Genomic DNA, 56,009 nt, shown 5'->3' with positions numbered 1-56,009 from the left:
TGACCTCGTCGTCCCCGTCGTGGCGGCCGTAGAATTGCATCAGCTGCACCACCAGCTCGCTGCGCTCGGCCAGCGTGTCCGCCTCGAGCAGCGCCTGTTTCGATGCCGCGTCGAACGGCGCGATCTGGGCGATGCCGTTGACCAGCGATTCGTCGTCGAGCCGGCTCACCGATTCCCAGTCGACCGCATAGCCGAGCACGTCGGCGAAGCGGCGCGATTCGATCTCCAGCGCGGCGCGCTCGGCCATCGCGAGCACTTCGATGTCGCCCACCGCCTCCAGCTCGGCTTCGACCTGGCGGAACGGCGTCGTGACGTCGAGCTCGCGCCGGATGATGAAGCGTGCCAGCCCCTCGAGCACGATGTCGAAGCGCCCGTCGTCGAGCGCTTCCACCTCGGCGATGCGGCCGACACAGCCGATCTCGAACAGGCCGGGCGGGTTGGCGGCGTCGCGCGGCTGGATCATCCCGATGCGCCGGTCGCGGACCAGCGCGTCGGAGACCATCGCCCGGTAGCGCGGCTCGAAGATGTGCAGCGGCAGGTGCATCCGCGGGAAGAGCAGCGCGCCGGCCAGCGGGAATACCGACAGCCGCGTGATCTTCCCCGAAGGCGTCATCCGAACAGGATCGCCGAAAGCTTGCGGCGCTGGGCGGATACCCAGGGATCTTCCAGGCCGACTGCCTCGAACAGCTTGAGCAGCCGCTGGCGGGCGGCGCCTTCGTTCCATTCGCGGTCGTCTCGCACCATGGCGAGCAGCGTTTCGGCGGCGCCGTCGCGGTCGCCCGAGGCCATCTGGCCGCCGGCGAGTTCGTAGCGCGCTTCCATGTCGCCGGTGGCGGCCTGGGCGGCGAGGCCCGACAGGTCCTCTACCGGCTGGGCTTCCTTGGCGAGTGCGATCGCGGCGCGGGCCTGCTCGATCTCGGCACCCTTGGCGTCCTCGGGCAGGGCCGCGAGCACCGATTCGGCTTCCTCGGCGCGGCCCAGCGCCAGCAGGGCACGGGCGCGGCCGGCGGCGACCACGGGATGCTCGGGCACCAGCTCGGCGATCTGCTCGAAGATCGACAGCGCGCGTTCCGGATCATTCTCCGCCAGCGACTGCTCGCCCATCTCGATCAGCGGCTCCAGCTCGGCTTCGGCCTGGGCCTCGGTGCTCTGCACCGGCAGCTGGCGCAGCAGCTGGTCGAGCATCGTGCGCAGCTGCGATTCGGTGCGCGCCGAGCTGAGGTCGGCGACCAGCTGGCCCTGGAACATCGCATAGACGGTCGGGATCGAGCGGACCTGGAACTGGTTGGCGATGAACTGGTTCGCGTCGACATCGACCTTGGCGAGGATCACGCCCTTGCCGGCATAGTCGGTCGCCACCTTTTCCAGGATCGGAGTCAGCGCCTTGCAGGGGCCGCACCATTCCGCCCAGAAATCGATCATGACGAGGCTGGTCATCGAGGGCTCGACGACGTCCCGGCGGAAGCCGTCCACGGCTTCCTTTTCCGCGGGGGTGAGTCCAAGCGTGGCCAAGGTGTCTGCTCCTGAAAAAGATGCGCTTCGGTTCGTCGCGATATGTGGGCTTTCAGGGGCGATGCGCCAAGCCTTTAAAAAAACTGTGGCGATAGGGGTTGCGGACCCAAAAAGCCGGTGCTAGTGGCCGCGCCTCACCCAGCCCGGTGGCGCTTCGCTGCCCCGGACTAGAACGCCAGAGCGGGCGTAGCTCAGGGGTAGAGCACGACCTTGCCAAGGTCGGGGTCGAGGGTTCGAATCCCTTCGCCCGCTCCAGCGTTTCCCACCGGATTTCCGGTGCCTGGGAAACGAACTTCAGAAAATCTGTCACCTTCCGCCGGCGTTCGACGATTCGATCCGCGCCTAGCCTATCGGATGGCTTGCGCGGGCCCGGGGTCGGATGACAAAGTGTTGCCGATGATCGCACGGCTCGCTCTGGCGCTTGGCGCCGCTCTTCTCGCTTCCGCCGCTTCCCCGCCCGACGGGATCGAGGGCGTATGGCGCAACCCGCACAACAGCGTCCACATCCGCTACGAGCCCTGTGGCAAGGGCGCGATCTGCGGTACCGTCGTCTGGGCCAGCGACAAGGCGATCGCGGATGCCAGGCGCGGCGGCACCGAGAACCTGATCGGCACCCCGATCTTCCGCAATCTCTACAGGAACGGCCCGAATCGCTGGAAGGGCAGCGTGTTCGTCCCCGATATCCGCAAGACCTTCTCGGGCACCGTGACGATCGACGGCGACCAGATGATCGGCCGGGGATGCCTGGTGCTCGGCGTCGGCTGCAAGTCGCAGACCTGGTCGCGAATCACCGAGTGATTCGGAACGCTGGGTTTCCGTAAGCGGCCTTGTTCGAGGGGGCCGGGCTTTCCACTTCAGCGGGCATACAGGTTCCAACCGCAAGAAGCCCCGCCATGTTCGGAAAAGTCCTTCGGGCGATTCTGCCCGCATTCGTGCTGTTCTCGCTCGCCACCCCCGCATCGGCAGGTTCGCCGCCCGACGCGCCGATCGCCAGCGAGTGGCGCAATCCCAGCAACAGCGTCCACATCCGCATCGACAATTGCGGCGGCGCGGTCTGCGGCACGATCACCTGGGCCAGCGACAAGGCGATCGCCGACGCCAGGCGCGGCGGCACCACCCAGCTGGTCGGCACCCGGTTGTTCCGCGACCTCAAGCCCGCCGGCCAGGGCAAGTGGAGCGGCAAGGTGTTCGTCCCCGACATCCGCCAGACCTTCTCGGGCACGATCCAGTTCCAGGACGGCGACAAGATGGTCGGCAAGGGCTGCGTGCTGTTCGGCATCATCTGCAAGGCCCAGACCTGGTCGCGGGTGCGCTAAGCGGGTTTGACCGCCAGCTTCGGGCTGGCGGCCTCCCGGCAAGCGGCTAGGGTGCGCGACATGAGCAGTGCACCCATTCGAGTCGGCATCGGCGGCTGGACCTTCGAGCCCTGGCGCGGGACCTTCTATCCGGAGAAGCTCTCGCAGAAGAAGGAGCTGGAATACGCCTCGCGCCAGCTCACCGCGATCGAGATCAACGGCACCTATTATTCGAGCTTCAAGCCCGCCACCTTCGAGGGCTGGGCGAAGACCGTGCCCGACGGCTTCGTCTTCGCGGTCAAGGGCTCGCGCTTCTGCACCAATCGCAAGGTGCTGGCGGACGCCGGCGAATCGGTCGCCAGGTTCGTCGGCCAGGGCGTGGTCGAGCTCGGCGACCGGCTCGGCCCGCTGATGTGGCAGTTCATGGCCACCAAGAAGTTCGACGCCCAGGATTTCGGCGCGTTCCTCGACCTGCTCCCGCGCACCCATGAAGGCGTAAAGCTCCGCCACGCCGTCCAGGTGCGGCACGAGAGCTTCGCGGTGCCCGAGTTCGTCACCCTCTGCCGCAAGGCCGGCGTGGCGATCGTCTATGCCGATTCGCGGCAATATCCGGCGATCGCCGACATCACCGGCGACTTCGTCTATGCCCGGCTCGAGGCGGGCGAGGACGACAATCCCCATTGCTATCCCGACGCCGAGTTGCCGCGCTGGACCGAGGCGGCACGGACCTGGGCCTCGGGCGGCCGCCCGGCCGGTCTCCCCTATGTCGAGGACCAGGACCCGCCCGCGGTGCGACGTGAAACCTTCATCTTCTTCATCCATGGCGGCAAGGTCCGCGCACCCGCGGCGGCGCAGGAGCTGATCCGCCGGCTCGACGAGTCGAGCCAAGCCTGACGTCAAACCGTCGGCCCCGGTCGCGAGACTGCCCGAATCCGTCGCAATTCCGCCGTTTTCTCGCGGCGGGCGCGCATTTGCGAAACCCCACGGAAACAACTCAGTAAAAATGCGTGCCTTTCGGGATACAGCCGATTGGCAAAGCGCAACTTTATACCAACCGCCGCTTTACGCGCGAAACCCCTGCTCTCATCCAACGCACCGCACATGCCGTTTCAGGCGGTTTGAGCCAGTTCGTACCCACGCAATGTGCGCGTGGGGCAGTATGAAAAGGGTATCATGTTTACGCGTAACATCGCTCGCACGCTGCGTGCAGGCACCGCCTTGTCGGCGCTGACCCTGGCCACCAGCCTCCTCGCCGTCCCCGCCTTCGCGCAGGACACCGCTCCCACCCCCACCGCCGAACAGACCGCTCCGGCGGCCGACGAAGCCCCCGAAATCGTCGTCACCGGCTCGCTCTTCGCGACCAAGGTCACCACCTCGCCGGTGACCACCGTCACCGCCGACACGCTCGATGCCAAGGGCATCACCACCGTGCAGGACGGCCTGCAGCGCCTCGCCGCCAATAACGGCCCGACGCTCACCAACAGCTTCTCGGCAAACGGCGCGTTCGCCGGCGGCGCCTCGGCGATCTCGCTGCGCGGCCTGTCGACCAACTCGACGCTGGTGCTGTTCGACGGCATGCGCGCGGCCTATTATCCGCTCGCCGACGACGCGACCCGCAACTTCGTCGATCTGAACACGATTCCGGACGACATCATCGACCGCGTCGAAGTGCTCAAGGACGGCGCTTCGTCGAGCTACGGCGCCGATGCGATCGCGGGCGTGGTCAACATCATCACCAAGCGCAGCTTCCAGGGCGTCTCGGCCCGCGCCGAGGCCGGCGTCTCGCAGGACGGCATCGCCGCCAGCCAGCGCTTCTCGGTCACCGCCGGTACCGGCGATCTCGATCGTGACGGCTTCAACGCGTACATCAGCGGCTTCTATTTCCACTCGGACGCAGTCTACACCAAGGACCTGCGCGCGCCGTTCAACTCGGACGACCAGACCAGCATCGGCGGGCCGAACAACCTCGTGAACGGCGACAATTTCGCACCGACCTATGCCGGTTCGAACATCTATGCCGCGCCGGGTTCGGGCGGTCGCTACCAGCTGCTCCAGTCGGGCTGCGCCAATGGCAACCTGACCCAGACGACCGCCGCCCAGCAGGCGGCCAGCGGCCTGCTGCCGACCTCGATCTGCCAGCAGGACCTGACCAACCAGTATGGCGTGGTCGCGCCGCAGGTCGATCGCTTCGGCGTCTCGGCGCATGTCGCCAAGACCTTCGGCGATTCGACGGAAGCCTATCTCGAAGTGAACTTCCAGCAGTCGCGCAGCCAGTATAGCGGCGCTGCCTCGTCGATCTACGCCAACGCGCCGGCCGGCATCTACTATGCGCCGTTCTCGACGCGTGGCACCGGCGCCGCCTTCGCACCCGGCTCGGGCGCGCTGACCCTCCCGGTCTATGTCTGCGCCGCGCGCGTGAACTGCACCGCGGCCAACGGCACGCTCAACCCGAACAACCCGTTCGCGGCTTCGGGCCAGACGGCGACGATCATCGGCGCGATGCCGAACCTGACCCGCCAGGACGAGACGCGCAGCCGCGTGTACCGTGCCGCTGCGGGCATCAAGGGCACCTTCGGCGACGACTGGAACTACAAGGTCGACGCGACGGCGATGCACACCGACCTGCGTCGCACGATGAACGGCTATGTCTATATCCAGCACCTGCTGGATGTGATCGCCGACGGTTCGTACAACTTCGTGAACCCGGCGGCGAACAGCCAGGCGACGCTGAACTATCTGGCGCCGGAACTGAACGTCGATGCGTCCTCGGATCTCTACCAGGTCCAGGCGAGCGTCAACAAGTCGCTGTTCGAGCTGCCGGGTGGCCCGGCGCAGCTCGGCTTCGGCGGTTCGTTCTTCTACGAAGCGGTCGATTCGCCCTCGGCGAACAGCGACATCAACGGTCCGACCCAGCGCTACTTCACGATCAACGCGTTCGGCACCAAGGGCAACCGCACGGTCACCTCGGGCTTCGGCGAGCTGAGCCTGCCGATCCTCCAGCAGGTCGAGCTCAACCTGTCGGGTCGCTATGACCATTACTCGACCGGCCAGGGCTATTTCTCGCCCAAGGTCGGCGCGAAGATCACCCCGATCGACATGCTGACGGTGCGCGGCACCTGGTCGCGTGGTTTCCGTATCCCGTCCTTCGGCGAGTCGAACGCACTCCCGACGACCGGCTACGTGACCAACTCGGCTGGCCTGTTCAACGATGCATACCTGGCCCAGTATGGCTGCTCGGTCGCGACGTTCAGCACCGCCTGCCCGCAGTATCTGCGTACCGCGAGCTACGGCCAGACCACGCTCGCTTCGCCGGATCTGAAGCCGGAGAAGTCGCGCAGCATCACGCTGGGCGCGGTGTTCACGCCGATGCGCAACGTGTCGCTCTCGGTTGACTACTTCAACATCAAGAAGACCGACGCGATCACCTCGCTGTCGTCGGCCGCGGCCCTCCAGGCCTATTATTCCGGCCAGGCGATCCCGGCTGGCTACACGGTCATCCCGGATGCGGTGGATCCGGCCAACCCGTCGGCGCTGCCGCGCGTTGCCTATGTCCAGTCGCACTATGTCAACGCCAACACCCAGAAGGCGGAAGGCATCGACTTCGGAGCGAACGCTCGCTTCAACGTCGGCGCGGTGACCTGGACGAGCAACCTCGACGCCACGCTCATGCTCGAGCTCAGCACCACGCTGGCAGACGGCACGCGCGAGACCTATGTCGACACGCTCGGCAACTACAACCTCACCGCGGGTTCGGGCACCTTCCGCTGGAAGGGCAGCTGGATGAACAGCTTCGCGATCGGCAACTACACGGTTACCGGTACGGCCAACTACACCTCGGGCTATGACCTCTCGGCCATGGACCAGGGCAATGCGTACAAGGATTGCGGCCTTGCGCCGTCGCCCGCGTACACCGGTTGCCGCGTGAAGAGCTACTTCACCTTCGACCTCAACATGACCGCCAAGGTCGCGGACAAGTTCACGATCTACGCGAACGTGCTGAACCTGTTCGATCGCCTGCCGGACTATGATCCGGTCACCTATGGCGCGTATCTCTACAACCCGGTCCAGGCCGGCGACGGCATCTATGGTCGCCGCTTCTCGGTCGGCGCGAAGGTCAATTTCTGATCTTTCGTCAGGACTGATACGAAAGAGGGCGGTCCCGAAAGGGGCCGCCCTTCTTCTTTGGGAAGGCGGCTGTCCCTATCGCGCGCTCCCATCGCTCCCAGTAATCCGCCGCCCTGTCACTCCGTCGCCATGCTACTCCGTCATCCCCGCGCAGGCGGGGATCCATTGCCGCTGCGGGCAATGAGACTCGCTTCGGCAGCCAGAATGGATCCCCGCCTGCGCGGGGATGACGATGGAATGCTTTCCAGCGTTACCGTTCCCCGGCGAAGGCCGGGGCCCAGTTTCGGCGCAGCATCGATGGCGCAGGAACCTCTCGAACGACGTTGCGACTGGGGCCCCGGCCTTCGCCGGGGAACAGTCAGGCGGTGACGGGTGAATCCGACTGCAATCCTCCCCCGGGGGAGGATTGCACGCGTGCCCTATATCGCCCCCTAAGGCCGCTTCGGGCTCGCCCGGTCCGCCACCATCCGCTCGCCGTCGATCGTGATAGGCGAGGCGATGCCCGGCAGCCCGTCGCGCTCGATCCTCATGCCGCGCGCCACCACCTGCGGATCGGCGAACACTTCGCCGACATTGTTGATCGGCCCGGCCGGCACGCCCTCGGCCTCCAGTGCCTCGTACAGGTCGGCCTTGGCCCATTGCCGGATCGCCGCGTCGAGCAGCGGGATCAGCGTATCGCGATTCATCACCCGCGCCGGATTGGTCGCGAAGCGCGGGTCGCTGCCATAGTCGAGCCCCAGCACCCCGCAGAGCTTGCGGAACTGCGAGTCATTGCCCACCGCGATGATCAACGCGCCGTCGCGGGTGTCGAACGCCTGATAGGGCACCAGGTTCGCATGGCCGTTGCCCATCCGCCCCGGCACCTTGGCCGGGTTGGCCATCCAGTTGAGCGCCTGGTTGGCGAGTACGCCCACCTGGGTGTCGAGCAGCGCCATGTCGATATGCGCGCCTTGCCCGGTGGCGTCACGGCGTCGCAGCGCCGCGAGGATCGCCACCGCCGAATAGACGCCGGTGAAGATGTCGGCATAGGCGATGCCGGCCTTTTGCGGCGCGCCGTCGGGCTCGCCGGTCAGGCTCATCGCGCCGCCCATGCCCTGGATGATGAAGTCGTATCCCGCGCGCGGCGCATAGGGGCCGGTCTGGCCGAAGCCGGTGATCGAGCAGACCACCAGCCGCGGGTTGAGCGCGCGCAGGCTCGCGGCGTCGAGCCCGTATTTGACCAGCCCGCCGACCTTGTAGTTCTCGATGACGACGTCCGCCTCGGCCACCAGCGCGCGCACCGCCGCCTGCCCCTCCGGGGTGGCGATGTCGATCGCCCGGCTCTCCTTGCCGCGGTTGCAGGCATGGAAATAGGCGGCGTCAAGAGTCGAGCCGTCCGCGTCGTGCAGGAAGGGCGGGCCCCAATGGCGGGTATCGTCGCCTTCGCCCGGCCGCTCGATCTTGATCACCTCGGCGCCCAGGTCGGCGAGCAGCTGCCCGCACCAGGGTCCCGCGAGGATCCGCGCCAGCTCGACGACCCTGATCCCCTCCAGCGGCTTCACGGCCGGTGGATCTCGTAGATCAGGTGCGGCTTCATCTCGCCGGCCATCAGCCGGTCGACAATGCCCGGCCGCGCGGTGCCGCCGATCTTCTCCATGGCCTTGCGCGAACGCACATTGTCCACGCCGACGGTGAACACCGCGGTGCGCACATAGCGGTGGATATGATTGAGCATCAGCCGCTTGATCTCGCGATTGTACGTCCCGCCCCAGAATGCGCGGGCGAGATAGGTCCAGCCGATCTCGATCTCGTCGGCCTCGGGCTCCCAATTGTCGAAGCGCGACGATCCGATCACCTGGCCGCTGGCCTTGTCGATGATCGTCAGCGCGCCGCCACTGGCCAGGCCGGCGTCGAAATAGGCGCGGAACACCGGCTCCTGCCAGCGGTCATGCGCCGGGTGGACTTCCCAGACGAGCGGATCGCTCGCCACCGCGTAGAGCGCGTTCCAGTCCTCCGGCGTGCTGGGACGCAGCGTCACCAGCGCGCCTTCGAGGGTCGGCTGCCGGTCGGGCGTCATCAGAACGCCGCGATCCCGGTGATCGCCCGGCCCAGGATCAGGCCGTGGACGTCGTGGGTGCCTTCGTAGGTGTTGACCGTCTCGAGGTTGATCGCATGGCGCAGCACATGGAATTCGGCCGAGATGCCGTTGCCGCCATGCATGTCGCGGGCGATGCGGGCGATGTCGAGCGCCTTGCCGCAATTGTTGCGCTTGATGATGCTGATCGCTTCCGGGGCGAGCGTGCCCTCGTCGAACATGCGTCCGGCCCGCAGCGCCGCCTGCAGGCCGAGCGCGATCTCGGTCTCCATGTTGGCGAGCTTGAGCTGGACCAGCTGGTTGGCGGCCAGTGGCTTGCCGAACTGGGCGCGGTCGAGCGTATATTGCCGCGCGGCGTGGAAGCAGGCCTCGGCGGCGCCCATGCTGCCCCAGGCGATGCCGTAGCGCGCGCGGTTGAGGCAGCCGAACGGCCCCTTGAGCCCCTGCACCTCGGGCAGCAGCGCGTCCTCGCCCACTTCGACGCCGTCCATCACGATCTCGCCGGTGATCGACGCGCGGAGCGACAGCTTGCCCTCGATCTTCGGCGCGGAGAGCCCCTTCATGCCCTTTTCGAGCACGAATCCCTTGATCCCGCCGCCATGCGCCTCGCTCTTCGCCCAGACGACGAACACGTCGGCGATCGGCGAGTTGGTGATCCACATCTTCGAGCCGGTGAGGCGATAGCCGCCGTCGATCTTCGCCGCGCGGGTACGCATGCCGCCCGGGTCCGAGCCGGCATCCGGCTCGGTCAGCCCGAAGCAGCCGACCCATTCGCCGGTCGCCAGCTTGGGGAGGTATTTCCGCTTCTGTTCCTCAGTGCCGTATGCGTTGATCGGGTGCATCACGAGCGAGCTCTGCACCGACATCGCCGAGCGATAGCCCGAATCGACCCGCTCGACCTCGCGCGCCACCAGCCCGTAGGACACATAGCCCAGCCCCGCGCCGCCATAGGCCTCGGGGATCGTCGCGCCGAGCAGCCCCAGCGCGCCCATCTCGGACATGATCTCGCGGTCGAAATGCTCGTCGAGATAGGCCCGCGTCACTCGCGGCAGCAGTTCGCCCTGCGCGTAGTCCCGCGCGGCATCGCGGACCATCCGCTCCTCATCGGTCAGCTGCGCATCGAGCCCGAAGGGATCCGCCCAGTCGAACCGGCCCATCTCCGCCATTTCCTCGTCCTTCTCTAGTTCTCGGCCGTCCTAACGGCTCCGCATCCCGCTGCGTGTCGGGATGGCTTCATGGGGTATAGGATGCGGCTATCCCGCCGGGGGCGCAGGCGGCGGCGTATCCATCGCCGCCCGCTCGATATCGGTGAGCGCCACCCGCGCCGCGACATAGCGCCGCGCCGCCGCGGTCCAGCTCTCGGCGCTCGACACGCCCGGCATGTGCGCCACTTCCGCCAGCGCCGCCTCGACATCGCCGCGATCGAGCGCGCGCCGCGCCCGGCGCAGCCGCTCGGCCGGCAGCGGGCTCGGCGTATCGGCCTGGCGCAGCACCACCAGGTTGCCGAGCATCCGCCGCACCTTGTTCCACAAACTGTCGTTGGGATCGTTCGCCAGCCGTACCGCCAGCGTATCGAGCGCGAGCCGCAAATCCTCCAGCGTCACCGGCTGTGCCGCCGCGCGCAGGATCGCGGCGACCGATTCGCCGTTCCGCTCGCCGAAGCGCTGCTTGAGCTGCCCCTCGAGCGGCCCCAGCGGCTGGCCGCGCTCGATCGCGCGCCGCGTCGCAAAGGCGACCAGGATCCGTTCCGCCCGCGTCGCATAGGCCGCGGCCCCCCGCGAGCTCGCCTCCGAATCGCGGATGCGCAGCTCGATCTGGTCGAGCTTGCCCGCCAGCATCGTCTCGCGCGCCGCCAGCGTCGCCAGATCGGTGCCCGGCGGCAGCGCCGGCACGGACACGCTGGCAGGCGCGGGCAGCGGCGCGGGCGCCGGCGCGCGCGGGGAAAATCCGCCGGCCAGGCCGACCGCGCCGATGCTCACGCCGATGCCGGCGGTAAAGGCGATGGTGCCGATCAGGCTGGCGCTCCGCCACCACGGCACGCGCGGCTGGGGCGCGAGGGTCTCGTCGCTCATATGCCCTTAATCGCTGCCCGCACCCGCCCGGTCAATCGGCGAGGTGCAGCGCAAGCGCGATCAGCGTGTCCGGCCGCATGTCGCCGGCGACTTCGACCCGCCGCCACCCGGTGCCCGCCGCCGCGGCCGCCCGCGCGCTGATCGCGGCGATGCTGGTGATCGCGCGGTGGTCGGGCGCCACCAGCTCGGCGAGCCGCGCCCCGGCCCGCGCCGACTGGACCAGCGCCACACTGCCGCGCAGCCGCACCGCCTGCCCGGGCGCAACGTCGAGCGGCGCGCTGGCATAGACGGGGATCGCCCGCGTCACGACGCCGCCCGCCCGCAACACCGCCTCGCGCCCGCCCAGCCACAGCGCCCGGGTCACCCCCGCCGCCTCGGCCGCGGCGACCAGCGCGTCCGCGCCGCCTTCGCCGACATGCGCCACCCGGAAGCCCGCCCGCGCCGCGGCCTCGGCGGTCACCCGCCCCACCGCATATACCGGCAGCCCGAGCAGCCCGCCCAGCTGGCCGCCCCCGTGGCGCAGCGCATTGGCGCTGGTCAGCAGCAGCGCGTCGAACCCGGCCGGATCGGGCGCGTCCCACGCCACCGGTGCCGCCGCGAACAGCGGCAGCCGGATCGCCGTCCGCCCTGCCGCCTCGATCGCCGCCGCGGTCACGCGGTTGCCGGGCTCGGGCCGGAGCACGGCGATCGGCCGGCTCATCCCTCGAACAGGCGGCGCACCGTTTCGGGCGCGCGCTCGAGCAGGTCGCGCGCCAGCGCCGCCGGCAGGTCATGGTCGAGCGGCGCGCCTTCGATCGCGCCATGGACATGCGCGGTGCCATCCTCGCTCAGCAGCTCGGCCTCGAGCGTCAATATGCCGCCCTCGATGGTCGCCAGCGCCGCCACCGGCGAATGGCAATCGGCCTTCAACGCCGCGAGCAGCGCCCGCTCGGCGGAGACGCAGCCATGCGTCACCGCATCGTCGATCGCGCCTACCAGCTCGCGGGCATGCGCGTCGTCGGCGCGGATTTCCACGCCCACCGCGCCCTGTGCCGGTGCCGGCAGCATCACATTGGTGGGGATCTCGACGCCGACGTCATGACGTCCCAGCCGCGCCAGCCCCGCCGCCGCCAGCAGCGTCGCATCGGCCTCGCCGGCGGCCAGCCTGGCCAGCCGCGTATCGACATTGCCGCGGAACAGCACCGTCCTGAGGTCCGGCCGCAGTTTCCGCACCTGGGCGGCGCGGCGTGGCGAGCTGGTGCCGAGCACGCCGCCCTGCGGGATCGCGTCGATCGATTCGGCCCCCACCAGCCGGTCGCGCACATCGGCGCGCGGCAGCATCGCGGCGATCGCGATCATGTCGGTGCGGAAGGTCTCGACATCCTTCATCGAATGGACGCAGGCATCGATCTCGCCGGCGAGCAGCGCCCGGTCGAGTTCCTTGGTCCACAGCGCCTTGCCGCCGATCTCGGCGAGCGCGCGGTCCTGCACCTTGTCGCCGGTGGTCTTGATCACGACGATCTCGAAGGCGGCATCGGGCAGGCCATGCGTCGCCATCAGCGCATCGCGCACCATGTTCGCCTGCGCCAGCGCCAGCGGCGAACCCCGCGTCCCGAGTTTGAAAACGGTCATGCGAAATGCCTTACCGGCTGATGCGCCGCTTGTCGAAGCGGCTGCTCCAAACTGCTTCCCCGGCTGATATTGAAGCGTATACCCCTCCGCCGTCATCCCCGCGAAGGCGGGGATCCATTCTGGCTGGCCCAAGTGAGTCTCACCGAACGCAGCGGCAATGGATCCCCGCCTGCGCGGGGATGACGATCGCTGCGGGCAAGACGCCCCACACCCACCAAAATCCCCCCGCCACTTCGACAATCGCCCCGCGACACCCTAGATGCGCAACCAACGGAGCATGAAGAGAACACAATGGCCCTGATCCTCGGCCTCGAATCGAGTTGCGATGAAACCGCCGCCGCCCTGGTCACCACCGATCGGCAGGTGCTGGCGCACAAGCTTGCGCGCCAGGAAGCCGCGCATCGTCCCTATGGCGGCGTCGTCCCCGAAATCGCGGCGCGCGCGCATGTCGAGGCGATCGGCCCGCTGATCCAGGGTGCGTTCGAGGAAGCCGGCGTCACCCTCGCCGATGTCGATGCGATCGCCGCCACCGCCGGCCCCGGGCTGATCGGTGGCGTCATGGTTGGCCTGGTCACCGGCAAGGCGCTGGCGCTCGCCGGCAACAAGCCGCTGATCGCGGTCAACCATCTCGAAGGGCACGGCCTGTCGCCGCGCCTAACCGATCCCGATCTCCACTTCCCCTATCTGCTGCTGCTCGTCTCGGGCGGCCATTGCCAGCTGCTGCTGGTCGAGGGCGTCGGCAAATATCAGCGTCTCGCCACCACGATCGACGATGCCGCCGGCGAAGCCTTCGACAAGACCGCCAAGATGCTCGGCCTCGGCTTTCCCGGCGGCCCGGCGGTCGAGGAAGCCGCCGCGCGCGGCAACCCCAAGGCGGTGCCGCTGCCCCGCCCGTTGCTCGGTTCGGCCGAGCCGCATTTCTCCTTCGCCGGCCTCAAGAGCGATGTCGCCCGCAAGGTCGGCCTCTACAGCGCCGAGGATATCGCCGCGTCCTTCCAGCAGGCGGTGGTCGATTGCCTGATCGATCGCACCCGCCGCGCCATCGAGCGGGTCGAAGCGACCGCTTTGGTCGTCGCCGGCGGGGTCGCCGCGAACAAGGCGGTGCGCACCGCATTGGAGCAGCTTGCCGTCGAATCGAACCTGCGCTTCGTCGCGCCGCCGCTCTGGCTGTGCACCGATAATGCGGCGATGATCGGCTGGGCGGGAGCCGAACGCTTCCTCGCCGGTTTCAGCGATCCGCTCGACGTGGCGGCGCGGCCGCGCTGGCCGCTCGATCCGGATGCGGAAAAGGTCCGTGGTGCGGGAGTAAAGGCATGAAGATTGGCGTCATCGGCGGCGGTGCCTGGGGCACGGCGCTCGCCCAGGTCGCGGCACGCGGCGAGCAGGACGTGCTGCTCTGGGCGCGCGAGCCGGAAGTGGTCGAGAGCGTCAACGCGCGCCACAGCAACGATCTGTTCCTGGCGAACGTCCCGCTCAGCCCGAGCATCCGGGCCACCGGCAACCTCGCCGATCTGGCCGGCATGGAAGCGCTGCTGGTCGTCGCCCCCGCCCAGCATGTCCGCGCGGTCCTGTCCGAAACCCCGGTCGGCAACACGCTGCTGGTGCTCTGCGCCAAGGGGATCGAGGCCGGCACCAAGCTGCTGGTCGGCGAAGTCGCGCACCAGGTCGCGCCCGATGCCCCGCTCGCGGTGCTCTCCGGCCCCACCTTCGCGCACGAGGTCGCCGCCGGTAAGCCCACTGCCGTCACGCTCGCCTGCGAGCATGAGGCGCTGCGCACGCGCCTGTCCGATCGCCTCGCCGGCCCGGCCTTCCGCACCTATGGCTCGGACGATGTCGTCGGCGCGGAGATCGGCGGCGCGGTCAAGAACGTCCTCGCCATCGCCTGCGGCGTGGTCGAGGGCGCCGGGCTCGGGCTCAACGCCCGCGCCGCGCTGATCGCGCGCGGCTTTGCCGAGATGACCCGCTTCGGCATGGCCCGCGGTGCCCAGGCGGAAACGCTCACCGGCCTGTCGGGCCTTGGCGATCTCGTCCTCACCTGCTCCTCCACCAATTCGCGCAACTTCTCGCTCGGCCTCGGGCTGGGGCAGGGCCGGAGCGCCGCCGAGTTGATGGCCGATCGCAAGACCGTGGCCGAAGGTGCCTTCACCGCGCCCGTCCTCCGCGAAGCCGCCCGCGATGCCGGGGTCGACATGCCGGTCACCGAAGCGGTCAACGCGCTGCTCGAAGGCGCGCCGGTGGCCAAGGTGGTCGAAGCCTTGCTCAGCCGCCCCTTGCGGGAAGAAAAGCTGTGAAATGGGCGGCGATGCTGCGGGGGATCAACCTCGGCAAGCGCCAGCTCAAATCGGCGGAGTTGAAGGCCGTGGTCGAGGGGCTCGGCTTCACCCAGGTGAAGACGATCCTCGCCTCGGGCAATGTCGTGTTCGAAGCGGGGGACGCCACGCCTGAGGCACTCGAGCGCGATCTCCATGCCGCGCTGGAAAAGGCGACCGGGCTCAAGTCCGATGTCTATGTCCGCAATCGCGCCGATCTTGCGACGCTGGTCGCGGCCAATCCCTTCCCGAAGGAAGCCGAGGAGCGCCCGAGCTTTCTCGTCGTCACCTTCCACCGCGAACCGCCAAGCCAGGCGGCGATCGACAAGCTCCTCGAAAGCCATGACGGCCCCGAGCGGATGGTGATCCTCGGCCGTGAGCTGTTCACCGATTTCCCCGAAGGCCAGGCCCGCTCGAACCTGATTCCCGCGATGCAGAAGGCCAAGCTCGCCCACGCCAATACCGGCCGCAACTGGAACACGGTGCTCAAGCTGCTGACGGCGCTGGGGGAGTAACCTTCCTCAATTGCTTCCAAATTCCGTCATTCCCGCGAAGGCGGGAATCCATTCTGGCTGGTTTTGGTGAGACTCACTGCATTCAGCGGCAATGGATCCCCGCCTTCGCGGGGATGACGAGGAAGAAGAGGAAGAAGAAGTTCTGGGTCAGCCACCACCCAGTTCCCCGGCCCAGTTCCCCGGCGAAGGCCGGGGCCCAGTCTCGGCGCACTGTCGATGGCGCGGGAACCTCTCGAACGACATGGCAACGGGACCCCGGCCTTCGCCGGGGAACATGCTAGAAGTCGACGGCGATACCCTTGCGCTCCCAATCGCCATAGCGAGTCGGGTCGAGCGCATCGGGCTCCTTCTCCGCCGGCGCGGGCTTGGGCACGGGCGGGCTGGGCGTCAGATACGCAGGCGGTTTCACATTTGCGGGGCGCTGGGCCATAGGCTGCAGATCGTCCTTCCAATCCACGAGGTCAAGTGAAGCCCCCACGTCGCCCCAATCCCCGCCAGTCCGCGCCCGATGGCCCCGGCGTCCCCACCCGTCGCGCGGCGCTGAAGCTGCTCGATGCGGTGCTCCGGCGCGGGCTGGCGCTGGAGCAGGCGCTCGATTCGGCGGCGCAGGGTCTCGCGCCCAATGATCGCGGGCTTGCCCATGCGATTGCCGCCGAAGTGCTGCGCCGCTTGCCCGATCTCGATGCGCTGATCGATTCGGCGACCAAGCAGACGCTGCCCGAGGATGCCAAGGCGCGCTTCGCCTTGCGCATCGCTTTGGTGCAGGCGCTGGCGCTCGGCACGCCGGGCCATGCCGCGATCTCCACCGTGCTGCCCTTGGTCGATGGCGGTCCGCGCAAGCTGGTCCATGGCGTGTTCGGCACTTTGGTCCGCCAGGGCGTGACCCTGCCCGAGCCGCCGGCGCTGCCCGATGCGGTGGCGCTGCGCTGGCACGCCGCCTGGGGCGACCAGATGATCGAGGATGCCGAGCGCGCGATTGCGGTGCCGCCGCCGCTCGACCTTACGCTGCGCGATCCCGCGGTCGTGCCCGATCTGCCCGGCACCAGCCTGATCGCCGGCCAGCTTCGTCTCGACGAGAAGGGGCCGGTGGCGATGCTGCCCGGCTATGCCGAGGGCGACTGGTGGGTGCAGGATCTCGCCGCCTCGATGCCGGCGCGGCTTTTGGGCAAGGGCGCGGGCACGGTGCTCGACCTGTGCGCGGCGCCGGGGGGCAAGACGCTGCAATTGGCGGCGGCGGGCTGGCAGGTGACGTCCGTGGACGTGTCGGAAAGTCGTCTGGCGCGACTTCACGAGAATCTGGAGCGCACCGGTCTTGAAGCGCAGGTGGTCGAGGCCGATCTCCTGAAATGGGTGCCTTCGGGGACGGTGGATGCGATCCTGCTCGATGCGCCGTGCAGCGCGACGGGCATCTTCCGCCGCCATCCCGATGTGCTCCACCGGGTACGGCCCAGCCTGATCCGCGAGATGGCCGAGCTGCAGGGCAAATTGCTCGCCCGCGCGGCCGATTGGGTAAGGCCCGGCGGCACGCTGGTATACGCGACTTGCTCGCTGGAACCGTCGGAGGGCGAAGAGCAGCTCGAATCCTTCCTCCTGCGCGACCCGCGATATAAAATTGCGCCGATCGCGTCGGAGGAGCTGCCTCAGGGCGTGCATGCGAAGGAAGATGGAACGCTGCGGTTGCTGCCGGGAATGCTGGCGGATGCCGGCGGGCTGGACGGCTTCTTCATCGCGCGGCTGGTCCGCATGGCCTGATAAGGTTGCGCGCGAATCGCGGGGTGCCTAAGGCTTTGTCATGGCCGTCCGCATCGCACCTTCGATCCTCTCCGCCGATTTCGCCAAATTGGGCGAGGAAGTCCGCGCCATCGACGCCGCCGGCGCCGACTGGATCCATGTCGACGTGATGGACGGGCATTTCGTCCCCAACATCACGATCGGCCCGGCGGTGATCAAGGCGCTCCGCCCGCACACCGCGAAGCCGTTCGACGTCCACCTGATGATCGCGCCGGTCGATCCGATGCTCCAGGCCTTCGCCGATGCGGGCGCCGACTGCATCTCGGTGCATCCCGAGTCAGGCCCGCACCTCCACCGCACGCTCCAGACCATCAAGGGCCTGGGCAAGCGCGCCGGCGTGGTGCTCAATCCGTCCACGCCGGTGGAGTCGGTCGACTATGTCATGGACATGATCGACCTGATCCTGGTGATGAGCGTCAACCCCGGCTTCGGCGGGCAGAAGTTCATCGAGAGCCAGCTCGGCAAGATCGCCGAGTTGCGCAAGCGGATCGATGCCAGCGGCCGCGCGATCGACCTCGAGGTCGATGGCGGCATCGATCGCGAGACCGCACCGCGCGCGATCGCGGCAGGTGCCGACGCACTCGTCGCCGGCACCGCGACCTTCACCGGCGGGCCGGGTCAGTACGCGGCGAACATCGCCGCGCTACGAGGCGGGTGAATGACCAACCGATCGACTCCGGGGCCGACGGAGTCGAGCAGGGCAAGCGGCTCATCCGCACCGGCGGCGAGCGCGGCCTCAGCCTCGCCGAGCGGCTGTCCGAACATTTCCAGCGCCTCGCCTGGCGGAGCCCGCTCCACAATATGCGCCTGAAGGGCCGGCACCCCCTCAAGCTGATCGCGGTTGGCGAAGACCCGTTCTTCGGCGATGTCGAGCGCGGCAATGCCCTGCTCGACGGTGCCGTCTGCTTCCGCGGCGAGCAGCGCTCGATCGCCAGTCTCGATTTCGCCCGGCCGGACTGGTCGGTGGCGATGGGCGAGTATCTCCACGGCTTTGGCTGGCTGCGCGACCTGTCGAGCGTCACCACCCGCGTCACCGCCGCGCCGATCGCCGAGGCGCTGATGCAGCGCTGGCTGTCGGCACATGGCGACAAGGTTTCCGAGCCGGCATGGCGGGCCGATCTGGTCGGCCGGCGCATCCTCGCCTGGACGGCGCATGCGCCGCTGATCCTCTCGGCCAACGACCTCGTCTATCGCTCCTCGGTGCTCCACGCGCTGGCCAAGGGCGCGCGCCACCTCGACCGCGCCGCCGATCGCGTCGCCCCTGGACCGGGGCGGATCGCGGCCTGGTGCGGCGTGCTCGTCGCCGGGCTGATGATCCCGGGCGGCGATCCGCGCCGCTCCTTCGGCGAGACCGGGCTCAAGCGCGCGCTCGAACAGTCGATGTTCGACGATGGCGGCACCGTCGGCCGCTCGCCCTGGAGCCAGCTCGACGCGGTGCAGCTGCTGGCGATCCTGTCCAACGCCTATGAAGCGCGCCGGCTCGAGCCGCCCGCCTTTGTCGCCTCGGCGCTGAACCGCATGGTCACCGCGCTGCTCGGCGTCTGCCATGGCGACAAGGGGCTGGGCAGCTGGCAGGGCTGCGCCCCGGTTTCCGGCGCGATGATCGAGCAGGTCGTGGAGGCGACCGGTGTGCGTACCCGCCCGCTCAAGCAGGCGCGCGAATGGGGCTATCAGCGGCTGAACGCCGGCAGCACCGTGCTGATCATCGATGCGGCCCCGCCGCCGCTCGCCCGGCTTGCCGCCGGCGGTTGCGCCTCGACGCTTGCCTTCGAGCTTTCCGACGGACCGCACCGGATCGTGGTCAATTGCGGTGGCGCGAACATGGCGACGGCTTCGTTGCCGAACGCGCTCACCGAAGGGCTGCGGACCACTGCCGCGCACTCCACGCTGGTGCTCGCCGACAGCAACTCCACCGCGATTCATCCCGACGGCTCGCTTGGCCGCGGCGTCGTCGAAGTCGAGCTGGCGCGTACCGAGAGCGAGAATGGCAGCCGGGTCGAGGCCAGCCATGACGGTTATGTCCGCCGCCTCGGCTTCACCCATCGCCGGTTGATCGCGCTGGGCGGCGACGGGCGCGACGTGCGCGGCGAGGACATGCTGCTCCCCGCCGACAAGCGGAAGCGCAAGGCCAACACGCCCTTCGCGATCCGCTTCCACCTCGCCCCCCAGGTCGAGATCTCGCCGACTGCGGACGGGCAGGCCGCGATCCTGCGCCTGCCGAGCGGCCATCTCTGGCAGTTCCGCTGCAAGGGCGGTTCGCTGGCGTTCGAGGATTCGATCTGGATCGACGGCGCCGGCAAGCCGATGGCGACCAAGCAGCTCGTCATTACCGGTGAATCGCTGGCGGGCGGCGCCAATGTGAGCTGGCTGTTTCACAGGGCGAAATAGGTGGCGCGGGTCGAGATATTCCAGGGCAAGGACGACCTTGAGCCGTTCCTCACCAGCGAATTCGGCTTTCTTCCCCGTATCGGCGAATATCTTGCGATCGAGGCCGATGGCTATTTCCATCACTATAACGTCGTCGAGATCTGGCACCGCCGCGATGAGGGCGGGGGCGACTTTATCCCCTGCATCCGCGTCGAACTTGACGACTAGGGGTTGCCAGCACCGCCCCGATCCGTAGAGGGGCATGCCGCATGGACCAGATCAAGATCAGCCGTGCGCTACTCTCCGTCTCCGACAAGACCGGGATCGTCGAACTCGCAACCGCGCTTGCCGCACAGGGTGTCGAGCTCGTCTCGACCGGCGGCACCGCCACTGCCCTGCGCGATGCCGGGCTGGCCGTTCGCGACATCTCCGATCTCACCGGCTTTCCCGAGATGATGGACGGCCGGGTGAAGACGTTGCACCCCAAGGTCCATGGCGGCCTGCTCGCGGTGCGCGGCAATGCCGAGCACGAGGCCTCGATGGCCGAGCATGAAATCGGCGCGATCGATCTCGTCGTGGTGAACCTCTATCCCTTCGCCCAGACCGTGGCGCGCGGCGCCGATCGCGAGACGATTATCGAGAATATCGATATCGGCGGCCCGTCGATGGTCCGCTCGGCCGCGAAGAACCATGAGAGCGTCGTGATCCTCACCGATCCGGCCGATTATCCGCTGGTGCACGGTGCCACGACGACGCTCGAGCAGCGCCGCAAGTTCGCCGCCAAGGCCTATGCCGCCACCGCCGCCTATGACTCGATGATCTCGAGCTGGTTCGCCTTCGCCGATCAGGGCGAGGCCTTCCCCGAGATGCTCAACCTCAGCCTCAAGCGCGGCGCGGCGCTCCGCTATGGCGAGAACCCGCACCAGTCGGCCGCCTTCTATGCCGCGACCGGCCCGGCGGCGCAGGGCATCGGCCAGGCGCGCCAGGTGCAGGGCAAGGAGCTGAGCTACAACAATTACAACGACGCCGACGCGGCGCTAGAGCTGATCAGCGAATTCCGTGATGGCCCGCCGAGCGTGGTGATCGTCAAGCACGCCAATCCCTGCGGCGTGGCGAGCGCGGACACGCTGGCCGAGGCCTATGCGGCTGCCTTTGCTTGCGACACCGTTTCGGCGTTCGGCGGCATCATCGCGGTCAACCGCCCGCTCGATCGCGCTACGGCCGAGCAGATCACCTCGATCTTCACCGAAGTCGTGGTCGCGCCGGGGGCCGATGAGGAGGCGCTCGCGCTGTTCGCCGCCAAGAAGAACCTGCGCCTGCTGCTCACCGACGGCCTGCCCGATCCGAAGCGCCCGGGCCTGATGGCCAAGTCGATCACCGGCGGCTGGCTGGTCCAGAGCCGCGACAATGGCGGGATCGACGCGGGCGACCTCAAGGTCGTTACCAAGCGCCAGCCGACCGAGCAGGAACTCGCCGACTGCCTGTTCGCCTGGACGGTGGCCAAGCACGTCAAGTCGAACGCGATCGTCTATGCCAAGGGCGGCTCGACCGCGGGCGTCGGTGCCGGCCAGATGAACCGTCTGGAAAGCGCCCGCATCGCAGCCTGGAAGGCCAAGGACGCCGCCGAGAAGGCAGGCTGGGACGAGACCCGCACGATCGGCTCGGCCGTGGCCTCGGACGCCTTCTTCCCCTTCGCCGACGGCCTGCTGGCCGCGGTGGAAGCCGGTGCGACCGCGGTGATCCAGCCGGGTGGCTCGATCCGCGACGACGAAGTGATCGCCGCCGCCGACGAAGCCGGCCTCGCGATGATCTTCACCGGCATGCGCCACTTCCGGCACTGATCCGATCTCCCCCCTCCCTTTCGGGGGAGGGGGCTTACAGTTTCTCTTCGGTCGGCAGCGTCGCTTCGCCCGCGCGCGGCATCTTGCGGAACAGCGCCTTGTCCTCGGGGCCGAAGCCGAACTTGATGATCACGAACAGATAGGTGATCAGGATCGCCGGCATGCCGAAGCTCAGCTCGGCCCATTCGGCGCTTTTGGGCAACGAAGTGAACGCGCTGCCGACCAGGCAGGCGATCGCGATCGCCGCGAAGAAACTCGGCCGGATGGATACGACCGGCGCACCCGTAAGGCGGTAGAGCAGGGCGGCCTTCACCGCCGATCCGATGGTGAGCGACACCGCCAGCGCCAATGCGGGACCGGCGGCCTGGATCGGCTCGGACCAACCCTCTTCGCGGGCCACCACCACGAACACGAAGCTCAGCACGATCTGCAGCAGCAGCACGCAGACCGAGATCGCCAGGTTCTTGTGCCGGGCGATATAGACCAGCCCGGTCTCGCAGACCGCGCCGGTCGAGGCGAGCACCTCGGCGACGAGCAGGATGCACAGGGCACCCGCGCCGATCACGAACTCCTTGCCGATCAGCCCCATCACGCCCTCGGCGGGGATCGAGAACATCACGGCGAGTGCCGCCTGCGCGCTGGTCACCCAGAAGCCGACCTGGCGGACCTGCTTGGCCACCGCCACCTTGTCGCCCTCGGCCAGCGCCTTGGTGACGACCGGCCCCAGGATCGGATCGAAGCTCGACTTGAGCCGCTGCGGCACCGAGGCGACCTGCTGCGCCATGTAATAGACGCCGACCACCGCCGGGCTGAACAGCAGCGCGAGGATGAAGCGATCGACATTGCGCGTCGCCCATTCGATCGCGTCGGCGCCGGCGAGCGGGGCGTTGGCGCGCGCCAGCCCCCAGATCGAGGAGGGCCGCGGACGCCAGCCATGCGGCAGGCCGTAATCCTTGACGAACGGCACGATCGAGGCACCAAGCGCGGCGATCATCGACAGAGCATAGGCGTAAAGCAGCCCATCGCGTGCCGAGACATAGGAGAAGCCCCAGGCAGCGATGCTGATCGTCCAGGGCTCGATGATCGCCCGCGCGGTCACCGCGGCGCCGATATTGTGGCGATAGGCGCAGGCCGAGAGCGCCACGTCCGACAGGGCCGGGCACAGCACCACCAGCGCGAGCAGCGGCTCGAGCCCGGTCACCGGGCTGTTGGGGAACATCGCCTGGGGGAAGAGGACCAGCACTCCGCTGGCGATCAGCGAGGCGATCAGCGCCACCACCATCGCGTCCCATACGACATGGGCATGGGGCCGGTCGGTGCGGGCGAGCGCCTGGGCCAGTCCGCGCTTGAGGCCGAGCGTGGCGAGCAGCGCGGCGACTTCGATCACCAGCACCGCGATCGCGTAGCGGCCGACAATGTCCGGGCCATAGGCGCGGCCCGCGATGAACAGGAAGGGCAGGCGCGCGACCAGCCGGATGATGAAGCCCAGCATGTTGGTCCGCCCGCCCTTGGCGAGCGCATTGATGTCCTCACCGCCCGAAGGCGCGATCACGGCCTCGCTCAATGCGCCGCGCCCCAGCTCGGGCCCACGCCGATCTCGACGCCGAGCGGCACGGTCAGCTTCACCGCCGGCTCGGCCGCGGTCGCCATCACCCGCTGAATGACCGGCTTGGCGGCCTCCACATCCCCCTCGGGCAGCTCGAACACCAGTTCGTCATGCACCTGGAGCAGCATCTTCACATTGGGCAGCCCCGCTTCGAGCAGGGCGGGGCCCATCCGCGCCATGGCGCGCTTGATGATGTCGGCGCTGGTGCCCTGGATCGGTGCATTGATCGCCGCGCGCTCGCTGCCGGCGCGCTCGTTCGGGTTGGAGGCCTTGAGCCGCGGAAAGTGCGTCTTCCGGCCGAACAAAGTGGTGGTGTAGCCGCGCTCCTTGGCGAGGCTCAGCGTGTCGGCGATGTAGCGGTTGATCCCCGGGAAGCGCTCGAAATAGCGGTTGATCATCGCCTGCGCCTCGTCGGGCGTCACGTCGAGCCGCCCGGCCAGGCCCCAGCGCGAGATGCCGTAGAGGATCGCGAAGTTGATCGTCTTGGCGCGGCCGCGGGTGTCGCGGTTCACTTCACCGAACAGCTCCATCGCGGTACGGTTGTGGATGTCCTCGCCCTGCTCGAAGGCTTCGCGCAGCGCGGGCACGTCGGCGATATGCGCGGCCAGCCGCAGTTCGATCTGCGAATAGTCGGCCGAGAGGATGACATTGCCCGGCTCCGCCACAAAGGCATCGCGGATCTGCCGCCCGGTCTCGGTGCGGATCGGGATGTTCTGGAGATTGGGGTCGGTCGAGCTCAATCGCCCGGTCTGCGCGCCGGTGAGCGAATAGCTCGTATGCACGCGGCCGGTCGCCGGATTGATCTGCGCCTGCAGCGCATCGGTGTAGGTCGACTTGAGCTTGGTGAGCTGGCGCCAGTCGAGCACCTTGAGCACCATCTCGCGGCCCGGCGAATCCTTGTCCGCCGCGATCCGCTCGAGCTCGTTGACATCCGTCGAATAGACGCCGGACTTGCCCTTGCGCCCGCCCTTGATCCCCATCTTGTCGAAGAGGACGTCGCCGAGCTGCTTGGGGCTGCCGATGGTGAACTTGAACCCGGCAATGCCGTGGATCTCTTCCTCCAGCGCCGCGATCTGGTGCGAGAAGTCGGTCGAGAGCTTGTGGAGGACCTGCGCATCCACCTTGATGCCCTCGCGCTCCATGCCGGCGATCACCGAGACCAGCGGCCGGTCGACCATCTCATAGACGCGGGTCGAGCCTTCATAGGCCAGCCGCGGCTTGAAGCGCCGCCACAGCCGCAGCGTGACGTCGGCATCCTCGGCGGCGTAGCGGGTGGCGGCCTTGAGATCGACCTGGCCGAAGCCGAGCTGGTTCTTCCCCGTGCCGACCACGTCCTTGTAGGCGATGCAGCTGTGCGATAGGTGCGTCGCCGCCAGTTCGTCCATGCCGTGGCCGTGCAGGCCGGCATCGAGGTCGAAGCTCATCACGATCGTGTCGTCATAGGGCGCGACATCGATCCCGACACGGCCCAGCACGATCATGTCGTACTTCAGATTGTGCCCGATCTTGAGGACCGCGGGGTCCTCGAGCAGCGGCTTCAGCCTGGCGATCGCCACCGAGCGATCGATCTGCACCGGCTTCTCGGCGAACATGTCGGTACCGCCATGGCCGAGCGGAATATAGCAGGCGAGGTTGGGGTGCAGCGCCATCGACACGCCGACCAGCTCGGCGCGCGTCGCATCGACGCCGGTCGTCTCGGTATCGATCGCGACCCAGCCCTGATGCCTGGCGATGGTGATCCAGCGATCGAGCGCGGTCTCGTCGGTGACCGTCTCATAGCCGTCGTGATTGCAGGGCGGGTCTTCCTCCAGCCCCGGCGTCTCATGCGTCTCGACCGGCGCCTCGGCCACCGCCGACAGCCGGTTGAGCAGGGTGCGGAAGCCGTGATGCTCGAGGAAGGCGCGCAGCGGCGCATCCGGGATGCCCTGCAGCGCGAAATCCTCGAGCGGCTCGGGCAGCGGCACGTCGCTCGCGAGCTGCACCAGCTGGTGCGACAGCCGCGCCATATCGGCATGCTCGATCAGATTGTCGCGCATCTTGGACGGCTTCATCGCCGGTGCCGCCTCCAGCACCGCCTCGACCGTGCCGAACTCCTGGATTAGCTTGGCGGCGGTCTTGGGGCCGATGCCCTTCACGCCGGGAACATTGTCGACACTGTCGCCCATCAGCGCCAGCACTTCGCCCAGCTTCTCGGGGCCGACGCCGAACTTCTCCTCGGTGTCCGCCGGGCCCAGCCGCCGGTTGTTCATCGTGTCGAGCATGTCGACCGACGGATCGGTCATCAGCTGCATCAGGTCCTTGTCGGAGCTGACGATGGTCACCTGCCAGCCCTGGGCCAGCGCCGCCTTGGTATAGCTGGCGATCAAATCGTCGGCTTCCCAGCCGGCTTCCTCGATGCAGGGCAGCGAGAAGGCGCGCGTCGCGTCGCGGATCATCGGGAACTGGGGCACCAGATCCTCGGGCGCCGGCGGGCGGTGCGCCTTGTACTGGTCGTACAGCTCGTTGCGGAAGGTGTGCTCGCTCTTGTCGAGCACCACCGCCATGTGAGTCGGGCCGTCGGCCTTGTTCAGCGTGTCGACCAGCTTCCACAGCATGGTCGTATAGCCATAGACGGCACCCACCGGCTCGCCATGCTTGTTGGTGAGCGGCGGCAGCCGATGATAGGCGCGGAAGATATAGCCGGAGCCATCGACGAGATAGAGATGAGGCATTGCCGCGCCGGGATAGCCGAGCCGGTGCGCCGAACAAAGCCCCTCAGGCCATTACGATATTTTGCAGGGTGAACTGGAAGGGCGAGGCCTCGTCGCCCGGGCCACTGCCGGTCATCACGATATCGGCGCTGGCGATGCCGAGCAGCGAGATCTCGCTATTGTCCTGCGCCACGCTGATCGGAACCGGCGAATCCGCCGGCGTCATATGGGAGAAGGTGCCGATCCAGAGCCGGGGTTCCAGCACGAACTCGGCCCTTGCCCCCGGATGGATGACGGCACCGCCCGAATATAGCCTGCCGTCCTTGTAGATCTGCGCGGTGATCGCCCCGCTCGGCAGGGTATTGATCAGCTCGATTGCCTGGGGGTTGCTCGCCGGACCAGTCATCTGGATCGTGTCGCCGGCATTGGTGAAGGTCGCTGTGAAGCTCTGGCCGGGCTCGGCCGGCAGGCGCGGCGTATAATTGCCGTCGCTGTCGAGATAGCTGATCTGCGAAGCCGCCGGAACGGTGAAGGGGTGATTGCTGCCCGGCCCGCAATTGCGAATCACCTTCCAGGCGGCTGCGGGACCCGCTTGGGCAGGGGGCAGGTTCTCCGAATAGAACAGTACCTGCGTGTTGTGGGTGTCGTTCGATCTGTTGATGAAGTTGAGCCGGATATCCACGCGACGAGCTCCCCCGGAAGTTTCAGGGACTATCCGGCGCTTTCGTTACGCTGGCGAGTCGAGATTACACCGAATCATGGAATATCACCCCGAGTACATGCCGATGCCCGGCGCGGATTTCGCTGACGCCATGACGCATCGCCACGCGGTAATCGCCCCGGCTGCCGCGCACTGGGCGCTGGTTGACCGCGAAGACCACCGCATCGCCCTGGCGTAGCGGCACCACAGAGACACGCGATTGCATGCGCGGGCGTTGCTCGGTCAGCACGAACTCGCCGCCGGTAAAGTCTTCACCCGGCGCGGAGAGCAGCACCGCGAGCTGGAGCGGGAAAACATGTTCGCCATACAGGTCCTGGTGCAGGCAGTTGTAATCGCCCGGACCATAGCGAAGCAGCAACGGGGTAGGGCGGCGCTGCCCCGCTTCGTGGCAGCGCGCGAGAAAATCTCCATGCGCCGGCGGGAAACGCTGCTCGATTCCCATCCGGTGGTTCCAGAGATTGGCGATCGCGGCGAGCGGCGGATAGAGCCCGGTCCGCAGCTGCGCGACGATGTCCGGCAGCGGATAGGCGAAATAGCGATATTCGCCGCGGCCAAAGCCGTGCCGCGCCATCACCACCCGGCTGCGGAAGCCGGCTTCCGCATCGTAGAACGCGGCGGTTCCGGCGCATTCGGCGGGAGAGAGCAGGCCGGACAGCACGGCCCAGCCCTGTGTGTCGAGCGATGCGGCGATCGCGGTCCAGTCGAAACGGTCAAGCATGGCGCCGGGCTAGCGGGTTGCGGCCCCGCGCGCCTTCCGCTGCTTGCGCCCGAACTTACTTGCCGCTGGTGAAGGCCTTCCACGCCGGATCGGCAGTGTCCTGCACCGGCGGCGTGCTGCCATGATGCGCGACGATCGCCTGCGCCACCTGCTGCATCAGCATCTGGCGCTCGCGGATCGGGCGGCGAGTGTCGCCGATCATCACGGCCAGCGCATAGGAAGTGCCGTCCGGCGCGGTGAGGATGCCGACATCGTTGAAGCCCGCGGTGCGCGAACCAAGGTCCTGGCCTGTCCCGGTCTTGTGGCCATAGACCCAGCCGGCGGGCACCGCGCCATGCACGCGGTAGCGCCCGGTCTTGGCGCCATCCATCGTCCGGATCAGCCAGGCGGTCGAGGCCGGCGACAGCAGTTCGCCGCGCTTCAGCCGGGCGAGTGCCACCGAGATGCCGGCAGCCGCCGCGCCGTCGGGCGGATTCTTCACATAGGATTCGTAGGCCGCGAGCCGGACTGCCGGCGACAGGCGCGAGCGGGCGACCATGAAGGCGTTGCCCATCGAATATTCCTGCTTCCACTCCAGCCCGGCAGTGCCTGCCTGGAGCAGGCGCTCGCCGGGGCCGAAGCGCACGCCGGTGATGCCCTTGCGCGCCAGGAAGGCGCGGATGGCGTCCGGCCCGCCGACCAGCCGGAGCAGCTTGTCGTTGCAGGTGTTGTCGCTCATCTGCATCGCGCGGCGCACGATCTCGCCGACCGTGGTGGTATAGCCCTGGTCGCCCTTGACCAGCGCGGCGATCGGCTGGTGGAACAGGGTGAAATCGGCCCTGGTGATGGTGATCGGGTCTTCGAGGCGGATCTTGCCCTGGTCGATCTGGTCGAGCACCGTCATGGTGACCCAGAGCTTGGACACGCTCTGCTGCGGCATCGGCCGCGCGGCGTCGTTCGAGGTGACGATCCAGCCGTCGCGCACATTGGTCACCGCCACGCCGACCAGGCCGTCGAAATTGCGGGTGATGCCGTCGATCGCGCTGACCAGCCCCTGCGGTGCAGGCCTGCTCGGCTTCCAGGTGGCTGCGGTCGGCTTGGCGCTGCCTTCCCAGGGGAAGGCCAGGCTCACGCCGTAGCTGGCGGGCGCGAAGGTCGCGAGCGAGGGATCCCCGTGCACCGTGCAGCCGACCAGCATCGCAGGGCCGAGGCCCGCGATCGTCACTGCCCGTTGAAATCTCGAGAAGTCCTCGAACTTAAACACTTTTACCCGACCCTTTACCCGTTCGGAATCATGTAGCGGATGTGCGTATCGCGAAAGGCCGCGCTATCCCGGGTTGCGACGAATGCCAGTCTTGTAGCGGTGAAGCGTGAACATCGCGGAAACCGGACGCACTTTTTGGCCAGAACGCAGGGAAAATCCTGAGGTTTCAATTGCCGCCGGCGGCGAGCCAGGCGTTGAGACTGGTCGCGGCCGGATCCGGCGTGCAGCTGCCGATGCGCCGCGCGACGCAGCCCGGCGCATCGGTGATGCCCGGCGCGGCACAGCTTTCGAGGCGATATTGGCGGGGCAGCTCGGCGACATGCGTACGCGGTGCAACCACTACGTCGAATGCATCGGCGCGCCGCCGGGCTTCCGCCGGCGTCCCGATCACATAGATCGGGGTATCGCGCCGATACAGCGCATAGGCGCCGGCAACGGTGTCGCGCGGGCGATACAGCGCGAGGCCGCAGGTCGCGGGCGGCCGGCCGGCACGTTCCAGCGCGGCGGCGAGATCGCTCTCCATCGTCCAGTTCGGGCGGAAATGCCCCATGGCCAGCGCCGCCGAGGTCCCGCCCCACAGCAAGAGCGTGCCGGCGGTGGCCAGCGCCAGCCGGCGGCGGGGCACGCGGCGCAACAGGTCGGCGCTGCCGATCGCCGCCAGGATCACCAGCAGCGCGGTGCTCGCCAGCACGAAGCGATATTCCTTGTGGCCGATCAGCGAGTGGAAACCGAGATGGACCAGCGCGATCCAGAGCAGCGCCGGGTAGCGCTTCGCCCCGACCCAGGCGAGCAGCAGGATCGGCGCCGCGGCGAGGGTCCAGTACCAGGTGATCAGCGCGAAATAGCCGGTGACCGGCATCGTGCCATAGGCCTTGGCGCGTCCTTCAACGATGTTGATCCGCGCCGCCTCGATCATCCAGCGGAAGGGGACGGCGCCCATGGCGAGATTGGCCAGCGCATCCACTGCCAGCGCGCCGCAGCCGCCCGCGATCATCGGCAGCCAGGCGCCGCGCCCGTCCCCGCGCGCGGTCAGGATCGCCAGGGTGAGCAGGGCAGGGGCGTACTGGATGCGCGCGACGAAGCAGAGCCCCATCAGCAGCCCGGCAAGGGCGAACTGGCGAGGTCCCGGCCGGTCCCGCGCGAGCAGCAGCCAGACCGCGCCCATCAGCAGCGCCAGCCCGGTCGGCTCCGAAAGCGCGCGCGGGGCGAAGAAAACCAGCTCGAACCAGGTCGCCGCGACGAATCCGGCAACGATCCCGTGCAATCGCGACAGCCTGAGCCCGAGCGCCACCGCCGCGCCCACGATCACCAGCGAGAGCGCCGCCAGGGTGAACCGCACCAGCAACAGGTGCAGCGTCGTATCGGGGGACAGTGCGTGCCCCAGCCCCATCGGCAGGCTGAGCAGCTCGGGAATCAGCCAGCTGCGCAGGCCGGCGCGATAGTCCCAGGTCTGCACCCAGGGCCCGGCGACAAGATGCCAGGCGGGCTCGAGATATTGCCAGATCTCGTCGAACCAGCCGACCATGAAGGGCACGGAAGCGACGGCGCGCAGCACCGCCGCGAGCAGGAGCGAGCTCCAGAAGACGCGCTTCGCGCTTAGGCCCCAGAAGATCCTTTTGCCGCTCAGGGCACCAGCACCGTGTCGACCGCCTGCGGCAGCGTCTCGGGATAGTCGAGGTTGTAGTGCAGCCCGCGGCTCTCCTTGCGGTGGAGCGCCGAGCGCACGATCAGGTCGGCGCTTTCCAGCAGGTTGCGCAGCTCGATCAGGTCGGGCGTCACCCGGAAATGGCCGTAATAGTCCGCCACTTCCTCGCGCAGCATCTTGATCCGGTGCGCCGCGCGCTCGAGCCGCTTGGTGGTGCGCACGATGCCGACATAGTTCCACATGAAGCGCCGGATCTCGGTCCAGTTTTGCTTGATCACCACTTCCTCGTCGGAATCGGTGACCCGGCTCTCGTCCCAGGGCCGGATCGCCGGCACCGGGTGCAGCGCGTCCCAGTGCGCGGTGATGTGGCGGGCCACCGCCTCGCCGAACACGAAGCATTCCAGCAGCGAGTTCGACGCCAGGCGATTGGCGCCGTGCAGTCCGGACTGGGTGACTTCGCCCGCCGCATAGAGATTGGGCAGGTCGGTGCGCCCGTCGCGGTCCACCATCACGCCGCCGCAGGTGTAATGCTGGGCGGGGACGACCGGGATCGGCTCCCGCGTCATGTCGATATCGAGATCGAGCAGCCGCGCATGGATCGTCGGGAAGTGATGCTTCACGAACTCGGCGCCCATATGGCTGATGTCGAGATGGACATAGTCGAGGCCGAGCCGCTTGATCTCATGGTCGATCGCCCGCGCCACGATGTCGCGCGGCGCCAGCTCGGCTCTGGGATCGAACTCCGGCATGAAGCGCTTGCCCGCTTCCTCGCCGGCATCGGGGGGCAGCAGCAGCCGCCCGCCCTCGCCGCGCACCGCCTCGGTGATCAGGAAGTTCTTGACCTCGAGATTGTAGAGGCAGGTCGGGTGGAACTGCATCATCTCCATGTTCGAGATGCGGCAGCCCGCGCGCCACGCCATGGCGATGCCGTCCCCGGTCGCGCCCCTCGGCGCGGTCGAGAACAGATAGGTCCGCCCCGCGCCGCCGGTCGCCAGCACGGTCGCCCGCGCGGTGAACAGCTCCACGCGGTTCGTCGCCCGGTTGAAGGCATAGACGCCCCAGACATTGCCCGCGCCCGAATAGCGCTCCTCATGCCGGCTGGTCGCCAGGTCGATCACCACCTGGTCGGGCACCAGGGTGATGTTCGGATGGGCCTGCGCCGCCTTCAGCAGCGCCGTCTGCACCGCCAGGCCGGTGGCGTCGTCGACATGGACGATGCGGCGATGGCTGTGCCCGCCCTCGCGAGTCAGATGCAGCGCGCCGCCCTCGGTGTTGAACGGCACCCCCAGCTCGGCCAGCCGACGGATCGCCGCCGGTGCGTTCTCGACCACCATCTCCACCGTGGCGCGATCGTTCAGCCCCGCGCCGGCGATCATCGTGTCCTCGATATGGCTCTCGAACGTGTCGCCGGGCTCGAGCACCGCGGCGATCCCGCCCTGCGCCCAGGCGGTCGAGCCCTCGGCGAACCCGCCCTTGGCGAGCACGGTAACCTTGAAACGCTGGGCCAGGTTGAGCGCGGCGGTGAGCCCCGCCGCACCCGATCCGATCACAAGAACGTCGCTGCTATGGGGATCGTCCGACATGTCTCTTCCGCTGGTTCCTGCCCGGACTAGGCGTTAGGCAGGGGTGCTGCAACGGGAGAGAGACATGCGCCGCCAAAGCCTGGGTTTAGTCATGGCCGCCCTGGCCGCCTTCGGCGCGGCCCCCGCGGCCGCCAAGGGCTGCACGCTCGGTGCCGTCGGCCAGACGGTGCAGCTGCGCATCGGCGACACCGGCCGCGCCGCGATGCTCCATCTCCCCACCGGCTTCTCCCGCGCCCGTCCGGCGCCGCTGGTCCTGCTGCTCCATGGCAGCGGCGGCACGGGTGCCGCGATGCTGGAGAATTCGAAGCTCGCCACCGCGGCCGACGCGCATGGCTTCATCGTCCTCGCCCCCGATGCCGGCATCCCGCTGGAAAAGGGCTATGTCTGGAACATTCCCGGCGTCCCCACCGTCTCGGGCAGGATCCCCGGCCCGGGCGATGCTGATGACGTCGCCTTTCTCGGCAAGGCGATCGACTGGCTCGCCGCCAATCGCTGCATCGATACCAGCCGCGTCTATGCCACCGGCCTGTCGGGCGGCGGCCGGATGACCAGCTGGCTCGGCTGCGTCGCCGCCGCGCGCTTCGCCGCGATCGCCCCGGTGGTCGGCCTGCGCGCCGGCAATCCGCTGGCGAGCGACAAGCGCGTCCCCGATCCCGCCACCTGCCAGCCGTCCCGGCCGATGCCGGTGATCGCCTTTGCCGGCGATGCCGACGGCACCAATCCGATCCAGGGCGGTGGTGCCGGCTATTGGCAATATACGATGGCGACGGCGCTGCGCCGCTGGGCCGATCTCGACCTGTGCCGCACCGGCCCGGTCCAGCGCGACCTGACCGACAAGCTCTACGAGGTCCGCTATGCGAACTGCCGCGCCGGCACCGAAGTCGCCGGCCGGATCACGCGTGGCGCCGGCCATGTCTGGGCGGCGGACAATGACGCGATGTGGGCCTTCTTCGCCCGGTACCGGCGCCGCTGATGGACGAGGCGAAGCGCCGCGAGATCGCCGCCCGGCGCGAGGCGATGCGCGGGCGGATCGGCCGCGAGGAACAGCGCGCCGCCCTGTGGGGCGATGACGAGAAGCTCGCCGCCGCCGGCACCCCCTTCCGCCTGCGCTACCGCGACCACGAGGACCGGCCGGACTGGCGCGGCGACCTCGTTCCCGCCGGTATGTTCCATCTCGACTGGAGCGCGATCCCGCACATTCACGAAACCATATTCGAGCACGAGCGCCCCGATTTCGCCCGCGCCGCGCTCGCCGCGCGGATCGGCCCCGACGACTTGCTCTGGGTCGTCCCCGGCAACGGCCTCGCCCCGATCATCGAGATCAGCCGTGCCGGCTTCGACCTCCATGCCGGTATGCTGATGGAGCTGGGCTCGGAAATGTGGCTGTCCGGCGTACCCGACTGGCTGATCGAGTTCCGGAAATGGGACGTGCGGATTGCCGGTTAGAAGCAATCCCGCTCCTCGGCGTTCGCCGGGGAACAGGGGCGAAGCCTCACCCATTCGCCGCCCGGGTCAGGTCCAGGAACCCGTCAGATACGCCTCCCGCATCGAGGCGTCGACGATGCCCAGCCCGGCTCCCTGCATCCGGCCGCGTATCGCCGGATTGAGCAACTCGAAAATAGATATGGAATCGTCTGCTGTGGAGGGTGTATTATGCGGAAGCAGCTTAGGCAGAATGCTTCTGCTGTTTTCCAAAAATAAGCAAAGGAATTGCTTATGTATTATGCGAGGTGTTCAAATGACTATTTGTGTTTCTATTGCAGTCGCGCTTGGTAGTTTTAGTTATAAGTGGTTCTTGGGTAGCGTTCTTCTGGTCTTGCTGAGGTGGAGTCTTGACCGGATTCCCGGCGGCGGGAAGTAATTGACCATCGGCATGCCGGGGCGGGACGCCGCTTTCGGCATATGGCTGCCGCGGCAAGGCGCGGGAGGCGGGCGGACTGGCCCGTTGCCGGGCAGAGGCCCTGCAACGGGCCTCGCGCACGAAGGCGGCGTCAGCCGTTCGCCGCCCGGGTCAGGTTCAGGAACGCGTCCTCCAGATCCGCCTCACGCGTCGAGACATCGACGATGCCGAGACCCGCGCCCTGCACCGCGCCCAGCACCTCGCCGGCATTCGCCTGGTCCTTGCGGTAGGTGATGACCAGGGTGCGCTCGCCCTTCATCTCCACCTTCTGGAAACAGGCATTGTCCGGCACCGTCGCCACGTCGCGGTCGACGGTGACTTCGACCACCTTTTCCTGCGCCATGCCCACCAGCTCGCGGGTCGGCTTGTTGGCGATCAGCTTGCCGTGGTTGATGATCGCGATCCGGTCGCACAGCTGCTCGGCTTCCTCGAGATAATGGGTGGTCAGCACCACCGTCACGCCGCGCTGGTTGAGCTCGCGGACATAGGCCCAGAGCTGCTGGCGAAGCTCGACGTCGACACCGGCGGTCGGTTCGTCGAGGACGAGCACGGGCGGCGAATGCACCATCGCCTTGGCGACCATCAGCCGGCGCTTCATCCCGCCCGAGAGCGTGCGCGAATAGGCGTCGGCCTTGTCCTCGAGGTGGACGGCGCGCAGCAGCGCCATCGCGTCGAACTTGTCCCGGGGCACACCGTAGAGCCCGGCCTGGATCTCCAGCGTCTCCTTCGGCGTGAAGAAGGGATCGAAGATGATCTCCTGGTTGACGATGCCGATGCTCGCCTTGGCGTTGCGCGGGTGCGCATCGATGTCGAAGCCCCAGATCGACACGGTGCCGCCGGTCTTGTTGACCAGCCCCGCCAGGATGTTGATCAGCGTCGACTTGCCCGCGCCATTGGGGCCGAGCAATCCGAAGATCTGCCCGCGCGGCACGTCGAAGGTCACGCCGTCGAGCGCGCGCTTGCCGCCCTGATAGGTCTTGCAGAGAGAGTCGATCGCAATGGCCGCCTGAGTCATGCCCGCCGCATAGACGCTTGCGCGCCCGCGGCAAAGGTCAGGCGGCGTGGACCGCTGCGTTTGCCTCGGCCAGCGGCAGCCGGATCGTCGCGCGATAGCCCTGCTCGATCGGCGCCCCGTCCAGCCGGGCGGCGGCGCCATAGAGCATGCCCAGCCGCGCCCTGGTGTTGGCCAGGCCGATGCCATGGCCGGGGCGGGAAGGGGGGCGCCGGGGGCCGGCGCCGCGATTCTCCACGATCAGCAGCAGCGCATCGCCCTCGCGCCGCGCCGCGATGTCGAGCGTCGAATCGCCGGCGGTGGCTTCCACGCCGTGCTTGATCGCATTCTCGACCAGCGGCTGGAGCAGGAAGCTCGGCACCTGCTGGCCCAGCATCCCCGGCTCGGCGGCGATCGACACCTGGAGCCGGCTGCCGAAGCGCGCGCCCTCCAGCTCCAGATAGCGTTCCACCGTCTCCAGCTCGTCGGCCAGCGGTACCATGCCGGTATCGAGGTCCATCGTCGCGCGCAGGAAGCCGCTCAGCCCTTCCACCATCTGGTTCGCCTCGCCGATACGCTCGGTGAGGATCAGACTGGAGATGGCGTTGAGCGAGTTGCACAGGAAATGCGGGTTGAGCTGCAGGCGCAGCAGGTTGAGCTCGCTTTCCAGCCCGGCGACGCGGGCGGCGGCGAGCTCCTGCTCGCGCAGCCGGATACGGCGCACCGTGCCCAGGATCACGAACAGCGCGGCGGTGCAGCCGTCGATCAGGAAATAGATCACCGTCACCAGCAGCAGCGATTGCGGCGAATGATCGGGCACGCGCGTGTCCATGAAGGCATGGACGAAGAACTGGCCGCCGAAATCGGCCGCCATCTGGAGCAGCGCGGTGACCAGCAAGGCGGCGAGGCCCAGCGGCAGCGCGATCCACAAGGGCCGGCCGCTCGCCCAGCGCAGCGCGAGATAGATCAGCGATGCGAGCAGGATCGCCGCCAGCGTGCCCCAGATCAGCGTGATCCATTCGCCCAGGCCCGCCATCTGGCCGGAAACCGCGATGCCCGGCACGATCACCGACAGGGCGGCGGCCCAGAGCACGATGGTAAGCTGCGCCGCCTCGCGGGGCGCGGGCGCGACGATCTCCAGGGTAGGGGACATACCTCTTCCGTTTCTCGACGCGGGGGTGCCTATAGGGGATAAGCCACCACGCTGTCATCCCGCCGGGTCATGCTGTGCGTTGCGAGCGGCGATGCGCGGCGTTATAGGCGCGGCATGACCGCGCACCTGCCCGAGCTTATCCGCACCGCTTCCGCCCGCGTCGCCTGTGACGGCACCGGCCCCGGCCTGCCCGCCGCGCTTGGCCATCCGCGCGTGTTCCTGCAGATCGACGAGCATGGCTATGTCGATTGCGGCTATTGCGATCGCCGCTTCGTGCTGATCGGCGGCCCGGCCGACGGCGCCGACCAGAGCCAGCTTCCCGATCACCCGGCTGGCGCGAGCGTCTAAGCACAAATCCGGCGCATTGTTGTTTCAGCTGTTCCCCGGCGAAGGCCGGGGCCCAGTTGCAATGCGCGTTGTGAGGGCGGACCGTGCTCTCGATTGGCGTCGAGACTGGGCCCCGGCCTTCGCCGGGGAACGTAAGGGGCGCACTATGTTGCGCTCTCGCCGACGTGACTCTTCGCCGAAGCGACCTATATTCCCCGGATGAGCATTCCGACCGATCCGCGCAGCTACATCTATCGCGACAGCCTCGATCCCGAGACGGCCGCGAAGCTCACCGCCGAGGCGCTGGCCAGCGCCGAGGATGGCGAGCTCTATCTCCAGTATCGCAAGACCGAGGCGTTCGGCTTCGACGATGGCCGGCTGAAGACCGCGTCGTTCGATACCCAGTCGGGCTTCGGCCTGCGCGCGGTGTCGGGCGAGACCACGGCCTTTGCGCACGCCAACGAGATCACGCCCGCCGCGATCCGCCGCGCGGCGGAGACGATGGCGCTGATCGAGCCGGGCAAGGCCGGCAAGGCGCCGCCGCCCCAGGGCAATAACCGCCATCTCTACACGCATCAGGATCCGCTCGATCTGGTGCCCTTCGCCGACAAGGTGAACCTCTGCCAGTCGATCGACGCGGCGGCGCGGGCGCGCGATCCGCGGGTGCAGCAGGTCTCGGTCGGGCTCACCGGTTCGTGGAGCGTGGTCGAGATCGTCCGGCCGGACGGCTTCATCGCCACCGATATCCGTCCGCTGGTGCGGCTCAATGTGAGCATCGTGGTCGAACAGAATGGCCGGCGCGAGACGGGCAGCTTCGGGCTGGGCGGGCGCACGCTCTACGACAACCTCTTCCAGCCGGAGACCTGGAACCGCGCGATCGACGAGGCGCTGGCCCAGGCGCTGGTCAATCTCGACGCGGTCGATGCGCCGGCGGGCGACATGACCGTGCTGTGCGGTCCGGGCTGGCCGGGCGTGCTGCTGCACGAGGCGGTCGGGCACGGGCTCGAGGGCGATTTCAACCGCAAGGGCACCTCCGCCTTTTCGGGACGGATCGGCGAGCGGGTTGCGGCGCCGGGCGTGACGGTGGTCGATGACGGTTCGCTGACGGATCGTCGCGGTTCGCTGTCGATCGACGACGAGGGCACGCCGACGCGCGAGACGATCCTGATCGAGGACGGCATCCTCAAAGGCTATATGCAGGACCGTTTGAACGCGCGTTTGATGGGGGTTTCGCCCACCGGCAACGGGCGTCGTGAATCCTTCCAGCACGCCCCGATGCCCCGCATGACGAACACGTTCATGAAGGGCGGCAAGGACGATCCCGCCGAGCTGCTGAGCCGCGTGAAGAAGGGCATCTTCGCCAAGTCGTTCGGTGGCGGGCAGGTCGATATCGTCTCGGGCAAGTTCGTCTTCTCCTGCACCGAGGCCTATCTGATCGAGAACGGCAAGCTCGGCGCGCCGATCAAGGGCGCGACGCTGATCGGCGACGGGCCGACGGTGCTCAACAAGGTCACCGGCATCGGCAACGATTTCGCGCTCGATGAAGGCGTCGGCATGTGCGGCAAGGGCGGGCAGAGCGTTCCGGCCGGTGTCGGCCAGCCGACGCTGCTGGTGGACGGGCTGACGGTGGGCGGCACCGCGGCGTGATCCGGGCCGGGCGTCGCCTCCACGCGGCGCTCGTCACCTGGCCGGATGCGCGTGGCTGGCGTGCAGTGGGGCGGGAGTTGCTCTGGGGGCTGCCCCTCATCGCACTGCTCGCCTTCGCCACCGGCCTCGCCCATTTCGATCCGATGCCCTTCGGCCTTCCTTGGCTGGGCGTCTTCTTCACCCTGATGCTGGTTCCGGCATTGGGCGAGGAGCTGGTCTTCCGCGGCCTGATCGTCCCGCCGCCGGATCGCCCTTTCCCGCTATGGCAGGCGGCACTGGCGGTCGGCATGTTCGTCCTCTGGCACCCCTTACAGGCACTGACCTTCGGCCCGCCCTGGTCGGCGATATTCCTCGACTCGCGCTTCCTGATGATCGTCGCGGTGCTCGGTGCTCTGCTCGCGCGCCTCTACCGCGCGACTGGCAGCATCTGGCCCTGCGTCTGCACGCATTGGCTTATCGTCGCGGGGTGGAAGCTGTTGTTCGCCGGGCCGATCGGATAGGAAATGGGCATGAACCAGGCGCTTCCCGAACTCGACTGGACCAGCTGGCGCGGTACCGCGCAGCACCTTCACCTGATCACCCAGATCATCGGCAAGGTCCGCCTCGCGCATACCCCCTGGCTCAACCATAGCTGGCATGTCGTGCTTTATCCGATGGCCTGGGGTCTGACGACCGGGCCGATCCCGTGCGACGATGCCACGCTGCAGCTCGATCTCGACCTGCTCGAAAGCGAGCTCCGGCTTACGACTGACAGCGGCGGCGAGGCGAGCATCCCGCTCGGGCCCGGAAGCGTCGCCGATTTCCACGCCGCGCTGGTCGCCGCGCTGGCCGCGCTGGGCACGCCGGTGGCGTTCAATGGCGTCCCGAGCGAAGTCCCCGATCCGGTGCCCTTTGTCGAGGACACCGCGGAGCGCCCCTGGGATGGCGGAGCGGTGCGCGACTTCCACCGGGCGCTGCTCTGGATCGACCGGGTCTTCCGGCAGTTCCGCACCGGTTTCCTCGGCAAGGCCAGCCCGGTCCATTTCTTCTGGGGCAGCTTCGACCTCGCGGTCACCCGCTTCTCGGGCCGCACCGCGCCGAAGCACCCGGGCGGATTCCCCGGCCTGCCCGATGCGGTGACCTGCGAAGCCTATAGCCATGAGGAAGCCAGCGCCGGTTTCTGGCCGGGGAGCGACGCGTTTCCGAAACCAGCCTTCTACGCCTATGGCTATCCGGCGCCCGAGGGTTATGCCGATGCCGAAGTGCCGGCCCCGGCCTATTTCGACAACGGCCTCGGCGAATGGCTGCTCGACTATGATGCCGTCCGTACCGCGGAGGACCCGCGTGCGATGCTGCTCGGCTTTCTCCAGTCGACCTATGATGCCGCGGCCGATCTCGGCAAATGGGATCGTGCGCATCTGGAGTGCTCGCCGGGTGTTCCCCGCAAACCGCGGATCGTCTAGAAACGCGGCATGGCCGAGTTCTTCGATGCGCTCACCGACGATCACTGCGCCTTCATCGCGCGCCAGCCGATGTTCTTCGTCGCGACGGCGGCGCCTGAAAGCCGGGTGAACCTCAGCCCCAAGGGCATGGACTGTTTCCGCGTGCTGGGACCCAACCGCGTCGCCTATCTCGACGTTGCCGGCTCAGGCAACGAGACGCATGCGCACCTGATCGCCGATGGCCGCATCACCATCATGTTCTGCGCCTTTGACAGTCCCGCGCTGATCCTGCGCCTCTATGGCCATGGCAAGCCCCTGCTGCCCCAGGATCCGGAATGGGCCGAGCTGGCCGCGCATTTCGCGCTGTTGCCCGGTACCCGCCAGATCTTCGATGTCAGCGTGGACAGCGCGCAGAGCAGCTGCGGCTGGGCAGTGCCGCACATGACGTTCGATCGGGAGCGCGAGACGCTCAGCAGATATCATGTCAAGCACGGCGCCTCGGCGCGCTTCGCCAAATATGCGGTGCGCACCCACAGCATCGACGGCCTGCCGGTACGCAATCCCAGCGAGGAACCCGTCTGATGGCGCTTGTCGAGATCGGCCGGTTCGACCGGCAGGAAGCTTTCATCGTCCAGGGCCGGCTGGAGGACGAGGACATCCCCAGCTTCGTGTTCGATGCCGGCACCAGCATCGCCGACGGCTCGTACCTGCTGATCCCGGTTCGGGTGATGGTCGACGACGAGGATGTCGAGCGCGCCCGCGCGATTCTGGACGCCGCAGTCTAGCCGAGCAGCAGTGCCGTCGCCTTCTTGGCGATCCGGATCAGTTCCTCGCGCGGCGTGCCGGCGCGGGCTCGGGTGCTCAGCGAATGGATCACCGAGGAGGCGATCTGCGCATCGCCCAGCGGATCCGCGCTGCCGGCCTGCGCCATCAGCTTCTCGATCCAGCCATCCTGCAATGCGACAAACGCCGCCAGGGCCGCGCGGATGTCCGGATCGGTCACCGCCTCGGTCGCGGCCGTATTCACCGCGATGCAGCCCGAGGGGCCGTCCTCGCCGGTCAGGAACCCCTCGATCGCGCCAATGAACAGTGCCTTGAGCATCTTCTCGGGCGGATAGGCCGCTTCATGGAGCGCCCGGAAGGTCGCGTCGACGCTGGCATGGGTGCGCGCCAGGCCGGCGAGATACAGCGCCTTCTTGTCGCCGAAGGTGGCGTAGAGGCTCGGCCGGTTCACTCCCGTCGCCTCGGCCAGGTCGTCGAGCGATGTGTTCGAATAGCCGAGCGTGCGGAAGCGCTGGAGCGCGGCGCGCAGCACCGCTTCCTCGTCGAACTTGCGCGGCCTTCCACGGCCCCGGCTGGCTATTTTTGTATCGGTTCGCATTAAATTCCTTGACCCGATTATTTTTGTGCGAGATCGTACAAAAATACAAGGGAGACTCGTCATGAAGCTCTATTTCACCCCCTTCGCCTGTTCGCTGGCGGCGCGCATCGCGCTGGAAGAAGCCGGGCTCGACGCCGATTATGTCCAGGTGCCCCGGGATTTACGCCTGGCCGATGGCAGGGACTTCACCGAGATTTCGCCGATGGGCTATGTTCCGGCGATCGAGACCGGCACCGGTTTCGTCCTCACCGAAGGGCCGGCGGTGCTCACCTATATCGCCGAGCTGGCGCCCGAGGGTGCGCTCAGCTTCACCGGCTTTTCCGACGCACATTACCGGATGCTCGCCTGGCTGAACTTCGTCAGCACCGAGCTGCACAAGGCGGTGTACATGCCGATCCTTGGCAAGGACTATTCGGAGGCCGAGCAGGCGGCGGCGCGCGCCCGCCACGCCCGGCCCTTCACCGTGCTGTCGAAGCATCTGGAAGGCCGCGAATTCCTCCAAGATCGCTTCACCGTCGCCGATGCCTATCTGGTCGCGGTGCTCAACTGGTCGGAGTTCAGCAAGGTGCCGCTCGCCGACTGGCCGGTGCTTGCCGCCTATCGCGAGCGGATGCGCGCCCGGCCCGCGGTCGCCCGGGCGATGGCTGCCGAATGGCCGCTGCTCAAGGCCGCCTGACACCCTTCCGCGCTCCGTGCGTGGCCGCATCGCGGTCGCTCCCACCACACCTGCCCCTTCCGTCTCGTGCGGGAGGGGCATTTTTGTTGGAATCGGGCGAATCGCTGGGTTAGGCCTGTGTCATGCCCGCAACGATCAACTGCGACGTGGCGATTGTCGGCGGGGGACTTGCCGGCGGCCTGATCGCGCTCGCGCTGCGCCGGCGGCGGCCCGATGTCGATGTCCGCATGGTCGAGGGCGGCAGCCGGATCGGGGGCAACCATCTCTGGTCCTTCTTCGCCAGCGATGTCGCGCCGGCCGATCGCTGGCTGACCGCGCCGCTGATCTGCCATGGCTGGCGCAGCTATGACGTCGCCTTTCCCGCGGTCTCGCGGACGCTGCGCACCGGCTATTATTCGATCGAATCGCGCCGGTTCGACCAGGTCGTCCGCGGCGATTTGCCTGAGCAGGCGGTGATGACCCGGCGCGACGTCGCCGAAGTCACGCCCACCGCCGTCCTCCTCGCCGATGGCGACCGGATCGAGGCGAAAGGGGTGATCGATTGCCGTGGCCCCGGCGATCTCTCGATGCTCCATTGCGGCTGGCAGAAATTCTACGGCCGCGAGCTGGAATTGCGCGGCGAGCATCATCTCGAGCGCCCGGTGGTGATGGACGCGACGGTCGAGCAGCTCGATGGCTATCGCTTCCTCTACGCCTTGCCCTTCTCGACTACCGGTGTCTTCGCCGAGGATACCTATTACAGCGACACGCCCGATCTCGATCCTGTGCTGCTCGGCAGCCGGCTTGATGCCTATGCGGAGGGGCGCGGCTGGAAGGTCGATCGTATCGTCCGGGAGGAAGGCGGCGTGCTGCCGGTGGTGATGGGCGGCAGTTTCGAGGCGTATTGGCGTGCCGGCGGAGACAAGGTCGCCAAGGCAGGCTCTCGCGCCGGTCTCTTCCATCCGCTGACCAGCTACAGCCTGCCCGATGCGGTGCGCACCGCCACGCTGGTCGCGGCGGCGAGTGATCTCGGTGGCGCCGCACTGCACAATCTTCTTCATGATTTCGCGCGATCGACATGGCGCCGCCGCCATTTCTACCGCATGCTGGCTGCCATGTTGTTCAAGGCCGCCGAACCCGAGGAGCGTTACCGCGTGCTGCAGCGCTTCTATCGTCTCGATCCCCAGCTGATCGGCCGCTTCTATGCCGGCCATTCGACCCTGCTCGACCGGCTGCGCATCGTCTCGGGCAAACCGCCGGTGCCGGTCGGCCGCGCGCTGTCGGCGATCCGGGAATCGTACCGGTGAAGCGCGCCGCGGTGGTGGGTGCCGGGCTCGGCGGGCTGGCCCTGGCGATCCGGCTGCAATCGGCGGGTGTCGAGACCGTGGTGCTGGAAGCGCGCGACAAGCCCGGTGGCCGCGCCTATTTCTGGGAGCGCGACGGCTTCACCTTCGATGCGGGCCCCACTGTCATCACCGCGCCGGAAGTGCTGGAGGAGCTCTGGCAGCTCTCCGGTCGCCGCATGGCCGATGACGTCAGGCTCATGCCGGTCACGCCCTTCTACCGGCTGTTCTGGCCCGATGGCACGCGCTTCGACTATTCCAACGACGATCATGCGCTTGCCGCCGAGATCGCCCGGCTCGAGCCGCAGGATGTCGCCGGCTATGGCCGTTTCCTCGAATATTCCGCCGGCGTGTACGAGGAAGGCTATGTGAAGCTCGGCCATGTCGCGTTCCAGGACTTCATGTCGATGGTCCGCGCCGCGCCCGCGCTCGCCAAATACGGCGCCTGGCGGTCGGTCTACGCCAAGGTCGCGAGCTTCATCCGCAACGAGAAGCTGCGCCAGGCATTTTCCTTCCACACGCTGCTCGTCGGCGGCAATCCGATGACTGCCAGCTCTATCTACGCGCTGATCCACCAGCTGGAGCGCAAGAGCGGGGTCTGGTGGGCCGAAGGCGGTACCAATCAGCTGGTCGCCGCGATGGTTCGCCATTTCGAACGGCTTGGCGGCACGATCCGGCTCGGCGATCCGGTCGCGCGAATCGAGACGCTCGGCGATCTCGTCACCGGGGTGCGGACGATGAGCGGCTATGAGCTGCAGGTCGATGCCGTGGCCTGCAACGCGGATGTGGTCCACAGCTATCGCGACCTGCTCAAGGGCTCGCGTTCCAGCCAGCGCGCGGCGCAGCGCCTGCAGCGCAAGCGCTTCTCGCCTTCGCTGTTCGTCGTCCATTTCGGGGTGCGCGGGACCTTTCCGGACATCCCGCACCACTCGATCCTGTTCGGCCCGCGCTACCAGGGGCTGCTCGAGGACATTTTCGAGCATGGCGTGCTGAGCGAGGACTTTTCGCTCTATCTCCATCATCCCAGCGCCAGCGATCCGGCGATGGCGCCGGAGGGGCATGCGACCTTCTACGCACTCGCTCCGGTGCCCCATCTCGGCAAGTTCCCGGCCAATTGGGACGAGATCGCCCCGATCCTCGAGGAGCGCATCCTCGCTGAGATCCAGCGTCGGCTGATCCCCGACCTCAAGGATCGGATCGTGACGAAGTTCAGCTACGCCCCGCCCGATTTCCGCGACGATCTCGGTGCGCATATGGGCTCGGCCTTCAGCCTCGAGCCGATCCTCACCCAGAGCGCCTGGTTCCGTACCCACAATCGCGACGATGCGATCCACAATCTCTTCTTCGTCGGCGCCGGCACCCATCCGGGCGCGGGCATCCCGGGCGTGGTCGGCAGCGCCAAGGCGACCGCGGCGCTGATGCTGGGGGACGGGAAGTGACTCTGATCGACTTGCCCCGAAGCGCGTTCTGGCCGAATGCGGGGCGATCCATGACTTTCGGAAAGACCAGAATATGAAGCGCGTCGCAGTCTATTGCGGTTCGGCCAGCCCGGCCGATCCCGTCTATATCGAGGCCGCGCGCCATGTCGGGCGCACGCTGGCGGAGCGCAACATCGGCATCGTCTATGGCGGCGGCAAGCTCGGCCTGATGGGCGCGGTGGCGGATTCGGCGCTGGAGGCGGGCGGTGAAGTGATCGGCGTGATCCCCGAGCTGCTGGTCAATGCCGAAGTCGCGCATCGCGGCTGCACCGAGCTGCACGTCGTCGCTACCATGCACGAGCGCAAGGCGCGCTTCACCGACATCGCCGACGGTTTCATCAACCTGCCCGGCGGCACCGGCACGATGGACGAGCTGTGGGAAGCGCTCAGCTGGGCGCAGCTCGGCTATCACACCGATCCGGTCGGCCTGCTCAACATCGCCGGCTATTATGACAAGCTCGTCGAGTTTTGGGAGCATATGGGCCAGGTCGGCTTCGTCCGCCCGCAGCACCAGAACATGCTGATCGTCGACAGCACGCTCGAAGGGCTGCTCGACAAGATGGTCGCGGCCAAGCCGGTCGAGACGATCGTGCAGATGCGACGCGGCGATCTGTGAGTTCCACGCTTCCTTCGCGTGCCGCGCTCGTCGCGACCGCGCAGGAATCGATCGCGCGCGGTTCGGGCAGCTTCTCGGCCGCCAGCCGGCTGTTCGACCGCAGGATGCGTGAGCGCGCCTGGCTGCTCTATGCCTGGTGCCGCGCCTGTGACGATCTTGCCGACGGCCAGGATCATGGCCACGGCGCCAGCGAAAGCGACAGGCAGGCGGGGCTCGCCCGCATCCGCCTGCTCACGCAAGCGGCGCTGGATGGGCAGTGGATCGGTGATCCGGCGTTCGACGCACTGCGCATCGTCGTGGCCGAGGCCGGCATCCCGCACCGTTTCGTCTGGGACCTGGTAGAGGGCTTCGCGCTCGACGCCGACGAGTGGCATCCCCGGCACGAGGTGGATCTCTATCGCTATTGCTATCATGTCGCGGGCTCGGTCGGCTGCATGATGGCGATCATCATGGGCGTGTCGCCCGCCGACGACGCGACACTTGATCGCGCCTGTGATCTCGGCATCGCCTTCCAGCTCGCCAATATCGCCCGCGATATCGAGGCGGACGACCGGATCGCGCGCTGCTATCTGCCCGATGACTGGCTGGTCGAGATGGATATCCCGCCCGGCCAGCACATGAAGCCGCCCTTCCGCCAGCGCCTTGCCGTGTTGGCCGGGCGGCTGGCGCGGGGAGCGGAGGACTATGCCGCGAGCGCCCGTGTCGGCACCCCGAAGCTCGGCTTTCGCTCGGCCTGGGCGGTGCTCGCCGCGACCGGCATCTATGGCGCGATTGCCGAGAAGGTTGCCGCACGCGGTGAACATGCATGGGATCACCGGGTCTCCACGTCGGGCTTCGAGAAGCTCGGCTGGATCGCCCGGTCCTGGTGGCAGGCGCTGCGCCGCCGGGATCTCTATCCCGCTGCACCGCGCGATCCCGATCTCTGGACCCGCCCGCGTCCCGATTGAACGCGGCCGCCGCCGGCTTGGTCGCGGGACGGAAGACGAACGCCCGCGGATGGGGGAACCCGCTCGCCATGCGTATCCTCCTTTTCCCGCTCGCTTGTCTGGCGCTTGTCGCTGCGCAGGATGCGCCCCAGGGTGCTTCCGAACTGGCCGGGCAATGGGATCAGACGTCCACGCGCACCCAGCTGGTGCGCGTGCCGGTGCTCCGCGATCGGCCGACTGCTTCGCTTGCCGGCCGCGGCATGGTCACCGGGCGGGGGCCGGTGACCAGCACCGTGCTGCGCGACGAGGAAGTGCCGATGCAGGTCCATTATATGGTCCGCCTGCGCATCCAGCCCGATGGCCGGTTCAAATGGACCACCGAGAAGCGCCGCACCGCTTCGCCGACCAATGACTGCGAGATCCGCGAAGGCACGCGCCGCGACGGCATGGCCGGCTATGCCGATGGCCGGCTGGTGCTGAAGAGCGAGTCCGTCCGGGCGCTCAGCCTCGATTGCGACGGCACGGGCGATGAGACGCGCGAAGCCGGGCGTGTCGACGTCTATGCGGTGCGCCGCCAGGGCAATATGCTGGTCCTCCAGTCCGCCGACGGAGAAGTCTGGCAGCTCCAGCGGGTCGGAGGCTAGGCCGGCCGCGCGATTCCGGAGACGATGGCGCCTGCGAGCAGCGGTGCCGCAACTGCTGCGAACTGCATCCAGAGCGGATGGGGCGCGATCAGGCTATGGATCAGCGCGAAGCCGATCGCCAGCAGCGCGACGATCCAGCCGCTTGCTGGGGTGCCGGCGATCCGCACCGCCGCCACGCCGCCTGCCAGCGCGCCGAGCGCCCAGCTGCCGACGGTGATCGTCTGCGGAGATGGGTTCATGCCGGGCATGAAATCCTCGGGGATCGCATAATGCATCCCGATCCAGCGCAGGCCCAGGATCACCCCAATCCCTACGGCAACTCCTACCACGACACCAAGCAGCTGCTTCATTCCGTTTCCCCCGGAACAGTTTCGCATCTGCAACATAAATGAAACGGGAAGGCGGTGCTAGCGGCCTTTGCCGTCCAGTTTCGGGGCGCCCTGGCGTGCCATTTCCGGCGTCTGGCGCTGGCAGGCGCCGGCGATTACCGGGTAATCGAGGTCGGTATTGCGGCGCAAAGCATCGGCCACCGCCTCCTGGCAACGCGCAAAGCTGGTGTAGCGCGCGGGCTCGATCCGCGCCTGCCGGCAGTCGAGATTGTCGTCGCTGCAACCCATGATCGCGAGCAGATAGAAGACCTGGTCCATCGCCGCCTCCTTCAAAGGTTAACAACGGCTCGCGCGTCCAACCGTTGCATCGCGGCGCCGAGCGCCCCAAATCACGCGTGATGGCTTCCAATTCCGATGCACCCGCCGGCGAGCGCCCGATGCTCGCCACGCTGCGGCGTTTCCTTCCCTATCTCTGGCCCAGGAACGCGGCCGGTCTGCGCGTGCGCATCGTCATCGCGCTCGGGCTCGTCGTCATCTCCAAGCTGGTCCAGGTCTATGGCGCGCCCTTCGCGCTGCAGGGGGCGATCGACCGGATGGCGGGCGGGTCACGCGACGCGGTTTGGCTCGTGGTGGCGCTGGTCACCGGCTATGCGCTCGCCCGTTTCGGCACGGTGCTGTTCGACAATCTCCGCAACGCGGTGTTCGAGAAGGTGGGGCAGGATGCCACGCGCCGCCTCGCTGCCGATGTGTTCCGGCATCTGCACCAGCTGAGTCTGCGCTTCCATCTCGAGCGGCGCACCGGCGCGATCACCAAGGTGGTCGAGCGCGGCACCAAGAGCATCGACACGATGCTCTATTTCCTCCTGTTCAACATCGCCCCGACGATCCTCGAACTCGCGCTCGTGGTCGGCATCTTCTGGACGCGCTACGGCGTGTGGCTGGTCGCGGGCACCATGGCGATGGTCGTGCTCTACATTGCCTTCACCCGCTGGGTGACCGATTGGCGCTCGAAGCTGCGCGAGAAGATGAACGATCTCGATACCGGCGCGGTCGCCCATGCCGTCGATTCGCTGCTCAACTTCGAGACGGTGAAGTATTTCAACGCCGAGGAGCGCGAGGCGCGGCGCTATGAGAATGCCGTCACCGCCTATGCCCGCGCGGCGACCACCAGCGAGAACAGTCTGGCCTGGCTCAATATCGGTCAGGCGCTGATCACCAACACCATGCTCGGCGCGGGCATGGCGCTGGTCGTCTTCGGCTGGTCCTCGGGCAAGTTCACCGCGGGCGACGTGGTGCTGGTCTCGACGCTGCTCAGCCAGCTCTTCCGCCCGCTCGACATGCTGGGCTGGGTCTATCGCACGATCCGCCAGGGTGTGATCGACATGGGATCGATGTTCGACCTGCTCGACAGCGCCGCCGAGGTGAAGGACGCGCCGAACGCGGTGCCGCTCGCCATCGCCAGCGGCCATGTCCGCTTCGAAGGCGTGCATTTCGGCTATGATCCGGACCGCGAGATACTGAAGGGCGTCGATCTCGACATTCCGGCCGGCGCCACCGTTGCGGTGGTCGGCCCCTCGGGCGCCGGCAAGTCGACGCTCGCACGGCTGATGTACCGCTTCTATGACGTCACCGGCGGCCGCATCACCATCGATGGGCAGGATATCCGCGACGTGACTCAGTCGTCGCTGCGCGGTTCGATCGGCATCGTCCCGCAGGACACGGTGCTGTTCAACGACACGATCGGCTACAACATCGCCTATGGCCGCGAGGGTGCGACTCCCGACGAAATCGCCGCCGCCGCGCGCGGTGCCGCGATCGCCGGCTTCATCCAGTCGCTGCCCGACGGTTTCGAGACGCGGGTCGGTGAACGCGGGCTCAAGCTTTCCGGCGGCGAGAAGCAGCGCGTCGCCATTGCACGCACGCTGGTGAAGAACCCGCCGATCCTGATCCTCGACGAAGCGACCAGCGCACTCGACAGCCGTACCGAGGCGGATATCCAGGCGACGCTCGAGGCGATCGAGCATGGCCGCACCACCATCGTCATCGCGCACCGGCTTTCCACGGTCGTACATGCCGACCGGATCATCGTGCTCGAGGCAGGCCGGGTGGCCGAGCAGGGCACGCATGCCCAGCTCTTGCGCAAAAACGGTCTCTATGCCGAAATGTGGGCGCGGCAGGCGCAGGAGCGTGAGGCCGAGGGCGGAGAGGAAGTCCCCGCCGAATAGGAGGGGCGATGATCTGGTTCCTGGTTGCGCTGGCGGTGGTGATCGCTGCGCTCGTTCTCTGGTCCGGCTATGTCGCGCGCGGGGTCGAGCGCTGGGTGCCGATGGACGGCCGCCAGGTCGAAGTGCCCGGCGTGCGCATGCATGTCGTCGAGATGGGCCCGGCCGATGCCCCGGTGATCGTGATGATCCACGGCATCATGAGCCAGCTGCGCGTCTTCACCTATGCGCTCGCCGGCCGCCTCGCCGCCGATCACCACGTCATCGTGATGGATCGTCCGGGCTGGGGCTATTCCACGCTCACCGGCCCGCGCCTCGACCTGAACGCACAGGCCGATGCCGTCGCCGCGGCGATCGCGAAGTTCGGGCTGGAAAAGCCCTTGCTGGTCGGTCATTCGATGGGCGGTGCGGTCAGCCTGGCGCTGGCGCTGCGCCATCCGCAGGCGGTGCGCGGCCTAGGCCTGATCGCCCCGCTCACCCAGCCAATCGATGAAGCACCCGCGCCGCTCAAGGGGCTGGTGATACCAGCGCCGCTTCGCCCGCTGATCGCCTGGACGATCGCGGTGCCGCTCTCAATGCGCACCGGCAAGGCCAAGACGACGGCCGTCTTCGCTCCCGATCCGCTGCCCGAGGATTTCCCGGTCAAGGCCGGCGGCGCGCTCGCCATCCGCCCGGCGAGCTTCCAGATGGGTTGTTTCGAGATCGATCATGCACCCGGGGCAATGCAGGTCCAGGCGCCGCGCTATGGCGAAATCGCGATTCCGGTCTCGATCCTTTACGGCCGGCAGGACGCGCTGCTCGATCCCGAGTTGCACGGCCGAAAGACCGCGTCGGATGTCCAGAACGGTACGGTCGCGCTGCTCGACGGCGGCCATATGCTCCCGGTGACGCATGTCGACGCAACCGAAGCCTGGCTGCGCGGGCTCTAGCTGCTGCCGATCTCCGCCGGCTGGGTGGTCCAGCCCAGTCGCGGGATGGTGATCGAGCGCTTGCCCGACAGGTCGGTGCGCGTCACGAACAGCTCCTTGCTCTCGATATATTGGAGCAGGCGGCGGACGCGGCCGAGCGAGCTGGTGCCATAGGTCGCCGCGATCTCCGTGTCGCTCGGGCACGGTGCGCCCTCGCGCGCGGCACGCGCCACCAGCAGGAACGGGCCGAGCATGTCGTCGGGCAGTGCCCGCGCCGCTTCGAGCGCCTGCGCCCAGTCGTCGTCGGGGTCGCCGTGAATGCCGGCCCGTGCCGCCGAGAGCCGGCGCACGAAGCTGGACAGATCGAGCGGCGGCCGCGCGAGGCCCACCATCCGGCAGCGGACCAGGAAGTCCTGGTACAGCACGGACGGCGAACGATAGGTGCTTTCCTCGTCGGCGGTGATGTCGCGCAGCACCTCGGCGATCTTCTGCGCCGCTTCCTCCGGATCGACGTCCGGGATTTCCTCGCGCGCCGGCGTCGAGCGGGCGAGCGCCTCGAGCAGGCGATCGCTGGCGAGCTGGGGCGGGGCGGAAGGAGTCGGGGGCGTCGGCGGCGTCCATTCGGGCTCGGCGGGCGCCAGCAGCAGGTCCTTGAGCTCGGCGGAGGGGGCCTCGGGCAGCGGAGTCAGCTTGGGGCTGCCGCTGCGCGCGCTGGTCTCGACCGGGCCGATCTGCACCGAGATCGGCCGGCGCGATACCGCGGGGCCAAGCGCCAGGAAATGCCCGCGGGCCAGGTCGCGGATCGCCTCGGCCTGGCGGCGCTCCATGCCGAGCAGGTCGGCGGCGCGCGCCATGTCGATATCGAGGAAGGTGCGCCCCATCAGGAAGTTCGACGCCTCGGCCGCGACGTTCTTGGCGAGCTTGGCGAGGCGCTGGGTGGCGATCACGCCGGCCAGGCCGCGCTTGCGCCCGCGGCACATCAGGTTGGTCATTGCGCTCAACGAGGCGCGGCGCACATCCTCGGCAACCTCGCCGCCGCCCGAAGGTGCGAACAGCTGAGCCTCATCGACCACCACCAACGCCGGGTACCAATGGTCGCGCGGGGCATCGAACATCGCGTTGAGGAATGCCGCGGCGCATTTCATCTGCCCCTCGGCCTCCAGCCCCTCCAGGCTGAGCACCACCGACGCCCGATGCTCGCGGATGCGGGTGGCGAAGCGGGCGATCTCGCGCTCGCTGTAATCGGCGGCCTCGATCGAGATATGGCCATATCGGTCACTCAGGGTGACGAAATCGCCCTCGGGATCGATGATCACCTGCTGGACATGGCCGGCGCTCTTCTCGAGCAGGCGGCGCAGCAGGTGCGATTTGCCAGACCCCGAATTGCCCTGGACGAGCAAGCGCGTCGCCAGCAGCTCCTCGAGATCCATGGCGACGGCATCACCCTTGCCGTCCTGCCCCATGTCCACGCGTACCGTCATCCCATCCGCTTTGGCGCATGGAGAGGGATGGGGGCAAGCGGCATCGGTGGAAAAGCTGTGAGCGATACGCCTGCGTCTCAATCGTCACCCCGGCCTTGAGCCGGGGTCCCGCTTCTGGCGGCGATATAGGGCAGCGGGACCCCGGGTCAGGCCCGGGATGACGAGGTAGAAGGTCAGCGCTTGAACCCCAGCAGCACATTCCCCTCGGTCGAGAGATAGTTCTTCCGGTAATCGAAGCGGCGGCAATCGGAGAAGATCAGCCAGTAATATTTCATCTGCTCTGACCACCAGTAGCCCGGGCAATGGTCCGCCTGCGCCTTGGTGGTGACATCCGCCATGGTCGCATAGCCGAACGCGGCCTTGTTCCACTGCTGCATCGCCCGGAAATGCCGGGCGACCAGCGCGCGCCATTCCTCCTTGCGGTCGAGCAGCCAGTGGTTGAACGCGGCATCGGCCAGTTCGGGGCGCAGCGCATTGGTCTTGGTGGTCGGCGTGCCCTTTTCGGCGTCATAGCCCTCGGGCAGGATGCCGAACTTCGCCTGCACCTTGTCCCAGCTGCGGGTATAGGCTTCGCCCGCCGCGGTATCGCCGCCCTGGGCGAGCAGCCCGCCATAGAAGGACGAAAGCTCGTCCTGCTCCCAGTTGATCCGCTTGCCGGTCTCGAAATCGACATCGACGAACCAGGTATCGCCGTTCAACTCGACCTTCTGGTTCTCCAGGATCGCCGCGGTGCAGCTCTTGTACATCACCAGGAACTCGCGGTCGCCGAACAGCTGCCAGCCGTCCCACAGATATTCGTAGTAGCTGTCCGAAGGCGGGCCGATCGTCGCGCGGCGGCTCTTCCACTCGCCGGTCATGCAGTCGAACGAATCCGGCATCAGCCCGATCTCCGATCGCCGACCGAACAGCGCGACCATCGCGCGCTTGGCCGCCTTGTGATAGCGCGGATCGCCGGTCAGCCGGCTCAGCGTGCCGAACTCGGTGATGCAGCTGCCCACTTCGGCCGGATTGGTGATGGGATCGCGCAGCGCACCCGTCTTCAGGTTGATGAAGCGGTGCGGCAGCCCGATCGGCGAATGATCGAAACTCGGCATCAGCCGGTCGGCCAGGTCCTTGGCCTTGGCGAGCAGCAGCTTGTCGCCGCTGGCGAGATGGGCCGATAGCAGCCCGCCGACCAGCCGGATGATCGTCTCGAACACCGAGACTTCGCCGTCCACGTCGAAATCGAGATTGGCGTGGATCCAGTCCACCCCGTCCTTGAACTCGGCGTCCAGCTCCATCAGCCAAAGCGTGTCGAGCGCCTCGATCAGGCTGAGCCCGACATGCGTCCCCTTGATCGAGAAGCTCTCGGACCCGCCCGAGACCGGCATGATCTGGTCCTTGCCCCAGGCTTTCTCGCGGTAGTTCCGCCAGGCCCAGCGCATGCTCTCGCGCACTTCGCCGGCCAGCGCGCGCCAGTCCTCCTTGGCCGTGGCGGGCAGGGGAAGCAGCGCGGCGGCGCCACCGGCGATCAGGCCGCGACGGCCGATGCGAAAGCTGGACATGGCGTCAGGCTAGCGCGCGCCCGTGCCGGTGCAAACCCTGCTTGCCGGTGCCTGGCGGCTGACGGATAGTTGCGCGGAAACAGGGGGAGGACAGTGCGATGCGCGGCACGTCATGGATATTGGGCACTGCAATGATGGTGGTGGCGAGCCCCGCCGCGGCGCAGGGCGTAAAGCTTGCGATCGGCGACGAAGTCACCTTCACGCTCGACAGCGGCAAGCCGGTCGCGCCCCGGAAGGCACCGGCGATACCCACCCGGTTCGAAACTGCGGTCGGCGCGCATTTCCTGGGGCTGGAGCCGCCCAAGGCGCCTGTCACCGAAGGCCAGGCATTTCCGGAAGATCTCGAACTGCCTGCCCCGCCGGTGCCGGATGCCGGCAAGATCCGTTTCCGTTTCCTGGGCGTAGCCGGCTCCGACCATGCGATGCTGGTCATCCATAACGGCTATGCTCAGGCGCTCGTCTATCGCGCCAGGATCACCGCCCGGGGCCAGGCCGCTCCCACCGATGTCTGTCTGGTGATGCCGGGCAAGCCGAGCATCGAGCATTGGCCCTATGCGATCAGCGCGATCGAAGTGAGCGACTTCACGCTGGTCCCTTGGAAGCCCGAGGACGGAGTTCCGTGCGAATAGCCTCGACTTTCCGGGCCCTCGCCCGCTAACCGGGCGCGATGGTCCCCACCGATACGCTCCGCCGGGTCTTCGGCTTCGACGCCTTTCGCGGCGTGCAGGAGCAGGTGGTCGCCCGCGTTCTCGCCGGCGAACGCACCCTGGCGGTGATGCCTACCGGTGCGGGCAAGTCGCTCACCTATCAGCTGCCCTCGGTGATGCTGGAGGGTACCTGCGTCGTCGTCAGTCCGCTGATCGCGCTGATGCACGACCAGCTGCGCGCCGCCGAAGCGGTGGGTATCCGCGCCGCCACGCTGACCAGCGTCGACGAGAACCGCGCCGAGACGATCGAGCGGTTCCGCGCGGGCGAGCTCGACCTGCTCTATGTCGCGCCGGAGCGCGCCTCGAACGAGTATTTCCGCAACCTGCTCACCCAGGCCAAGCTCAGCCTGTTCGCGATCGACGAGGCGCATTGCGTCTCCGAATGGGGGCATGATTTCCGTCCCGATTACCGGCTGCTGCGCCCGCTGCTCGATCGCTTCCCGGAGGTGCCGCGTCTCGCGCTAACCGCGACCGCCGATGCGCATACCCGCGCCGATATCCTCGAGCAGCTCGGGCTGCCGCAGGACGGGCTGATCGTCGCCGGCTTCGACCGGCCGAACATCCGCTATGCGATCGCCCCGCGCGAGAACACCACGCGGCAGGTGATCGACCTGATCGCCGAGACGCCCGGCCCCGGCATCGTCTATGCCCAGACGCGCGCCGGGGTGGAGAAGCTCGCCGAGAAGCTCGCCGCCGAGACCGGCCGCCCGGTGCTGCCCTATCATGCCGGGCTCGATCCCGATGTTCGCCGTCGCAACCAGGCGGCGTTCGTGGCGAGCGAGGACATGGTGGTGGTCGCCACCGTCGCCTTTGGCATGGGCATCGACAAGCCGGACGTGCGCTTCGTCGCCCATGCCGGCCTGCCCAAGTCGATCGAGGCCTATTACCAGGAAACCGGCCGTGCCGGCCGCGATGGCGATCCGGCGGTGGCGCATCTCTTCTGGGGTGCCGATGATTTCGCCCGCGCCCGCCAGCGCATCGGCGAAGTCGAGCCCTCGCGCCAGGCCGGTGAGCGGGCGCGGCTGACGTCGCTCGGCGCACTGGTCGAGACCGCAACCTGCCGTCGCCGCATCCTGCTGCGCCATTTCGGCGAGGAGCCGCAGGAGAGCTGCGGCAATTGCGACAATTGCCTGAGCCCGCCCGCCGCGATCGACGCGACGGTGACCGCGCAGAAATTCCTCTCGGCGGTGTTCCGCACCGGCATGATGTTCGGGGTGGGCTATATCGAGAGCATATTGCTCGGCCAGTCGAGCGATCGCAGCATCTCCAACGGGCATGAGAGCCTGTCGGTGTTCGGTATCGTCGATGGCGAGGAAGCCGCGCTGATCAAGCCCGTCGCCCGCGCGCTGCTGCTGCGCGATGCCCTGCGCGCCAATGACCATGGCGGGCTCGAGTTCGGGCCCGAGGCCAAGGCGATTCTCAAGGGCGGCGCGACGGTCTCGTTCGTGCTGCCCCCGAAGCGCGAGCGCCGCCGGCGCGGTGGCAGCCGGGCGGGCGGGGACAATCCGGTCGGCAACCCGCTGTTCGAGGCGCTGCGCGCCAAGCGCCGCGAGATCGCGCAGGAAACCGGGCTGCCGCCCTATGTCATCTTCCACGATTCGGTGCTGCGCGACATGGCGCTGCTCCGCCCGGAGAGCATTGCCGCGATGGGCAACATCTCGGGCGTTGGCGCGCGCAAGCTCGACGCTTATGGTGATGCTTTCCTGCAAGTGATCCGCGAGGCTGCGTGAGACTCCTCTTCGCCCTTCCGCTGTTGCTCGCCGCCTGTGCGCCCGCCGTGCCGGTCGCGACACCCGCGCCTGCGGTTTCGAGCATCGCGATGGACCGCAACAGCTGGGGCCGCCCGGTCTCGCACTGGACGATCGATGCGGCGGGGAAGGGCAGCTACACCGTGCCCGAGCCCGACGTGTTCAAAGCCGAGCGGCTGGTGACGCGCGGCTTTTCGGCCGGCCCCGAGGGTTTCGCCGAAATCCGCCGCCTGCTCGCAATCGGCGAGGTGCATGCCGGCCGCGAGCTGGTCTGCGGCGCGCGGATCACCGATCAATATTATGGCACCGTCCGCTGGGGCGATGTGCGCCTGACCTATGACATGGGCTGCCAGGACAAGGCGACCGAGGAAGTGCTCAAGGGCATCACCGCCGCCGAGCGCAAGGTCGCTGCCTGGGCCGCCAACCAACCGATCCTCGAAACACAGAAGGTGGAACGCCAATGAACCTGCGCCGCGTCGACGAGAGCATCTCCGTCGCCCCCCAGATCGCCGCCGAGGACATCCCCCTGCTGGCCGAGCAGGGCTTCAGCTTCGTGGTGAACAACCGCCCCGACGAGGAAGAGATGGGCCAGCCCGAGGGCGAGGCGATCCGCGCCGCGGCCGAGGCCGCCGGGCTCGGCTATGCCGCGATCCCCGTGACCCATGCCGGCTTCTCGTCCGCCCAGGTCGAGGCGATGGCGGCGGCGCTGGCGGAGGCCAGGGGCCCGGTGCTCGCCTATTGCAGGTCGGGCACGCGCTCCTGCAATCTCTGGGCGCTGGCCGAGGCTTCGCGCGGCGGCGACCCCGTGGAGATCACCGACAAGGCTGCCCAGGCCGGCTATGACATCTCGGGCATCCGCCCGCTGCTCGA

At 67.8% G+C, this 56,009-nt stretch carries 55 protein-coding genes and 1 tRNA gene (2 of these 56 running past the window's edge); 33 read left to right on the top strand and 23 right to left on the bottom strand.

Translation table 11 applies throughout. The annotated features are described in order from the left end of the window. On the bottom strand, positions 1-613 hold the 5' portion of the coding sequence (locus O3305_RS15225) for an LON peptidase substrate-binding domain-containing protein (RefSeq protein ID WP_269573306.1). The gene continues 11 nt to the left of window position 1, outside the view; only the first 613 of its 624 coding nucleotides appear in the window; its start codon is at positions 611-613; its stop codon lies off the left edge, out of view. Continuing rightward, positions 610-1,512: a tetratricopeptide repeat protein gene (locus tag O3305_RS15220; RefSeq protein WP_184163407.1), complete on the bottom strand. Its 903-nt coding sequence runs from the start codon at positions 1,510-1,512 to the stop codon at positions 610-612. The genes O3305_RS15225 and O3305_RS15220 overlap by 4 nt, the downstream gene beginning before the upstream one ends. 180 nt (positions 1,513-1,692) lie before the next feature. Between O3305_RS15220 and O3305_RS15215 the strand changes: the two genes are divergently transcribed. From O3305_RS15215 to O3305_RS15195, 5 genes are all read left to right on the top strand, one after another. Then, a tRNA-Gly gene (locus O3305_RS15215) sits at positions 1,693-1,767 on the top strand. Positions 1,768-1,908: 141 nt separating this feature from the next. Beyond that, positions 1,909-2,310, top strand: a complete 402-nt coding sequence (locus O3305_RS15210; protein ID WP_269573305.1) for a DUF2147 domain-containing protein — start codon at positions 1,909-1,911, stop codon at positions 2,308-2,310. 95 nt (positions 2,311-2,405) lie between these two features. Next, positions 2,406-2,828: a DUF2147 domain-containing protein gene (locus O3305_RS15205; protein WP_269573304.1), complete on the top strand. Its 423-nt coding sequence runs from the start codon at positions 2,406-2,408 to the stop codon at positions 2,826-2,828. A 60-nt stretch (positions 2,829-2,888) separates the two neighbouring features. Then, positions 2,889-3,701 carry a DUF72 domain-containing protein gene (locus O3305_RS15200; protein WP_269573303.1) on the top strand — a complete coding sequence of 271 codons (813 nt, stop codon included), beginning with the start codon at positions 2,889-2,891 and terminating at the stop codon, positions 3,699-3,701. 279 nt (positions 3,702-3,980) lie between these two features. Then, positions 3,981-6,932, top strand: a complete 2,952-nt coding sequence (locus O3305_RS15195; RefSeq protein WP_269573302.1) for a TonB-dependent receptor domain-containing protein — start codon at positions 3,981-3,983, stop codon at positions 6,930-6,932. A gap of 431 nt (positions 6,933-7,363) precedes the next feature. On the opposite strand, the gene O3305_RS15190 is transcribed toward O3305_RS15195, so the two are convergent. From O3305_RS15190 to hemC, 6 genes are all read right to left on the bottom strand, one after another. Next, positions 7,364-8,473, bottom strand: a complete 1,110-nt coding sequence (locus tag O3305_RS15190; protein ID WP_269573301.1) for a CaiB/BaiF CoA transferase family protein — start codon at positions 8,471-8,473, stop codon at positions 7,364-7,366. Continuing rightward, positions 8,470-8,988, bottom strand: a complete 519-nt coding sequence (locus O3305_RS15185; RefSeq protein ID WP_269573300.1) for a GNAT family N-acetyltransferase — start codon at positions 8,986-8,988, stop codon at positions 8,470-8,472. Before O3305_RS15185 ends, O3305_RS15190 begins: the two co-directional genes overlap by 4 nt. Next, positions 8,988-10,172, bottom strand: a complete 1,185-nt coding sequence (locus O3305_RS15180) for an acyl-CoA dehydrogenase (RefSeq protein WP_269573299.1) — start codon at positions 10,170-10,172, stop codon at positions 8,988-8,990. The genes O3305_RS15185 and O3305_RS15180 overlap by 1 nt, the downstream gene beginning before the upstream one ends. Before the next feature lie 87 nt (positions 10,173-10,259). Next, positions 10,260-11,078 carry a hypothetical protein gene (locus O3305_RS15175; RefSeq protein ID WP_269573298.1) on the bottom strand — a complete coding sequence of 273 codons (819 nt, stop codon included), beginning with the start codon at positions 11,076-11,078 and terminating at the stop codon, positions 10,260-10,262. A 31-nt stretch (positions 11,079-11,109) separates the two neighbouring features. Then, positions 11,110-11,778 carry a uroporphyrinogen-III synthase gene (locus O3305_RS15170; RefSeq protein ID WP_269573297.1) on the bottom strand — a complete coding sequence of 223 codons (669 nt, stop codon included), beginning with the start codon at positions 11,776-11,778 and terminating at the stop codon, positions 11,110-11,112. Next, positions 11,775-12,689: a hydroxymethylbilane synthase gene (gene hemC, locus O3305_RS15165; RefSeq protein WP_269573296.1), complete on the bottom strand. Its 915-nt coding sequence runs from the start codon at positions 12,687-12,689 to the stop codon at positions 11,775-11,777. The genes O3305_RS15170 and hemC overlap by 4 nt, the downstream gene beginning before the upstream one ends. A 291-nt stretch (positions 12,690-12,980) precedes the next feature. Between hemC and tsaD the strand changes: the two genes are divergently transcribed. Genes tsaD through O3305_RS15150 form a run of 3 tightly spaced genes read left to right on the top strand, consistent with a single transcriptional unit; the run spans position 12,981 to position 15,513 of the window. Further along, positions 12,981-14,006 (top strand): tRNA (adenosine(37)-N6)-threonylcarbamoyltransferase complex transferase subunit TsaD, encoded by a 1,026-nt coding sequence (gene tsaD / locus O3305_RS15160; protein ID WP_269573295.1) that lies wholly within the window; start codon positions 12,981-12,983, stop codon positions 14,004-14,006. Then, the gene (locus O3305_RS15155; RefSeq protein WP_269573294.1) at positions 14,003-14,980 is read left to right on the top strand and encodes an NAD(P)H-dependent glycerol-3-phosphate dehydrogenase; all 978 of its coding nucleotides are present in this window, start codon (positions 14,003-14,005) and stop codon (positions 14,978-14,980) included. The genes tsaD and O3305_RS15155 overlap by 4 nt, the downstream gene beginning before the upstream one ends. An 11-nt stretch (positions 14,981-14,991) precedes the next feature. Continuing rightward, positions 14,992-15,513, top strand: coding sequence for a DUF1697 domain-containing protein (locus O3305_RS15150; protein WP_269573293.1), 522 nt, complete (start codon positions 14,992-14,994; stop codon positions 15,511-15,513). Between the two features lie 277 nt (positions 15,514-15,790). On the opposite strand, the gene O3305_RS15145 is transcribed toward O3305_RS15150, so the two are convergent. Next, entirely contained in the window at positions 15,791-15,943 is a 153-nt protein-coding gene (locus tag O3305_RS15145) for a DUF1674 domain-containing protein (protein ID WP_184163449.1), read from the bottom strand. A 35-nt stretch (positions 15,944-15,978) separates the two neighbouring features. Here O3305_RS15145 and O3305_RS15140 point away from each other — a divergent pair, with 35 nt between their 5' ends. The 5 genes from O3305_RS15140 to purH are packed head-to-tail and all read left to right on the top strand — an operon-like array spanning position 15,979 to position 21,512. After that, positions 15,979-17,265 carry an RsmB/NOP family class I SAM-dependent RNA methyltransferase gene (locus tag O3305_RS15140; protein ID WP_269573292.1) on the top strand — a complete coding sequence of 429 codons (1,287 nt, stop codon included), beginning with the start codon at positions 15,979-15,981 and terminating at the stop codon, positions 17,263-17,265. Between the two features lie 40 nt (positions 17,266-17,305). Then, positions 17,306-17,962, top strand: coding sequence for a ribulose-phosphate 3-epimerase (gene rpe, locus O3305_RS15135; RefSeq protein WP_269573291.1), 657 nt, complete (start codon positions 17,306-17,308; stop codon positions 17,960-17,962). Then, the gene (locus tag O3305_RS15130; protein WP_269573290.1) at positions 17,959-19,692 is read left to right on the top strand and encodes a heparinase II/III family protein; all 1,734 of its coding nucleotides are present in this window, start codon (positions 17,959-17,961) and stop codon (positions 19,690-19,692) included. Before rpe ends, O3305_RS15130 begins: the two co-directional genes overlap by 4 nt. Next, positions 19,693-19,899, top strand: coding sequence for a hypothetical protein (locus tag O3305_RS15125; RefSeq protein ID WP_269573289.1), 207 nt, complete (start codon positions 19,693-19,695; stop codon positions 19,897-19,899). A gap of 41 nt (positions 19,900-19,940) precedes the next feature. Continuing rightward, positions 19,941-21,512, top strand: coding sequence for a bifunctional phosphoribosylaminoimidazolecarboxamide formyltransferase/IMP cyclohydrolase (gene purH / locus O3305_RS15120; RefSeq protein ID WP_269573288.1), 1,572 nt, complete (start codon positions 19,941-19,943; stop codon positions 21,510-21,512). Between the two features lie 34 nt (positions 21,513-21,546). Here purH and O3305_RS15115 read toward each other — a convergent pair whose 3' ends face one another. From O3305_RS15115 to nadB, 7 genes are all read right to left on the bottom strand, one after another. Beyond that, on the bottom strand, positions 21,547-23,004 hold the full coding sequence (locus O3305_RS15115; protein WP_269576527.1) for a lipopolysaccharide biosynthesis protein: 1,458 nt from the start codon (positions 23,002-23,004) through the stop codon (positions 21,547-21,549). A 68-nt stretch (positions 23,005-23,072) separates the two neighbouring features. Further along, positions 23,073-25,829 (bottom strand): DNA polymerase I, encoded by a 2,757-nt coding sequence (gene polA / locus O3305_RS15110; RefSeq protein ID WP_184163466.1) that lies wholly within the window; start codon positions 25,827-25,829, stop codon positions 23,073-23,075. Positions 25,830-25,872: 43 nt separating this feature from the next. Beyond that, positions 25,873-26,490, bottom strand: coding sequence for a hypothetical protein (locus O3305_RS15105; protein ID WP_269573287.1), 618 nt, complete (start codon positions 26,488-26,490; stop codon positions 25,873-25,875). Positions 26,491-26,554: 64 nt separating this feature from the next. Continuing rightward, positions 26,555-27,247, bottom strand: coding sequence for a 2OG-Fe(II) oxygenase (locus O3305_RS15100; RefSeq protein ID WP_269573286.1), 693 nt, complete (start codon positions 27,245-27,247; stop codon positions 26,555-26,557). 55 nt (positions 27,248-27,302) lie between these two features. Continuing rightward, on the bottom strand, positions 27,303-28,424 hold the full coding sequence (locus O3305_RS15095) for a serine hydrolase (protein WP_502958207.1): 1,122 nt from the start codon (positions 28,422-28,424) through the stop codon (positions 27,303-27,305). 232 nt (positions 28,425-28,656) lie between these two features. Further along, positions 28,657-30,045: a glycosyltransferase family protein gene (locus O3305_RS15090; protein WP_269573284.1), complete on the bottom strand. Its 1,389-nt coding sequence runs from the start codon at positions 30,043-30,045 to the stop codon at positions 28,657-28,659. 68 nt (positions 30,046-30,113) lie between these two features. Continuing rightward, on the bottom strand, positions 30,114-31,718 hold the full coding sequence (gene nadB / locus O3305_RS15085; protein WP_269573283.1) for an L-aspartate oxidase: 1,605 nt from the start codon (positions 31,716-31,718) through the stop codon (positions 30,114-30,116). 64 nt (positions 31,719-31,782) lie between these two features. Here nadB and O3305_RS15080 point away from each other — a divergent pair, with 64 nt between their 5' ends. Both O3305_RS15080 and O3305_RS15075 read left to right on the top strand, forming a co-directional pair. Next, on the top strand, positions 31,783-32,691 hold the full coding sequence (locus tag O3305_RS15080) for a CE1 family esterase (protein ID WP_269573282.1): 909 nt from the start codon (positions 31,783-31,785) through the stop codon (positions 32,689-32,691). After that, complete coding sequence (locus O3305_RS15075) at positions 32,658-33,164, top strand: hypothetical protein (RefSeq protein ID WP_269573281.1); 507 nt, start codon at positions 32,658-32,660, stop codon at positions 33,162-33,164. The genes O3305_RS15080 and O3305_RS15075 overlap by 34 nt, the downstream gene beginning before the upstream one ends. Positions 33,165-33,709: 545 nt before the next feature. Here O3305_RS15075 and O3305_RS15070 read toward each other — a convergent pair. Continuing rightward, complete coding sequence (locus O3305_RS15070) at positions 33,710-34,633, bottom strand: ABC transporter ATP-binding protein (protein ID WP_269573280.1); 924 nt, start codon at positions 34,631-34,633, stop codon at positions 33,710-33,712. 37 nt (positions 34,634-34,670) lie between these two features. Then, complete coding sequence (locus tag O3305_RS15065; protein WP_269573279.1) at positions 34,671-35,762, bottom strand: sensor histidine kinase; 1,092 nt, start codon at positions 35,760-35,762, stop codon at positions 34,671-34,673. 114 nt (positions 35,763-35,876) lie between these two features. Here O3305_RS15065 and O3305_RS15060 point away from each other — a divergent pair, with 114 nt between their 5' ends. From O3305_RS15060 to O3305_RS15035, 6 genes are all read left to right on the top strand, one after another. Beyond that, a complete protein-coding gene (locus O3305_RS15060) occupies positions 35,877-36,110 on the top strand; it encodes a zinc-finger domain-containing protein (protein WP_269573278.1) in 234 nt (77 codons plus the stop codon). Between the two features lie 198 nt (positions 36,111-36,308). Beyond that, positions 36,309-37,736, top strand: coding sequence for a metalloprotease TldD (gene tldD, locus O3305_RS15055; protein ID WP_269573277.1), 1,428 nt, complete (start codon positions 36,309-36,311; stop codon positions 37,734-37,736). Beyond that, the gene (locus O3305_RS15050) at positions 37,733-38,236 is read left to right on the top strand and encodes a CPBP family glutamic-type intramembrane protease (protein ID WP_269573276.1); all 504 of its coding nucleotides are present in this window, start codon (positions 37,733-37,735) and stop codon (positions 38,234-38,236) included. The genes tldD and O3305_RS15050 overlap by 4 nt, the downstream gene beginning before the upstream one ends. A 9-nt stretch (positions 38,237-38,245) precedes the next feature. Continuing rightward, positions 38,246-39,178, top strand: coding sequence for a DUF5996 family protein (locus O3305_RS15045; RefSeq protein ID WP_269573275.1), 933 nt, complete (start codon positions 38,246-38,248; stop codon positions 39,176-39,178). 9 nt (positions 39,179-39,187) lie between these two features. Continuing rightward, complete coding sequence (locus O3305_RS15040; protein WP_269573274.1) at positions 39,188-39,739, top strand: pyridoxamine 5'-phosphate oxidase family protein; 552 nt, start codon at positions 39,188-39,190, stop codon at positions 39,737-39,739. Continuing rightward, positions 39,739-39,942 (top strand): putative signal transducing protein, encoded by a 204-nt coding sequence (locus O3305_RS15035; protein ID WP_269573273.1) that lies wholly within the window; start codon positions 39,739-39,741, stop codon positions 39,940-39,942. The genes O3305_RS15040 and O3305_RS15035 overlap by 1 nt, the downstream gene beginning before the upstream one ends. Here the strand turns inward: O3305_RS15035 and O3305_RS15030 are convergent. Further along, positions 39,939-40,538 (bottom strand): TetR/AcrR family transcriptional regulator, encoded by a 600-nt coding sequence (locus tag O3305_RS15030; protein WP_269573272.1) that lies wholly within the window; start codon positions 40,536-40,538, stop codon positions 39,939-39,941. The two genes, O3305_RS15035 and O3305_RS15030, sit on opposite strands and share 4 nt — an antisense overlap. A gap of 61 nt (positions 40,539-40,599) precedes the next feature. Between O3305_RS15030 and O3305_RS15025 the strand changes: the two genes are divergently transcribed. The 6 genes from O3305_RS15025 (at position 40,600) to O3305_RS15000 (ending at position 46,200) form a co-directional block, all read left to right on the top strand. Continuing rightward, positions 40,600-41,214 carry a glutathione binding-like protein gene (locus O3305_RS15025; RefSeq protein WP_269573271.1) on the top strand — a complete coding sequence of 205 codons (615 nt, stop codon included), beginning with the start codon at positions 40,600-40,602 and terminating at the stop codon, positions 41,212-41,214. 122 nt (positions 41,215-41,336) lie between these two features. Then, entirely contained in the window at positions 41,337-42,500 is a 1,164-nt protein-coding gene (gene crtY, locus O3305_RS15020; protein WP_269573270.1) for a lycopene beta-cyclase CrtY, read from the top strand. Further along, positions 42,497-43,975: a phytoene desaturase gene (locus tag O3305_RS15015; protein WP_269573269.1), complete on the top strand. Its 1,479-nt coding sequence runs from the start codon at positions 42,497-42,499 to the stop codon at positions 43,973-43,975. Before crtY ends, O3305_RS15015 begins: the two co-directional genes overlap by 4 nt. A gap of 73 nt (positions 43,976-44,048) precedes the next feature. Beyond that, positions 44,049-44,630: an LOG family protein gene (locus tag O3305_RS15010; protein WP_269573268.1), complete on the top strand. Its 582-nt coding sequence runs from the start codon at positions 44,049-44,051 to the stop codon at positions 44,628-44,630. Next, positions 44,627-45,577, top strand: coding sequence for a phytoene/squalene synthase family protein (locus O3305_RS15005; RefSeq protein ID WP_269573267.1), 951 nt, complete (start codon positions 44,627-44,629; stop codon positions 45,575-45,577). The genes O3305_RS15010 and O3305_RS15005 overlap by 4 nt, the downstream gene beginning before the upstream one ends. 68 nt (positions 45,578-45,645) lie before the next feature. Next, the gene (locus O3305_RS15000; RefSeq protein WP_269573266.1) at positions 45,646-46,200 is read left to right on the top strand and encodes a hypothetical protein; all 555 of its coding nucleotides are present in this window, start codon (positions 45,646-45,648) and stop codon (positions 46,198-46,200) included. Here the strand turns inward: O3305_RS15000 and O3305_RS14995 are convergent. Together O3305_RS14995 and O3305_RS14990 are read right to left on the bottom strand one after the other, a co-directional pair. Continuing rightward, on the bottom strand, positions 46,197-46,550 hold the full coding sequence (locus O3305_RS14995) for a hypothetical protein (RefSeq protein WP_269573265.1): 354 nt from the start codon (positions 46,548-46,550) through the stop codon (positions 46,197-46,199). The two genes, O3305_RS15000 and O3305_RS14995, sit on opposite strands and share 4 nt — an antisense overlap. 57 nt (positions 46,551-46,607) lie before the next feature. Continuing rightward, entirely contained in the window at positions 46,608-46,847 is a 240-nt protein-coding gene (locus tag O3305_RS14990; protein WP_269573264.1) for a hypothetical protein, read from the bottom strand. An 80-nt stretch (positions 46,848-46,927) separates the two neighbouring features. Between O3305_RS14990 and O3305_RS14985 the strand changes: the two genes are divergently transcribed. Beyond that, complete coding sequence (locus tag O3305_RS14985) at positions 46,928-48,754, top strand: ABCB family ABC transporter ATP-binding protein/permease (protein ID WP_269573263.1); 1,827 nt, start codon at positions 46,928-46,930, stop codon at positions 48,752-48,754. 8 nt (positions 48,755-48,762) lie between these two features. Next, positions 48,763-49,680, top strand: a complete 918-nt coding sequence (locus O3305_RS14980) for an alpha/beta fold hydrolase (RefSeq protein ID WP_269573262.1) — start codon at positions 48,763-48,765, stop codon at positions 49,678-49,680. On the opposite strand, the gene O3305_RS14975 is transcribed toward O3305_RS14980, so the two are convergent. Both O3305_RS14975 and O3305_RS14970 read right to left on the bottom strand, forming a co-directional pair. Next, positions 49,677-51,140, bottom strand: coding sequence for a helicase HerA domain-containing protein (locus tag O3305_RS14975; protein WP_269573261.1), 1,464 nt, complete (start codon positions 51,138-51,140; stop codon positions 49,677-49,679). The two genes, O3305_RS14980 and O3305_RS14975, sit on opposite strands and share 4 nt — an antisense overlap. Positions 51,141-51,313: 173 nt before the next feature. After that, a complete protein-coding gene (locus O3305_RS14970) occupies positions 51,314-52,684 on the bottom strand; it encodes a glycoside hydrolase family 47 protein (RefSeq protein ID WP_269573260.1) in 1,371 nt (456 codons plus the stop codon). Positions 52,685-52,782: 98 nt separating this feature from the next. On the opposite strand from O3305_RS14970, the gene O3305_RS14965 reads away from it, so the two are divergent. The 4 genes in view from O3305_RS14965 to O3305_RS14950 are tightly spaced (at most 38 nt apart) and all read left to right on the top strand, a layout consistent with a single transcriptional unit that may run on beyond the window. Beyond that, positions 52,783-53,313 carry a hypothetical protein gene (locus O3305_RS14965; RefSeq protein WP_269573259.1) on the top strand — a complete coding sequence of 177 codons (531 nt, stop codon included), beginning with the start codon at positions 52,783-52,785 and terminating at the stop codon, positions 53,311-53,313. Positions 53,314-53,351: 38 nt separating this feature from the next. Next, entirely contained in the window at positions 53,352-55,121 is a 1,770-nt protein-coding gene (gene recQ / locus O3305_RS14960; protein WP_269573258.1) for a DNA helicase RecQ, read from the top strand. Beyond that, positions 55,118-55,603 (top strand): hypothetical protein, encoded by a 486-nt coding sequence (locus O3305_RS14955; protein WP_269573257.1) that lies wholly within the window; start codon positions 55,118-55,120, stop codon positions 55,601-55,603. Before recQ ends, O3305_RS14955 begins: the two co-directional genes overlap by 4 nt. Further along, positions 55,600-56,009, top strand: the 5' portion of a protein-coding gene (locus O3305_RS14950) for a protein tyrosine phosphatase family protein (protein WP_269573256.1). The gene runs 22 nt beyond the window's last position; 410 of the gene's 432 nt are visible here — the first part of the coding sequence; the start codon lies at positions 55,600-55,602; the stop codon falls past the right edge of the window. The genes O3305_RS14955 and O3305_RS14950 overlap by 4 nt, the downstream gene beginning before the upstream one ends.

The organism is Sphingomonas sp. NIBR02145, assembly GCF_027359115.1.
In the GTDB taxonomy this organism is placed as follows: domain Bacteria; phylum Pseudomonadota; class Alphaproteobacteria; order Sphingomonadales; family Sphingomonadaceae; genus Sphingomonas; species Sphingomonas kyeonggiensis_A.
The sequence above is the reverse complement of the archived record's forward strand: the minus strand, read 5'-3'. Positions and strand labels throughout refer to the sequence as shown.

Bases quoted from the DNA above. Each gene is read 5' to 3' on its own strand.
- O3305_RS15210 (WP_269573305.1), top strand. From the start codon at position 1,909: ATGATCGCACGGCTCGCTCTGGCGCTTGGCGCCGCTCTTCTCGCTTCC.
- O3305_RS15205 (WP_269573304.1), top strand. From the start codon at position 2,406: ATGTTCGGAAAAGTCCTTCGGGCGATTCTGCCCGCATTCGTGCTGTTC.
- O3305_RS15200 (WP_269573303.1), top strand. From the start codon at position 2,889: ATGAGCAGTGCACCCATTCGAGTCGGCATCGGCGGCTGGACCTTCGAG.
- O3305_RS15195 (WP_269573302.1), top strand. From the start codon at position 3,981: ATGTTTACGCGTAACATCGCTCGCACGCTGCGTGCAGGCACCGCCTTG.
- O3305_RS15185 (WP_269573300.1), bottom strand. From the start codon at position 8,988: ATGACGCCCGACCGGCAGCCGACCCTCGAAGGCGCGCTGGTGACGCTG.
- O3305_RS15180 (WP_269573299.1), bottom strand. From the start codon at position 10,172: ATGGCGGAGATGGGCCGGTTCGACTGGGCGGATCCCTTCGGGCTCGAT.
- O3305_RS15175 (WP_269573298.1), bottom strand. From the start codon at position 11,078: ATGAGCGACGAGACCCTCGCGCCCCAGCCGCGCGTGCCGTGGTGGCGG.
- O3305_RS15170 (WP_269573297.1), bottom strand. From the start codon at position 11,778: ATGAGCCGGCCGATCGCCGTGCTCCGGCCCGAGCCCGGCAACCGCGTG.
- hemC (WP_269573296.1), bottom strand. From the start codon at position 12,689: ATGACCGTTTTCAAACTCGGGACGCGGGGTTCGCCGCTGGCGCTGGCG.
- tsaD (WP_269573295.1), top strand. From the start codon at position 12,981: ATGGCCCTGATCCTCGGCCTCGAATCGAGTTGCGATGAAACCGCCGCC.
- O3305_RS15155 (WP_269573294.1), top strand. From the start codon at position 14,003: ATGAAGATTGGCGTCATCGGCGGCGGTGCCTGGGGCACGGCGCTCGCC.
- O3305_RS15150 (WP_269573293.1), top strand. From the start codon at position 14,992: ATGCTGCGGGGGATCAACCTCGGCAAGCGCCAGCTCAAATCGGCGGAG.
- O3305_RS15145 (WP_184163449.1), bottom strand. From the start codon at position 15,943: ATGGCCCAGCGCCCCGCAAATGTGAAACCGCCTGCGTATCTGACGCCC.
- rpe (WP_269573291.1), top strand. From the start codon at position 17,306: ATGGCCGTCCGCATCGCACCTTCGATCCTCTCCGCCGATTTCGCCAAA.
- purH (WP_269573288.1), top strand. From the start codon at position 19,941: ATGGACCAGATCAAGATCAGCCGTGCGCTACTCTCCGTCTCCGACAAG.
- O3305_RS15115 (WP_269576527.1), bottom strand. From the start codon at position 23,004: ATGCTGGGCTTCATCATCCGGCTGGTCGCGCGCCTGCCCTTCCTGTTC.
- polA (WP_184163466.1), bottom strand. From the start codon at position 25,829: ATGCCTCATCTCTATCTCGTCGATGGCTCCGGCTATATCTTCCGCGCC.
- O3305_RS15100 (WP_269573286.1), bottom strand. From the start codon at position 27,247: ATGCTTGACCGTTTCGACTGGACCGCGATCGCCGCATCGCTCGACACA.
- O3305_RS15095 (WP_502958207.1), bottom strand. From the start codon at position 28,424: ATGCTGGTCGGCTGCACGGTGCACGGGGATCCCTCGCTCGCGACCTTC.
- nadB (WP_269573283.1), bottom strand. From the start codon at position 31,718: ATGTCGGACGATCCCCATAGCAGCGACGTTCTTGTGATCGGATCGGGT.
- O3305_RS15080 (WP_269573282.1), top strand. From the start codon at position 31,783: ATGCGCCGCCAAAGCCTGGGTTTAGTCATGGCCGCCCTGGCCGCCTTC.
- O3305_RS15070 (WP_269573280.1), bottom strand. From the start codon at position 34,633: ATGACTCAGGCGGCCATTGCGATCGACTCTCTCTGCAAGACCTATCAG.
- O3305_RS15065 (WP_269573279.1), bottom strand. From the start codon at position 35,762: ATGTCCCCTACCCTGGAGATCGTCGCGCCCGCGCCCCGCGAGGCGGCG.
- O3305_RS15060 (WP_269573278.1), top strand. From the start codon at position 35,877: ATGACCGCGCACCTGCCCGAGCTTATCCGCACCGCTTCCGCCCGCGTC.
- tldD (WP_269573277.1), top strand. From the start codon at position 36,309: ATGAGCATTCCGACCGATCCGCGCAGCTACATCTATCGCGACAGCCTC.
- O3305_RS15045 (WP_269573275.1), top strand. From the start codon at position 38,246: ATGAACCAGGCGCTTCCCGAACTCGACTGGACCAGCTGGCGCGGTACC.
- O3305_RS15040 (WP_269573274.1), top strand. From the start codon at position 39,188: ATGGCCGAGTTCTTCGATGCGCTCACCGACGATCACTGCGCCTTCATC.
- O3305_RS15035 (WP_269573273.1), top strand. From the start codon at position 39,739: ATGGCGCTTGTCGAGATCGGCCGGTTCGACCGGCAGGAAGCTTTCATC.
- O3305_RS15030 (WP_269573272.1), bottom strand. From the start codon at position 40,538: ATGCGAACCGATACAAAAATAGCCAGCCGGGGCCGTGGAAGGCCGCGC.
- O3305_RS15025 (WP_269573271.1), top strand. From the start codon at position 40,600: ATGAAGCTCTATTTCACCCCCTTCGCCTGTTCGCTGGCGGCGCGCATC.
- crtY (WP_269573270.1), top strand. From the start codon at position 41,337: ATGCCCGCAACGATCAACTGCGACGTGGCGATTGTCGGCGGGGGACTT.
- O3305_RS15010 (WP_269573268.1), top strand. From the start codon at position 44,049: ATGAAGCGCGTCGCAGTCTATTGCGGTTCGGCCAGCCCGGCCGATCCC.
- O3305_RS15000 (WP_269573266.1), top strand. From the start codon at position 45,646: ATGCGTATCCTCCTTTTCCCGCTCGCTTGTCTGGCGCTTGTCGCTGCG.
- O3305_RS14995 (WP_269573265.1), bottom strand. From the start codon at position 46,550: ATGAAGCAGCTGCTTGGTGTCGTGGTAGGAGTTGCCGTAGGGATTGGG.
- O3305_RS14990 (WP_269573264.1), bottom strand. From the start codon at position 46,847: ATGGACCAGGTCTTCTATCTGCTCGCGATCATGGGTTGCAGCGACGAC.
- O3305_RS14985 (WP_269573263.1), top strand. From the start codon at position 46,928: ATGGCTTCCAATTCCGATGCACCCGCCGGCGAGCGCCCGATGCTCGCC.
- O3305_RS14980 (WP_269573262.1), top strand. From the start codon at position 48,763: ATGATCTGGTTCCTGGTTGCGCTGGCGGTGGTGATCGCTGCGCTCGTT.
- O3305_RS14975 (WP_269573261.1), bottom strand. From the start codon at position 51,140: ATGACGGTACGCGTGGACATGGGGCAGGACGGCAAGGGTGATGCCGTC.
- O3305_RS14970 (WP_269573260.1), bottom strand. From the start codon at position 52,684: ATGTCCAGCTTTCGCATCGGCCGTCGCGGCCTGATCGCCGGTGGCGCC.
- O3305_RS14965 (WP_269573259.1), top strand. From the start codon at position 52,783: ATGCGCGGCACGTCATGGATATTGGGCACTGCAATGATGGTGGTGGCG.
- recQ (WP_269573258.1), top strand. From the start codon at position 53,352: ATGGTCCCCACCGATACGCTCCGCCGGGTCTTCGGCTTCGACGCCTTT.